Annotated in this window: 46 protein-coding genes (2 of these 46 cut by a window edge); 16 read left to right on the top strand and 30 right to left on the bottom strand. The window is 72.5% G+C overall.

What is annotated here, in order from left to right; genetic code table 11:
* The 3 genes from eccE to ACZ4YL_RS08725 all read left to right on the top strand — a co-directional run.
* Positions 1–1,238, top strand: partial view of a type VII secretion protein EccE gene (eccE, locus tag ACZ4YL_RS08735; protein WP_468114793.1) — the 3' portion only. 37 nt of this gene lie to the left of the window's left edge; 1,238 of the gene's 1,275 nt are visible here — the last part of the coding sequence; its start codon lies off the left edge, out of view; the stop codon is at positions 1,236–1,238.
* Positions 1,235–1,933 (top strand): hypothetical protein, encoded by a 699-nt coding sequence (locus ACZ4YL_RS08730; protein WP_382546625.1) that lies wholly within the window; start codon positions 1,235–1,237, stop codon positions 1,931–1,933. Before eccE ends, ACZ4YL_RS08730 begins: the two co-directional genes overlap by 4 nt.
* 106 nt (positions 1,934–2,039) lie before the next feature.
* Positions 2,040–4,412, top strand: coding sequence for an SCO5717 family growth-regulating ATPase (locus ACZ4YL_RS08725; RefSeq protein ID WP_468114791.1), 2,373 nt, complete (start codon positions 2,040–2,042; stop codon positions 4,410–4,412).
* A 63-nt stretch (positions 4,413–4,475) separates the two neighbouring features.
* On the opposite strand, the gene ACZ4YL_RS08720 is transcribed toward ACZ4YL_RS08725, so the two are convergent.
* From ACZ4YL_RS08720 to rimP, 9 genes are all read right to left on the bottom strand, one after another.
* On the bottom strand, positions 4,476–5,432 hold the full coding sequence (locus ACZ4YL_RS08720) for a bifunctional riboflavin kinase/FAD synthetase (protein WP_468114790.1): 957 nt from the start codon (positions 5,430–5,432) through the stop codon (positions 4,476–4,478).
* 126 nt (positions 5,433–5,558) lie between these two features.
* Positions 5,559–9,356 (bottom strand): serine protease, encoded by a 3,798-nt coding sequence (locus ACZ4YL_RS08715; RefSeq protein ID WP_468114788.1) that lies wholly within the window; start codon positions 9,354–9,356, stop codon positions 5,559–5,561.
* A gap of 282 nt (positions 9,357–9,638) precedes the next feature.
* Positions 9,639–10,547, bottom strand: coding sequence for a tRNA pseudouridine(55) synthase TruB (gene truB / locus ACZ4YL_RS08710; RefSeq protein WP_382546615.1), 909 nt, complete (start codon positions 10,545–10,547; stop codon positions 9,639–9,641).
* Positions 10,544–11,005 (bottom strand): 30S ribosome-binding factor RbfA, encoded by a 462-nt coding sequence (gene rbfA / locus ACZ4YL_RS08705; RefSeq protein ID WP_030708679.1) that lies wholly within the window; start codon positions 11,003–11,005, stop codon positions 10,544–10,546. The genes truB and rbfA overlap by 4 nt, the downstream gene beginning before the upstream one ends.
* 28 nt (positions 11,006–11,033) lie before the next feature.
* Entirely contained in the window at positions 11,034–11,327 is a 294-nt protein-coding gene (locus tag ACZ4YL_RS08700; protein ID WP_030651158.1) for a DUF503 domain-containing protein, read from the bottom strand.
* Between the two features lie 159 nt (positions 11,328–11,486).
* A complete protein-coding gene (gene infB / locus ACZ4YL_RS08695; RefSeq protein ID WP_468114787.1) occupies positions 11,487–14,621 on the bottom strand; it encodes a translation initiation factor IF-2 in 3,135 nt (1,044 codons plus the stop codon).
* Between the two features lie 141 nt (positions 14,622–14,762).
* On the bottom strand, positions 14,763–15,056 hold the full coding sequence (locus tag ACZ4YL_RS08690; RefSeq protein WP_468114786.1) for a YlxR family protein: 294 nt from the start codon (positions 15,054–15,056) through the stop codon (positions 14,763–14,765).
* A gap of 145 nt (positions 15,057–15,201) precedes the next feature.
* Complete coding sequence (nusA, locus tag ACZ4YL_RS08685; protein ID WP_468114785.1) at positions 15,202–16,212, bottom strand: transcription termination factor NusA; 1,011 nt, start codon at positions 16,210–16,212, stop codon at positions 15,202–15,204.
* Positions 16,213–16,214: 2 nt separating this feature from the next.
* Positions 16,215–16,712 carry a ribosome maturation factor RimP gene (rimP, locus tag ACZ4YL_RS08680; protein WP_030718678.1) on the bottom strand — a complete coding sequence of 166 codons (498 nt, stop codon included), beginning with the start codon at positions 16,710–16,712 and terminating at the stop codon, positions 16,215–16,217.
* A gap of 167 nt (positions 16,713–16,879) precedes the next feature.
* Here rimP and ACZ4YL_RS08675 point away from each other — a divergent pair, with 167 nt between their 5' ends.
* From ACZ4YL_RS08675 to ACZ4YL_RS08660, 4 genes are read left to right on the top strand one after another with little or no spacing between them, the layout of a single operon-like run.
* Positions 16,880–17,422, top strand: coding sequence for a hypothetical protein (locus ACZ4YL_RS08675; RefSeq protein WP_468114784.1), 543 nt, complete (start codon positions 16,880–16,882; stop codon positions 17,420–17,422).
* Positions 17,419–17,886 carry a ferritin-like domain-containing protein gene (locus tag ACZ4YL_RS08670; protein WP_468114783.1) on the top strand — a complete coding sequence of 156 codons (468 nt, stop codon included), beginning with the start codon at positions 17,419–17,421 and terminating at the stop codon, positions 17,884–17,886. The genes ACZ4YL_RS08675 and ACZ4YL_RS08670 overlap by 4 nt, the downstream gene beginning before the upstream one ends.
* 16 nt (positions 17,887–17,902) lie before the next feature.
* The gene (locus ACZ4YL_RS08665; protein WP_468114782.1) at positions 17,903–18,805 is read left to right on the top strand and encodes an aminoglycoside phosphotransferase family protein; all 903 of its coding nucleotides are present in this window, start codon (positions 17,903–17,905) and stop codon (positions 18,803–18,805) included.
* 42 nt (positions 18,806–18,847) lie between these two features.
* Positions 18,848–19,849: a slipin family protein gene (locus ACZ4YL_RS08660; RefSeq protein ID WP_468114781.1), complete on the top strand. Its 1,002-nt coding sequence runs from the start codon at positions 18,848–18,850 to the stop codon at positions 19,847–19,849.
* A 161-nt stretch (positions 19,850–20,010) separates the two neighbouring features.
* Here the strand turns inward: ACZ4YL_RS08660 and ACZ4YL_RS08655 are convergent, their stop codons facing one another.
* The 11 genes from ACZ4YL_RS08655 to ACZ4YL_RS08605 form a co-directional block, all read right to left on the bottom strand.
* Positions 20,011–21,708 (bottom strand): proline--tRNA ligase, encoded by a 1,698-nt coding sequence (locus ACZ4YL_RS08655; RefSeq protein ID WP_468114779.1) that lies wholly within the window; start codon positions 21,706–21,708, stop codon positions 20,011–20,013.
* A 42-nt stretch (positions 21,709–21,750) separates the two neighbouring features.
* Positions 21,751–22,293, bottom strand: coding sequence for a GNAT family N-acetyltransferase (locus ACZ4YL_RS08650; RefSeq protein ID WP_468114777.1), 543 nt, complete (start codon positions 22,291–22,293; stop codon positions 21,751–21,753).
* A gap of 100 nt (positions 22,294–22,393) precedes the next feature.
* Positions 22,394–23,236: a GNAT family N-acetyltransferase gene (locus tag ACZ4YL_RS08645; RefSeq protein WP_468114775.1), complete on the bottom strand. Its 843-nt coding sequence runs from the start codon at positions 23,234–23,236 to the stop codon at positions 22,394–22,396.
* 159 nt (positions 23,237–23,395) lie between these two features.
* On the bottom strand, positions 23,396–24,553 hold the full coding sequence (gene ispG, locus ACZ4YL_RS08640; RefSeq protein ID WP_202199471.1) for a flavodoxin-dependent (E)-4-hydroxy-3-methylbut-2-enyl-diphosphate synthase: 1,158 nt from the start codon (positions 24,551–24,553) through the stop codon (positions 23,396–23,398).
* A 173-nt stretch (positions 24,554–24,726) separates the two neighbouring features.
* On the bottom strand, positions 24,727–26,028 hold the full coding sequence (locus ACZ4YL_RS08635; protein WP_468114773.1) for a M50 family metallopeptidase: 1,302 nt from the start codon (positions 26,026–26,028) through the stop codon (positions 24,727–24,729).
* Complete coding sequence (gene dxr / locus ACZ4YL_RS08630; protein ID WP_468114771.1) at positions 26,025–27,278, bottom strand: 1-deoxy-D-xylulose-5-phosphate reductoisomerase; 1,254 nt, start codon at positions 27,276–27,278, stop codon at positions 26,025–26,027. The genes ACZ4YL_RS08635 and dxr overlap by 4 nt, the downstream gene beginning before the upstream one ends.
* Positions 27,279–27,298: 20 nt before the next feature.
* A complete protein-coding gene (locus ACZ4YL_RS08625) occupies positions 27,299–28,627 on the bottom strand; it encodes a serine/threonine-protein kinase (protein ID WP_468114769.1) in 1,329 nt (442 codons plus the stop codon).
* Between the two features lie 91 nt (positions 28,628–28,718).
* Entirely contained in the window at positions 28,719–30,671 is a 1,953-nt protein-coding gene (locus tag ACZ4YL_RS08620; protein ID WP_468114767.1) for an acyl-CoA dehydrogenase family protein, read from the bottom strand.
* 288 nt (positions 30,672–30,959) lie between these two features.
* Positions 30,960–32,405 carry an aldehyde dehydrogenase family protein gene (locus ACZ4YL_RS08615; RefSeq protein ID WP_468114765.1) on the bottom strand — a complete coding sequence of 482 codons (1,446 nt, stop codon included), beginning with the start codon at positions 32,403–32,405 and terminating at the stop codon, positions 30,960–30,962.
* Between the two features lie 163 nt (positions 32,406–32,568).
* Positions 32,569–34,149 (bottom strand): PucR family transcriptional regulator, encoded by a 1,581-nt coding sequence (locus ACZ4YL_RS08610; protein WP_468114763.1) that lies wholly within the window; start codon positions 34,147–34,149, stop codon positions 32,569–32,571.
* 127 nt (positions 34,150–34,276) lie between these two features.
* Complete coding sequence (locus ACZ4YL_RS08605; RefSeq protein WP_468114761.1) at positions 34,277–36,625, bottom strand: ATP/GTP-binding protein; 2,349 nt, start codon at positions 36,623–36,625, stop codon at positions 34,277–34,279.
* Between the two features lie 257 nt (positions 36,626–36,882).
* On the opposite strand from ACZ4YL_RS08605, the gene gabT reads away from it, so the two are divergent.
* Both gabT and ACZ4YL_RS08595 read left to right on the top strand, forming a co-directional pair.
* Positions 36,883–38,229 carry a 4-aminobutyrate--2-oxoglutarate transaminase gene (gene gabT, locus ACZ4YL_RS08600; protein ID WP_030012869.1) on the top strand — a complete coding sequence of 449 codons (1,347 nt, stop codon included), beginning with the start codon at positions 36,883–36,885 and terminating at the stop codon, positions 38,227–38,229.
* Positions 38,230–38,371: 142 nt separating this feature from the next.
* Positions 38,372–39,169: a phosphatase PAP2 family protein gene (locus ACZ4YL_RS08595; protein ID WP_468114760.1), complete on the top strand. Its 798-nt coding sequence runs from the start codon at positions 38,372–38,374 to the stop codon at positions 39,167–39,169.
* Here ACZ4YL_RS08595 and ACZ4YL_RS08590 read toward each other — a convergent pair.
* The 8 genes from ACZ4YL_RS08590 to ACZ4YL_RS08555 form a co-directional block, all read right to left on the bottom strand.
* Positions 39,135–40,898: a chitinase gene (locus ACZ4YL_RS08590; protein WP_468114851.1), complete on the bottom strand. Its 1,764-nt coding sequence runs from the start codon at positions 40,896–40,898 to the stop codon at positions 39,135–39,137. The genes ACZ4YL_RS08595 and ACZ4YL_RS08590 overlap by 35 nt on opposite strands.
* Positions 40,899–41,010: 112 nt before the next feature.
* Complete coding sequence (locus tag ACZ4YL_RS08585) at positions 41,011–41,475, bottom strand: hypothetical protein (RefSeq protein ID WP_468114758.1); 465 nt, start codon at positions 41,473–41,475, stop codon at positions 41,011–41,013.
* Positions 41,476–41,668: 193 nt separating this feature from the next.
* Complete coding sequence (locus tag ACZ4YL_RS08580; RefSeq protein WP_468114756.1) at positions 41,669–43,087, bottom strand: NAD(P)/FAD-dependent oxidoreductase; 1,419 nt, start codon at positions 43,085–43,087, stop codon at positions 41,669–41,671.
* A 42-nt stretch (positions 43,088–43,129) separates the two neighbouring features.
* Complete coding sequence (locus tag ACZ4YL_RS08575) at positions 43,130–43,936, bottom strand: ABC transporter permease (RefSeq protein WP_468114755.1); 807 nt, start codon at positions 43,934–43,936, stop codon at positions 43,130–43,132.
* Positions 43,936–44,865 carry an ABC transporter permease gene (locus tag ACZ4YL_RS08570; protein WP_468114753.1) on the bottom strand — a complete coding sequence of 310 codons (930 nt, stop codon included), beginning with the start codon at positions 44,863–44,865 and terminating at the stop codon, positions 43,936–43,938. Before ACZ4YL_RS08570 ends, ACZ4YL_RS08575 begins: the two co-directional genes overlap by 1 nt.
* Positions 44,862–46,010, bottom strand: a complete 1,149-nt coding sequence (locus tag ACZ4YL_RS08565) for an ABC transporter ATP-binding protein (protein ID WP_468114751.1) — start codon at positions 46,008–46,010, stop codon at positions 44,862–44,864. The genes ACZ4YL_RS08570 and ACZ4YL_RS08565 overlap by 4 nt, the downstream gene beginning before the upstream one ends.
* Positions 46,011–46,159: 149 nt before the next feature.
* Positions 46,160–47,410, bottom strand: a complete 1,251-nt coding sequence (locus ACZ4YL_RS08560) for a polyamine ABC transporter substrate-binding protein (protein ID WP_468114749.1) — start codon at positions 47,408–47,410, stop codon at positions 46,160–46,162.
* 70 nt (positions 47,411–47,480) lie between these two features.
* Positions 47,481–48,998 carry a gamma-aminobutyraldehyde dehydrogenase gene (locus tag ACZ4YL_RS08555; protein WP_468114748.1) on the bottom strand — a complete coding sequence of 506 codons (1,518 nt, stop codon included), beginning with the start codon at positions 48,996–48,998 and terminating at the stop codon, positions 47,481–47,483.
* Between the two features lie 194 nt (positions 48,999–49,192).
* Here ACZ4YL_RS08555 and ACZ4YL_RS08550 point away from each other — a divergent pair, with 194 nt between their 5' ends.
* Positions 49,193–49,747, top strand: coding sequence for an NADAR family protein (locus ACZ4YL_RS08550; protein WP_468114746.1), 555 nt, complete (start codon positions 49,193–49,195; stop codon positions 49,745–49,747).
* Between the two features lie 513 nt (positions 49,748–50,260).
* The gene (locus tag ACZ4YL_RS08545) at positions 50,261–51,850 is read left to right on the top strand and encodes a TROVE domain-containing protein (RefSeq protein ID WP_468114744.1); all 1,590 of its coding nucleotides are present in this window, start codon (positions 50,261–50,263) and stop codon (positions 51,848–51,850) included.
* A 10-nt stretch (positions 51,851–51,860) separates the two neighbouring features.
* Here the strand turns inward: ACZ4YL_RS08545 and ACZ4YL_RS08540 are convergent, their stop codons facing one another.
* On the bottom strand, positions 51,861–52,574 hold the full coding sequence (locus ACZ4YL_RS08540) for a DUF4190 domain-containing protein (RefSeq protein WP_468114742.1): 714 nt from the start codon (positions 52,572–52,574) through the stop codon (positions 51,861–51,863).
* Between the two features lie 110 nt (positions 52,575–52,684).
* Between ACZ4YL_RS08540 and ACZ4YL_RS08535 the strand changes: the two genes are divergently transcribed.
* The 5 genes from ACZ4YL_RS08535 to ACZ4YL_RS08515 all read left to right on the top strand — a co-directional run bounded on the left by ACZ4YL_RS08535 (position 52,685) and on the right by ACZ4YL_RS08515 (position 57,614).
* On the top strand, positions 52,685–53,710 hold the full coding sequence (locus ACZ4YL_RS08535; RefSeq protein ID WP_468114741.1) for an adenosine deaminase: 1,026 nt from the start codon (positions 52,685–52,687) through the stop codon (positions 53,708–53,710).
* A gap of 36 nt (positions 53,711–53,746) precedes the next feature.
* Entirely contained in the window at positions 53,747–54,436 is a 690-nt protein-coding gene (locus ACZ4YL_RS08530; protein ID WP_468114739.1) for a glycerophosphodiester phosphodiesterase, read from the top strand.
* Positions 54,433–55,599 carry a sensor histidine kinase gene (locus ACZ4YL_RS08525; RefSeq protein ID WP_468114737.1) on the top strand — a complete coding sequence of 389 codons (1,167 nt, stop codon included), beginning with the start codon at positions 54,433–54,435 and terminating at the stop codon, positions 55,597–55,599. Before ACZ4YL_RS08530 ends, ACZ4YL_RS08525 begins: the two co-directional genes overlap by 4 nt.
* The gene (locus ACZ4YL_RS08520; protein WP_468114735.1) at positions 55,596–56,264 is read left to right on the top strand and encodes a response regulator; all 669 of its coding nucleotides are present in this window, start codon (positions 55,596–55,598) and stop codon (positions 56,262–56,264) included. The genes ACZ4YL_RS08525 and ACZ4YL_RS08520 overlap by 4 nt, the downstream gene beginning before the upstream one ends.
* Positions 56,265–56,414: 150 nt before the next feature.
* Positions 56,415–57,614, top strand: coding sequence for a serine hydrolase domain-containing protein (locus ACZ4YL_RS08515; RefSeq protein ID WP_468114733.1), 1,200 nt, complete (start codon positions 56,415–56,417; stop codon positions 57,612–57,614).
* 3 nt (positions 57,615–57,617) lie between these two features.
* On the opposite strand, the gene ACZ4YL_RS08510 is transcribed toward ACZ4YL_RS08515, so the two are convergent.
* Positions 57,618–57,671: the 3' portion of a hypothetical protein gene (locus tag ACZ4YL_RS08510; RefSeq protein WP_301366198.1), read on the bottom strand. It continues 411 nt past the right edge of the window; 54 of the gene's 465 nt are visible here — the last part of the coding sequence; its start codon lies off the right edge, out of view; it ends in the stop codon at positions 57,618–57,620.

Here is a 57,671-nt window from a genome sequence, read left to right as displayed (position 1 = left end):
CACCGGCACGTGTCGGGGTGACGCCGCATCCGAAGTCGAGCCCCGGCCGCTTCGGTCCGTTCCGACTGCAACAGCTCGTGCTCTTCCAAGTCGCGGCAGCCGCCCTGCTGGTGGCCTGGGTGGTCGAACCGCTGCTGCTGGTTCCCACCGGCGTCCTGGCGCTCGTCCTGGTGGTGCTCGCGGTCGTACGCCGCCACCAGCGCTCCCTGCCGGAGTGGATCGGCGGCGCGCTCGCGCTGCGTTCACGCCGGCGCCGGGCCGCCTCCTTCACCGTGCCCGCGGGCACGGAGCCGGGGCTCGCCCCGCTCGTCGAGGCCGATCCGGCGCTGCGCACCCTCACCTTCAGCGACCGTGACCGGCGTCCGGTCGGGATGATCGGCGACGGGACCTTCCTGACCGCGGTCGTCCAGGTGGACACGGACGCCACCGCGCTGCGGCCCGACCGGGCGACGCGGCCGCTGCCGCTGGCCGTCGTACGGGACATCCTCGAAGTGGACGGCATCCGGCTGGAGTCCGCGCAGCTCGTGCAGCACACCCAGCCGGCGCCGGCCCCGCACCTGCCCGCACAGTCGATGGCGACCCGCAACTACGCGCCGCTGCAGGCCCGGACGGGCACCCCGGCGGTCCGGCTGACGTGGATCGCCCTCAAGCTCGACCCGGAGCTGTGCCCGGAGGCCGTCACCGCGCGCGGCGGCGGGCTGGCCGGTGCGCAGCGCTGCCTGGTGCGTGCGGCCGACCAGCTGGCGAGCCGGCTGGCCGGGGCCGGGTTCGCGGCCACCGTGCTGACCGAGCAGGAGCTGACGGCGGCGCTGGCCACCTCCTCGTGCGCGAACCCGATGGCGATCACCCAGGCCGGGCGGTCGAACAGCACCGGGCGGCGGACCGAGGAGACCTCGCGCACCTGGCGCTGCGACGACCGGCGGCACACGACGTACTGGATAGGCCGCTGGCCGCAGTTGGGCGGGTCCGGTGCGGCGGCGCTGCCGCAGTTCGTGGCGCTCCTCACCTCGCTGCCCGCGCTCGCGACGAACTTCAGCCTGACGATGGCCCCGGCGGAGCGACAGGGCGTCACCTTGAGCGGACACGTACGGGTGACGGGGCGCAGTGACGAGGAACTGGTCGCGGCACGGCGGGAGTTGGAGAGGACGGCGCGGGGCGTGAAGACCGGGCTGGTGCGGCTCGACCGTGAACAGGTGCCGGGGCTGCTGGCTTCGCTGCCGCTGGGAGGGGCGCGATGAGGGGCGGATTCGGGCTGGTCGGCCCGCGTCGGGAGCGGCACGTGGTGCCCGCGGCGGACCTGGACCTGCTGGCGCTGCCCGTCGGGGACGACGGGGTCGTCATCGGCGTGGACGCCGAGGGCCGGTCGGCGGTGCTCGGCATCAACCGGCCGACGCCGTACGAGGTGACGCTGATCGGCGGCCTGTGGACAGCGCAGGTGCTGGCGCTGCGCGCGGCGGCCACGGGTGCGCGCGTGGCCGTGGAGACGGGGCGCGGGCAGGTGTGGTCCGGGCTGGCCCAGGCCGCGGGCGGCGGGCAGCAGTGCGTGACCCTGCACGAGGTGGGCCGGATACCGCCGCAGGGCGCCTCGGCGGGCAGCCCGGTGCTGGTGATCCGCGACTGCGGGATGCGGCCGCCGCGCGGGCGCGTGGTGGCCGGGCCGTGGCAGTCGGTGCTGACCCTGCTGCCGTACCTGAGCCCGACGGCGCCGCGCCTGCTCCAGCAGTCGTCCCTGGTGGGGGTGCAGCGGGTGTCCCCGGACGAGGCGGAGCAGATCGGCCGCCTGATGCGGCTCCCGAGGCAGGCGGTGGACTCCCTGCCGACGCTGGGCGACGGGGTGACCCTGTGGTGCACGCCGCGGGACCGGCAGTTCGTGATGACCCAGGGGACGGACGCGGAGACGGGCCTGCTGGGCGGGGCCCGGCGCATCGACTGACCCGGCTCCCCGAGGGGGGCGGACAGTGGTGTCGGGGCGCGATTAGGGTGGGTCCGGGCGCGGCGAGGTGGGCGCCGGACCGGTGTTCGACAGACCAGGAGGACCAGTGAGCGGCGATCGGAACGAGAGGCGCGGCGGGACGTGGGACGTCCCGACGGACGATCAGTCCGACGCGGAGCCCGAGGTGACGGGCGAGTTCACCATCGACTACACCCCGCCTGCCTGGTACATGCAGGGCGGGGCCCCGGCCGCGCAGGTACCGGGACTTCCCGAGGGCAGCGGCTTCGAGCCCCACCGCCCGCCGGAGGTGGAATCACCCTCGACGATGCGGATCGCTCCGCCGGCTCCGCGGACGCCGTCCGACGGCGCGGGTCGGCCGGTTCCGTTCCCGCCCGCTCCCTCGGCACCGGCCGACCCGGCCCCGGCGTACCAGGCTCCGGCACTGCCGTACTCGACCCCGGCCCCGATTCCCGCCCCGGCCCCCGCCCCGGCACCGGCCCCGATTCCCGCCCCGGCACCGGTCGAGCCTGCGGCTCCGGCTCCCGTCGAGGCGGTCCTGCCGTTCGCGACCCCGGCTCCGGTTCCTGCCCCGGTCGAGCTTCCGGCCCCTGCTCCGGCTCCAGCTCCGGTCGAGGCTCCGGCTCCGGTTCCGGTTCCCGTCGAGGAGGCCCCGCCGGCGCTCGAAGCCCCGGCCCCGGTCACGCCGTTCCCTGCAGCGGCACCGGCCCCGGTCGCCGACGTGCCCGCGCCCGCGTCCGTGGCCGAGGAGGTCGCTCCGGAGCCGGCTCCCGTCGACACCCCGCCCGTCGTGACGCCTTTCCCGGCCCTGCCGCCCGTCGACGTGGTCACGCCGTACCCGGCCCTGCCGTCGGCCCCCGTCGCGGAGCCGGCCGCCGACCCGGTGGCGGAGGTTCCGCCCGCGCCCTGGGCCGGGCCGCAGGACACTCCCGCCGAGGGGACGCCCGTACTGCCGTCCGCCGAGCAGCCCGCGGCGGCACCGGCGCCTGCGCCGGTCGGCCCCGCGGACGCGCCGCCGGCCGTCGTGGAGACCCCGTTCGGGGGCCCCGTCGACGAACTGCCGTCTCCGCCGCCCGCGTTCGGCACCCCGGACGCCTACCCGTTTCCGCCGCCGGCTCCCGCGCCGCCGCAGCCCCAGCAGTCCCAGCAGCCCCAGCACTACGACCCGCGCACCGCCGGGCAGTGGTCGGCCGGGCCCGGGCAGCAGCAACCCCCGCAGCACCAGCACCAGCCGCAGCCGCACGATCCGCGTTACTCGGCCGGCCAGACCGGCGGCGGGGCGCCCCTCGGCTACACCGCCGCCGTCGAGCTGTCGTCCGACCGCCTGCTGCGCAACAAGCAGAAGCCCAAGAACAACAACAACGGCGTCGGCGGCCGGTTCCGCTTCGGCGGCAAGGCGGCCGAGGTGGAGCGCCAGCGCAAGCTGGAGCTGATCCGCACCCCGGTCATGTCCTGCTACCGCATCGCCGTCATCAGCCTCAAGGGCGGCGTCGGCAAGACCACGACCACCACCGCCCTCGGCGCCACTCTCGCCACCGAACGCCAGGACAAGATCCTGGCCATCGACGCGAACCCCGACGCCGGTACCCTCGGCCGCCGGGTCCGCCGCGAGACCGGTGCCACCATCCGGGACCTGGTCCAGGCGATCCCGTACCTGCACTCGTACATGGACATCCGCCGGTTCACCTCGCAGGCGCCCTCGGGTCTGGAGATCATCGCCAACGACGTGGACCCGGCCGTCTCCACGACCTTCAACGACGAGGACTACCGCCGCGTCATCGAGACGCTGGGCCGCCAGTACCCGATCATCCTCACCGACTCGGGCACCGGCCTCCTCTACTCCGCCATGCGCGGCGTCCTGGACCTGGCCGATCAGCTGATCATCATCTCGACCCCGTCCGTGGACGGGGCCAGCAGCGCCAGCACCACCCTCGACTGGCTCTCCGCGCACGGGTACGCCGACCTCGTCTCGCGCTCCCTCACCGTCATCTCGGGGGTCCGCGAGACCAGCAAGATGATCAAGATCGAGGACATCGTGCAGCACTTCGAGACCCGCTGCCGCGGTGTCGTCGTGGTGCCGTTCGACGAACACCTCGCGGCCGGCGCCGAGGTCGATCTCGACATGATGCGGCCCAAGACGCGCGAGGCGTACTTCAACCTCTCCGCGCTCGTGGCCGAGGACTTCCTGCGGGCCCAGCAGCAGGCCCCGCAGGGACACTGGGGTGCGCCGCAGCAGCACCAGGCTCCTCAGCAGCCCTACGGGCAGCAGCCCCCTCAGCAGCCGCAGCCGTACGGTCAGCCCCAGGGCCAGCCCCCGTACCAGCAGCCGCCGCAGCCCCAGCAGCCGCAGCCCTACGGCCAGCCGTACCCGCAGCCCGGCCAGCCCTGGCAGCAGCCCCAGGCCCCGCAGCAGCAGCCGCCCCAGCCCCAGCAGCCTCCGCGCGACCCGCGCCTCGGCTGACCGGCCGCACAGCGAAGGGCCCGTACCACCCCGGGGGTGGTACGGGCCCTTCCGCTTCGTTCGTCAGCGCTTCATGTCGTACGTGTCCGTCAGCACCCGCGCCCGCTTCACGTCGTCCGCGATCGCTTCCAGCAGCCCGTCCAGCGACTCGAACTTCGCCATCCCCCGCACGTACGCGAGGAAGTCGACGGCGACGTGCATCCCGTACAGGTCCAGCCCCACGCGGTCGATCGCGTACGCCTCCACGGTCCGCTCGGTCGCGTCGAACTGCACGTTCGTCCCCACCGAGATCGCTGCGGGCATCCGCTCGCCGTCCGCCGTCAGCCAGCCGGCGTAGACCCCGTCCGCCGGGATCGCGGTGTGCGGCTGCGTCTCGACGTTCGCCGTCGGGTAGCCGAGCTCTCGCCCGCGCTGCGCACCGCGCACCACCACGCCCTCGACGCGGTGCGGACGCCCCAGGATCTCGGCCGCGCCGTCCATGTCGCCCTCCGAGACCAGCCTGCGTGCCAGCGTCGAGGAGAACGGCACCCCGCCGCCCGCCTCGCCCCGCTCGACCAGGTCCACGACGTCCACCTGGTAGTCGTACGTGGAGCCCAGCTCGCGCAGGAAGTCGACGTTCCCCGCGGCCCGGTGGCCGAAGCGGAAGTTCGGGCCCTCGATGACGGCGCGCGCGTGCAGCTTGTCGACGAGGACCTTCACGATGAAGTCGGCCGGGGACAGTTGGGAGAACTCCGCCGTGAACGGCAGGATCAGCAGCGCGTCCACGCCCAGCCCGGCCATCAGCTCGGCGCGCCGGTCGTACGGGGCCAGAATCGGGGGGTGGCTGCCGGGGCGGACCACCTCGCTCGGGTGCGGGTCGAAGGTGACCACCACGGAGGGGACGCCGAGCTCACGCGCCGTGGCCACGGCCCGCCCGATGATCAGCTGATGTCCCCGGTGCACGCCGTCGTAGGAGCCGATGGTGACGACGCTGCGTCCCCAGTCCTGGGGGATGTCCTCCAAGCCACGCCAGCGCTGCACTGTGACCGCTCCTCGCCCGAACCCGTTTAGTCCTTGAAGTGATTGCCGATTGCAGGTCTAAGACTGCCATGCCGGTGGCCGGTGCCCCGCATCGGCATCTGACTGGGTACGCCGCCGCGTCTGTCGTCACGTCACATCCGCGGCCGCCCTGCTCAGGGTCTCCACCGTCCGCCGTGCGCTCGGCCCGAGCAGGGCCGCCGCCTCCGCCTCCGCCGTCGCCAGCCAGCGGGCCACCAGCGCCCCGAAGAGCGGTTCGGCCCGGGCCAGCTCCACCGTCCGCCGTTCGAAGACCGCCGCCCCGCCCGGGGCCCGCAGCAGCTGCCGCCCGGTACGCCGCAGCAGCTCCCGCGTACGGTCCTCCGCGCGCCCGGCGGCCTTCGCCGCGAGGGCCCGGAGGAACGCGTCGAGCACGCCCGGATCGGCCTCCTCGCGCAGCAGGGTGTCGGCCAGCTCCCCCCGCAGCGGGTACGAGGCCGCCCCACCCGGTGCGGCCAGTACGGCGGCCAGCTCCGCCCGCACCACGGCCGGGGCGCCGCGGAGCAGGCCCAGGACCAGCGGCCGTACCACCGAGGCGGCGGCCGGGCCCTGGTCGAGCCGCCGGTCCACGAAGAAGGCGGCGTGCGGCGCGTCACCGGGGCTGCGCGCGAGGTGCTCCCGTACGAGCTCGGCCGCGCGCCGGGCCAGCCCCGGCGTGGTCAGCGCGGCCAGGGCCCGCACCACCTCCCCGTCGGCCCGGGCGCGGAGGGCGGCGAACACCTCGTCCGGGTCGGGCAGTACGGGCAGGGCCGCGACCAGCGCCGCCGCGGGCAGCCTGGAGCCGAACCCGGGATCGCGGAAGCAGGCGAGGGCGTCGGGCAGGTAGCGGCCGCGCACCTGCGGGTCGCGGAGCAGGATCGCGAGGGCGCTGCCGTGCAGGGTGGCGTCGGCGGGGCGGGCGAGCAGCGCCTGGGCGGCGTGGCGAAGCAGCTCGCGGTCGGCCGGGGTGCGCACGTGCGGGGCGGTGGCGAGCCCGTAGGCGGCAGCCGCGACCCGCCGCCCGGGCCGTTCGTCGTGCGCCCAGCGGCCGACGGCCCGGCACAGGGCGGAGGGCTCCTCCTCGGCGAGTACGGCGAGCAGCTCGTCGGCGCGCGGGTGCGCGGCGGTCACAAGTGCCTCGGTAAGGTCGTCCACGGCGAGGCTGCGGTGGGTGTGCAGCAGGGCCTGCGCGGCGGTGGCGACGGTGGCCCCGGGGCGGCCGCGCAGCCGGCGCCCGTCGGTGAACCAGGCGCAGAGCAGCGGCTGCGCGCGCTGCGGGTCACGGGCGAGGCGGCGGGCCGCGGCGTCGAGGTAGCGGTCGCCGGGGACCGCCTCGGCGGGGTCGGCGGGCAGCAGCCGGCGCAGCAGGTCGAGGCGGTCGGGCTCGGGCAGCCGGAGACGGCTCCAGAACCAGCCGCCGAACTCCCCCGGGCCGGCGCGGGCCACGTGCTCGGCGAGGGCGTGCAGGACGGGGAGGTGGGGCCGGGCGTCGGGGGCCCGGAGCAGGGTTTCGCGCAGCAGCCGGGCGGCCCACCAGGCGCTGTCCGGGGTGGCCCGCTCCGGCTCCTCGGTGAAGCGGTTGAGCCGGTGGACCAGCCCGGTGAGCTCGCCGCGCAGCCGGTCGGGGGCCAGCCTGCGCAGGGCCTCCAGGACGGGCCCGATCCGGTGCCGGGGCACGGGCAGCCCGGGCTCGGCGGGGCCGTGGACGAGCAGGCCGAGGGCCGTCGGGACGTCCAGGTGGCCGGCCTGGATCCAGTCGGACAGCTCCTCGTGGGCGAAGCGGTAGCCGGGCCCGGCGGGCACCAGCAGTCCCTCGGTGAGCACGGCGGAGGCCCAGCCGGTGCGCCAGGGGAACAGCTCCTCGAAGGAGGCCCGGTCCAGCTGCCCCTGCCCGGGGCCCAGAACGCGGCGCGCGGCCTCGTGGACCCGGCCGGCCACGCGCGCCGCGAGCCGCCTGACCCCGGGCCCGTGCACGCGGGCGCCCCCGGCGTCGGCGCAGGCCGCGGCGATCCGGACGGCGGCGCGCAGGCAGAGCAGGTCCAGGTGCGCGGCGAAGACCTCGTCGCGCCCTGGGCGGCCGGCGGTGACCTCGGCGGCGCGGATCCCGGCGAGCAGGTGCAGGGTGAGCGGATGGCGGGCGTCGGCCTCCCGGACGGCGTCGGCGGGGATGCCGAGGCGGGCCCGGGCGGTCTCGGCCTCGGCGGTGTCGAGGTCCGCGAGCGGGAGGGCGGGCGGCAGCCGCCGGGCAGGGCGGGCCGGGGTGTGCAGCGCCTCGGGCGGGTAGAGGGCGCCGGCCCCTTCCCAGTACTCGGGCCGGGCGGCGACGACCAGCCGGGTCCCGGTCGTGTGCAGCCACTCGGCGGTGGCGGCGGTCCAGGGCCCGAGCCGGTGGGCGAGCTCCGGCGGCATCTCCTCCGGGGCGTCGAGCACGACGAGCAGGCGCCGGCCGGCGCGGGCGACCACGTGGGCGAGGTGCGCTGCGGCTCCCGCCGGGGCCGGTTGGCTGCGCCGCTCGGCCGGAGTGGTTCCGCCGGGGCCCGTTCCGCCCGGACCGGTTCCACCCGGACCGGTTCCGACCGGGCCCGTTCCGACCGGGCCCGTTCCGACCGGGCCCGTTCCGACCGGGCCCGTTCCGACCGGACCGGTTCCGCCCGGGCCCGTTCCGCCCGGGCCCGTTCCGCCGGGGCCCGTTCCGCCGGGGCCCGTTCCGACCGGACCGGTTCCACCCGGGCCCGGCGCGTGGCTGCGCTGCGCGTCGGGCGGGGTTCCGCCGGAGCCGGGCGCGCGCCGGGGCGTCTCCTCGGGCGCCGAACGTGGCGAGGGGTCGGAAGGCGCGGCGGCAGTGCGTTCGGCGCCCTGCGGGGATCGCCCCGGCACACTCCCGGCCCCGGCGGAACCAGGGCGCGGGCCGACGTCGCCCTGCGAGCAGGCCCCGGCGGAAGCCGTGCGCCGGGCGGCATCGACGATCCGGGCCGCCTCTGTCAGGGCCCGGGTCGCGGCGTCGGCCAGGGAGGTGTCGGTGGCACGCAGGTCCGCGCCGCGCAGCCACAGGGTCGGCGCCGGCCGTACGCCCCGCGCGCGGCGTACGGCCAGGGCGGCGAGGGCCGTGGTGCGGCCCGAGCCCGGGTCTCCCACGAGGCCGAGGACCGGGCGGTCCCCGGTGGTGAAGGCGGCCAGTTCGGCGGCGATGCCCGGGCGATCCACGGGTTCCGGTTCGTCCGGGGAGAAGGCGGCTCCGAGCGTGGTCGCGGTCAGTTCCAGCGCCCCGGCGAGGTTCAGGTCGGCGCCGTGGCCGGGCACGGTCGCGGCATTGCGCTCCAGCAGTGCGGCCAGCGGGCCGTCCGGGTCGGCGTCGGCCGCAGCCCGCAGGGCCACCGCGAAGCCTCCGGAGCGGTACTCCGCCCGCAGGGCGGTGCCCACCACCGCGAGCACCGCTCCGGTCCTGGCATCGAGGATCGGGCCCCCGCAGGCCTCCCCGCCCAGCAGCAGCGCGTCCCGGCCGTCGGTGCCGATCGCCAGCTCCACGGCCACGCCCGCGGGCACGGCGTGGGACCGGTCCGCCGCCGGGTAGCTGACCTCCGCGCCCCCCAGCACCCGCGCCTGCCGCCATCCCCGCGCGGGGAGCCGTACGTAGGTCCCGGGGTCGATCACCTCGCGCAGCGCCACCGGAAGCGGCCGCATCCCGAGTCCGTCGGTCCGCACCAGCGCCAGCGCGAGCCCCGGCAGGGCGGTCACGTCCGCCGCCCCGGCCAGCCAGGTCCGCCCGGCGGGTCCCGGCGCGTGCAGCACCACCTGCGTCAGCCCGTCGACGGCCTCGTGACTGGTGACCACCGTCCCTCGGTCGTCGGCGACGAATCCGCTGCCGCGCGTCCGCCCGGCGGGATCGCAGATCTTGACGAGCTCCGCCATGGCCGCACCACTCCCCGCACCGCTCCCCCGCAACACCCCGTGCTCACGACGGTAGGCAGGTGAAGATCAGCACGAAAAGCACGCGAGGCGAAAGCGCCCCCTTACGCTCCCTCCATTCACTCCGAGCGCCTGCTCGGACGGGTGAATACAGGGGTCCGGGTGGATAGAGACCTACCCGAGGGGGGTCGTGGGGGGGGGGGGGGGGGGGGGGGGGGGGGGGGGGGGGGGCCACCCCCCCCCCCCCCCCCCCCCCCCCCCCCCCCCCACGTCGACACCCGATGGTCAGACGAAGACCGCGAGGGACTTCGCCTTTCCGTTCTTGCTCTCGACGAGCCCGAGCAGCTGCCCCTGCGGCCCGAAGACCGCGACCGTGCGGCCGGCCTCGTACTCCTGCGGCATGTCGATCCGCACGCCGTTGGCGAGCAGCGAGGCCCGCCGGGCGTCCAGGTCCCAGCGCGGGAAGGCCGCGGCGGCCGCCTCGCCGATGGGCATGACGGTCAGTTCCTCCTGGAGCTGGTCCAGGGTCCGTGCCTTGTCGAGCTTGTACGGGCCCACCCGCGTGCGGCGCAGCGCGGTCAGGTGCCCGCCGACGCCGAGGTCGGCGCCCAGGTCACGGGCGAGCGCGCGGATGTACGTACCGCTGGAGCAGACGACGGAGACGACGAGGTCGACGACCTTCGTGCCGTCCTCGGCCTCCGCCTCGCGCATGTCGTACACCTGGAACGACGAGATGGTCACCGGCCGGGCCGGGATCTCGAAGTCCTCGCCGTCGCGGGCGCGCTTGTAGGAGCGCACGCCCTTGATCTTGATGGCGCTGACCTTGGACGGGACCTGCATGATCTCGCCGGACAGCTTGGCGATACCCGCGTCCACGGCGTCCCGGGTGACCCCGGTGGCGTCCGTGGAGGAGGTGATCTCGCCTTCGGCGTCGTCCGTCAGGGTGTTCTGGCCGAGACGGATCGTGCCGAGGTACTCCTTCTCCGTGAGCGCGAGGTGGCCGAGGAGCTTGGTGGCCTTCTCCACGCCCAGGACCAGCACGCCGGTCGCCATCGGGTCGAGCGTGCCGGCGTGGCCGACGCGGCGGGTCTTGGCGATCCCGCGCATCTTGGCGACCACGTCGTGCGAAGTGAAGCCGGACGGCTTGTCGACGATGACAAGGCCGTCCGGAGTCTTCCCTGCGTTGGTGCTCATTCCGCGGCTGCGTCCTCGTCGGAGTCGTCGGCGTCCTCACCGGGCTTCTTGTACGGGTCGGCGTCGCCGGCGTACTGCGCGCCGGAGGACACCTCGCGCACCTGGGCGTCGGAGGTCCGCGCCTTTTCGAGGAGGTCCTCGATGGTCTTGGCGTTCTCGGGGAGGGCGTCCGCGACGAAGGTCAGGGTGGGCGTGAACTTGGTGCCCGCCGCCCGGCCGACCGCGGAGCGCAGGACGCCCTTGGCGCTCTCCAGGCCCGCTGCCGCGCTGGCGCGGTCCTCGTCGTCCCCGTAGACCGTGTAGAAGACCGTGGCCTCCCGCAGGTCGCCGGTGACCCGGGTGTCCGTGATGGTCACGTGCGTACCGAGGCGGGGGTCCTTGACTCCGCGCTGCAGCTTCTCGGCCACCACCTCCCGGATGAGGTCCGCCAGCTTCTTCGCCCGCGCATTGTCGGCCACTGGTCCGTCTCCTTCTTATGTCTTGCTATCAGTCTTCATCACCGTGGAGGCGCCGTCGTACGGACAGCAGCTCCACTTCCGGACGCGCCGCGACCAGCCGCTCGCAGCGGTCGAGTACGTCCGAGAGGAACCCCGCGTCCCCACTCACCAGAGCGACCCCTATACGGGCCCTGCGGTGCAGGTCCTGGTCGCCCACTTCAGCCGCGCTCACGGAGAACTTGCGTTGGAGCTCGGCCACGATGGGCCGGACCACGGAGCGTTTCTCCTTCAGCGAGTGAACGTCGCCGAGGAGCAGATCGAAGGACAGAGTCCCCACGTACATGCAGTTCCGGATATCCCGCCGGTGCGGGTTCGGTGGCCTGCCGGCCGTCGCTCGGCAGGGTCACCAGAACCGTACACGCAACGGCCGGGGCCGATCGACGGATATTCCGCCGACCGGCCCCGGTGTTACGAGTTACGACAGGTGCGATGTGCCTCGCGCTTACGCGCGGGGCTTCTCGCGCATCTCGTACGTCGCGATGACGTCGTCGATCTTGATGTCGTTGTAGCTGCCGAGGTTGATACCGCCCTCGAAGCCTTCGCGAATCTCGGTGACGTCGTCCTTGAAGCGGCGCAGACCGGAGATGTTGAGGTTCTCCGCGATGACCTTGCCATCGCGCAGCAGGCGCGCCTTGGTGTTGCGCTTGACCTCGCCAGACCGGATGAGGACACCGGCGATGTTGCCCAGCTTGGACGAGCGGAAGATCTCGCGGACCTCCGCCGTACCGAGCTCGACCTCTTCGTACTCCGGCTTGAGGAGACCCTTCAGGGCCGCCTCGATCTCCTCGATGGCCTGGTAGATCACCGAGTAGTAGCGGACGTCGACGCCCTCGCGGTCCGCCATCTGCGCGGCACGGCCGGCCGCACGGACGTTGTAACCGATGACGATGGCGTCGGAGCCCATCGCCAGCGAGATGTCGGACTCGGTGACCGCACCCACACCGCGGTGCAGGACCCGGATGTCGACCTCTTCACCGACGTCGAGCTGGAGCAGCGAGGACTCGAGAGCCTCGACCGCACCGGACGCGTCGCCCTTGATGATGAGGTTGAGTTCCTGGACCAGACCGGCCTTGAGCACGGAGTCGAGGTCCTCGAGGGACACACGACGGACGCGCTTGGCGAAGTTGGCGTTGCGCTCACGCGCAGCACGCTTCTCGGCGATCTGACGGGCCGTACGGTCCTCGTCCACGACGAGGAAGTTGTCGCCGGCGCCGGGGACGTTGGTGAGACCCAGGACCAGGACGGGGGTCGACGGACCCGCTTCCTCGACGTTGTTGCCCTTGTCGTCGAGCATGGCGCGCACGCGGCCGTAGGCGTCGCCCACGACCATCGTGTCGCCGACGCGGAGGGTACCGCGCTGGACGAGGACGGTGGCAACGGCACCGCGGCCGCGGTCGAGGTGGGACTCGATCGCAATACCCTGAGCGTCCTGCTCCGGGTTGGCGCGGAGGTCGAGCGAGGCGTCGGCGGTGAGGACGACGGCCTCGAGCAGGGAGTCGATGTGCAGACCCTGCTTGGCGGAGATGTCGACGAACATCGTGTCGCCGCCGTACTCCTCGGCGACCAGACCGAACTCGGTGAGCTGACCGCGCACCTTGACCGGGTCGGCACCCTCGACGTCGATCTTGTTGACCGCGACGACGATCGGGACGCCGGCGGCCTTGGCGTGGTTGAGCGCCTCGATCGTCTGCGGCATGACGCCGTCGTTGGCCGCGACCACGAGGATCGCGATGTCGGTCGACTTCGCACCACGGGCACGCATGGCGGTGAACGCCTCGTGACCCGGGGTGTCGATGAAGGTGATGCGACGCTCTTCGTCGTTGACCTCGGTGGAGACCTGGTACGCACCGATGTGCTGCGTGATGCCACCGGCCTCGCCCGCAACGACGTTCGTCTTGCGGATGGCGTCGAGCAGTCGGGTCTTACCGTGGTCGACGTGACCCATGACGGTCACGACCGGCGGACGCGGCATGAGGTATTCCTCGCCGCCCTCGTCCTCGCCGAACTCGATGTCGAAGCCCTCGAGGAGCTCGCGGTCCTCTTCCTCCGGGCTGACGATCTGGACGACGTAGTTCATCTCGCCGGCCAGCATTTCGAGCGTCTCGTCGGAGACGGACTGCGTGGCAGTGACCATCTCGCCGAGGTTCATCATCACGGCGACGAGCGACGCCGGGTTGGCGTTGATCTTCTCCGCGAAGTCGGTGAGGGAGGCACCGCGCGACAGGCGCACGGTCTCGCCGCCACCGCGCGGCAGCATCACGCCGCCGACGGACGGGGCCTGCATGGCCTCGTACTCCTGGCGCCTCTGACGCTTGGACTTGCGGCCACGACGGGCCGGACCACCGGGACGGCCGAAGGCACCCTGCGTGCCACCACGGGCACCGGGACCACCGGGACGACCACCGAAGCCGGGACGACCGCCGCCACCGGCACCGGCCGGACCGCCGCCGAAGCCGCCGCCACCGGGACGCGGGCCGCCGAAGCCGCCACCGCCGCCGGGACGCGAGCCCGGACCGGCCGGACGACCGGCGAAGCCGCCGCCCGCGGGACGACCGGCACCGCCACCGGGACGAGCACCGCCCGCACCGGGACCACGGCCACCGGGGCCGCCACCGGGACGGGGACCGGGACCACCGGCAGCGGGACGCTGCGGCATCATGCCCGGGTTCGGACGGTTACCACCGGGAGCACCACCGGGACGCGGGGCGCCGCCCTGCGGACGCGGCATGCCGCCCGGGGTCGGACGACCTGCACCGGCACCCTGCGGACGCGGAGCGCCGCCGGGGCCACCCTGCGGGCGCGGAGCACCCTGGCCGCCACCGGCGCCGGGGGCACCGGGACGGGGCGCGCCGGCCGGACGGGGCGCCTGGGGGCGCGCCATGCCGGTGGAGCCGCCGGAGGTGAAGGGGTTGTTGCCCGGACGGGGACCCGCCGGACGGGCACCCTGCGGACGCGGCGCCTGGGAGCCGGGGGCTCCGGCGGGACGCTGCGTCTGGGCACCGGGAGTGGCGCCGGCCGGGCGCGGGGCGCCGGGACGGGCACCGGCCTGGCCACCCTGACCCTGGGCCGGACGCTGCTGCGCCGGACGGGGGCCGGGAGCCGCGGCGGGACGCTCGGTGCGCGCCGGGGCGGCGGGGGCCGCCGGAGGCGCGGAGAACTCGGTCGCCACGGGCGCCGCCGGAGCGGGCTTCGGGGCGGCCGGAGCCTTCGGGCCGGGACGCGGGCCGGAGGCGGCCGGAGTCACCGGGGCGGGCGCAGCGGCGGCGGGAGCCTCCGCGACGACCGGCTTGGGGGCCGGCGCGCCGGGCTTCGGCGCAGCGGGACGTGCAACGGCACCCGGGGTCGGGGCCCCGGGCTTGGCGGGGGCAGCCTTGCGGGGCGCACCCGGCTTCGCAGCGGACTTGCCGGCGTTTCCGCCGGGCCCCTGCAGTGCGTCAGTCAACTTGCGTACAACCGGCGCCTCGATCGTCGAGGACGCCGAACGGACGAACTCACCGAGTTCCTGGAGCTTGGCCATGACGACCTTGCTCTCAACTCCGAACTCCTTGGCGAGTTCGTATACCCGGACCTTAGCCACTTCGCTCCTTTTAGGTCCGGGTTACGCCGGACCGTCGCTACTTCATGGGCGTACTCATCGCGTACTCATCGAGTGCTCATCGCAATCTCGACCTACTTCCAACTCGCGAGGTACCTGACCGCACGGGGTATCCGTGCCGTACTACTTCTTTACGGTGTGCCCGGCCTCACCGGCCACGGTTTTGCGCAGGTTCTCCGTGTCGAGCGCTCCGGCGGACCGAAGGGCCCGGGGGAACGCACGGCGGCGGATCGCCTGGTCGAGGCAGACCACGGCGGGGTGCACATAAGCACCCCGTCCCGGCCGCGTACCGCGTGGATCGGGAACGCATGCGTCCCCGTCCGCCACGACGCGCAGCAGATCGTTCTTGGCCGCTCGCTCCCGGCACCCCACACAGGTGCGTTCGGGGCATGCGCGGGCTTGCGTCCGGCCAGACACGCCTAAGTCTACCTCCCCGCACCGACCTCTCTCCCGACAAGTGGCGGGGGAAAGATCGAACGGCTGTCGTGTTGTCTTGTATCCGCTGCCGGAGCAGCGGCCGTGCACCCTGTCTACCGTCCGGGGAAGCCCGGACGGTACCGGTTTATTCCCCGTCCCGGTCCCGGTCGGCGTCCGGGGACGCCTCGGTGTCGGGACGGATGTCGATGCGCCAGCCGGTGAGCCGCGCGGCGAGGCGGGCGTTCTGGCCCTCCTTGCCGATGGCCAGCGACAGCTGGTAGTCCGGCACGGTCACCCGGGCGGACCGGGAGTCCCAGTCGACGACGTCGACCTTGCTCACCCGCGCGGGTGACAGCGCGTTCGCGACCATCTCCGCCGGGTCGTCCGACCAGTCGACGATGTCGATCTTCTCGCCGTGCAGCTCGGCCATCACGTTGCGCACGCGGCTGCCCATCGGGCCGATGCAGGCACCCTTCGGGTTGAGGCCCGAACGGGTGGACCGGACGGCGATCTTGGTACGGTGACCGGCCTCACGGGCGATCGCCGAGATCTCGACGCTGCCGTCGGCGATCTCCGGGACCTCCAGCGAGAAGAGCTTCTTCACGAGGTTGGGGTGAGTGCGAGAGAGGGTCACGGACGGACCGCGGACACCCTTCGCCACCCGCACGACGTACGCCTTCAGGCGCAGACCGTGCGTGTACTCCTCGCCGGGTACCTGCTCCTGCACCGGCAGGATGGCCTCCAGCTTGCCGATGTCGACGAGGACGTTCTTGGGGTCCTTGCCCTGCTGGACGACGCCGGTGATGACGTCGCCCTCACGGCCCGCGAACTCGCCGAAGGTCAGGTCGTCCTCGGCGTCGCGCAGACGCTGCAGGATCACCTGCTTGGCGGTCGTCGCTGCGATCCGGCCGAAGTCCGACGGGGTGTCGTCGAACTCCTTGGGCTCCTGGCCCTCTTCGAGATCCCTCGGGTCTTCCGTCGCCCACACGACCACGTGACCGTTGGTGCGGTCCAGCACGACGCGAGCGCGGCGGAAGCTCCCCTCGGTCCGGTGGTACGCGATGAGGAGGGCCGACTCGATCGCTTCGACGAGCAGGTCGAAGGAGATCTCCTTCTCCCGGACCAGACCCCGCAGGGCACTCATGTCGATGTCCACGGCTACGCCTCCTCTTCCTTCTTGTCCTTGCGGTTGAACTCGATCTCGACACGCGCCTTGGCGATGTCGGTGAATGCAATGCGCCGGGCGGTCGCCTTGCGGCCCTTCACGCCCGGTACTTCGAGGTCCAGGCCCTCGTCGTCGGCTTCGAGGATGCGGGCGATCAGTTCCCCGCCCTCTGCCAGCTGGAACTTCACGAGGCGGCCGATGGCCCGTACGTAGTGACGGTGCTCGGTCAGCGGGCGGTCGGCGCCCGGCGAGCTGACTTCGAGGACGTACTCGTCCTCACCCATCACATCGGTTTCGTCGAGCTTGTCGGAGACCTCGCGACTCAGCTCGGCACACGCGTCCAGCTCCACGCCCTCGTCGGAGTCCACGATGATCCGCAGCATCCGGCGCTTGCCCGCCCGCGACATCTCGATCTCTTCGAGGTCCAGGCCCTTGGCGGCGACGAGCGGCTCCAGCAGTCCGCGCAGCCTGTCGCTCTGGGTGGTGCTCATCCGGGTGACTCCTCGGCCGCGTGTGCTGTTGTGATTTCCGTCGTGTGTCAGGTCAAAGGGTATCCGGTGTCGGAGGGTGTTGCCGTCCGCCCTGTGGACAGGGCCCCGGGTACCGTGATCACACCCTGCCCCGCCATCAGCCCCGTCATCACCCGGAGGACGTCGCCGTGCCCTGGACTCTGCCTTCGAGACCCTCGCGCAGGAGCCTGCTCGCCGGTACGGCCGGTGCCGCCGGCGCCGCACTGCTGACCGGGTGCTCCGGCGGCCGCGCGACCGACGCCGCCCTCACGATTCCACTCGAACGGCGGATGCGGGAGAGCGCCGTCCGTGACAGTACGCGACTGCTGGAACGTTACGACGCCACGGCTGCCGCCCATCCGGCCCTGTCCGCGCGGCTCGCTCCGCTGCGCGCCGCCGTCGCCGCCCACACCGCGGCCCTGTCCCCCACCCCTTCGGCCCCGCCGTCCCCCTCCCCGTCCCGGTCCGGCGGTGCGGGTGCCGCCGCGCCCGCGGCGAGCGGCGAGCCCGTGCCGCCGGCACCCGCCGAGGCCCTGACCGCACTCGCGGACGCCGAGCGGAGCCTGTCCGAATCCCGGACCATCGACCTGGCCGGGGCCCCCGGGGAGCTGGCCCGGCTGCTGGCCTCGGTGGCCGCCTGCGGCGCCGTACACGCGTACCTGCTGACCTCGAACCCCGGAGCCACCTCGTGAAGCCCGAACCCTCGCCCGCCGGCCGGGCCCTGGAGGCCGCCCAGGCCGCGCTCGCGGCCGAACACGCGGCCGCGTACGGCTACGGGGTGATCGGCGCCCGGTCCGCCGGCGACCGCGCCAAGCAGGCCCGGGAGGCGTACGGCGGCCACCTCGCGCGGCGCGACGCGCTCGCCCGCACCGTACGGGAGCTGGGCGGCGCGCCGCGGCCCGCGGAGGCCGCGTACGCCCTGCCGTTCGAGGTGCGCACCCCGGCCGACGCCGAGCGGCTGGCCGCCGAGATCGAGGACCGGGTGGCCGGCGCGTACTCCGATCTGGTGCGCGCGGCGGAGGGTCCGCTGCGCCGTGAGGCGGCCGACGCGCTGAGCGCGGCGGCAGTGCGCGCGGCACGCTGGCGTGGTGTCGGCGTAGCCTTCCCTGGGCTCACGGAACGCGCTGACGAGGCGCAACGGGCCCAGCACAGCTGAAAGGGACCACGCACGCATGGCTTTCGAACCGCCGCAGCGGCTTGTACGGGCGCTCGGCGAGATGCCGGAGACGGCGCAGGACACGGACTGGCTGGGGCAGTTGCCCCGACTCACCGAGGCCGCGCTGTCCCGGCGCGGGGTGGAGGCCCGGCGGGTGCAGGCCCCGGGCGGCCGCAGCAGCCTGGTGGTCCTCGTCACGTACGCCGACGGGACCCCGGCCGCACTGAAACTGGCGCCCCCGCACGCCCGGCCCGACCGCGAGCTGGCCGCGCTGGCCCACTGGGGCGGTTTCGGGGCCGTACGGGTCCTCGACACGCGGCATCACGACGACGACGGGGCGCTGCTGCTGGAGCGGCTGCACCCGGAGGTGTCGCTGCGGTCCCTGCCGGAGGCCAAGGCCCTGCTGGAGGCGAGCGGCACGCTGCGCAGGCTGTGGGTGGCGCCGCCGGCCGGGCACGGGTGGGAGACGGTCGCGGAGCGCACCGCGTGGCAGTCGGAGGCGCTGCGGGCGGCCCCGGCGGAGACCCGGGCCCTAGCGGACACCGCGCTGGCCATGCGGGCGGAGCTGGTGGCGGCCCCACCGGAGGAACTGCTGCTGCACGGGAATTTCCGGCAGGGCAAGGTGCTGGCGGGCGAACGGGCTCCGTGGCTGACGGTGGGCCCCGATCCGCTGGTCGGCGAGCGGGCGTACGACCTGGCGCGGCTGGTCCGGGACCGGCTGGAGGACCAGGTGGCCTCCTCGGCGGGGGCGGCGGGGGCCCGGCGCCGGGTGAACAAGCTGGCCGACGCGCTGGAGGTGGACCGGGAGCGGCTGCGGGGCTGGACGCTGTTCCGGGCGGTGGAGTCGGGCAACCGCGCACTGGCCGCCGGGCGCCGCCGGGACGCGGAACTGCTGCTGGAGTTCGCTGCCTGGCTGTAGGGCATACCGTAGATATCAAGGTATGTCCGGCAGGGGGCCGTCATGGTCGAAGAACTGCTGACAGCGGCCATCGCCACGGGTGTGGGCGTCGCGGTCTACGTGGGCGCCGCGGCCCGGGTGGTGAAGCAGTACGAGCGGGGTCTGGTCTTCCGCCTCGGCAGGCTGCGCGAGGAGGTCCGCGGGCCCGGCTTCACGACGATCGTTCCCTTCGTGGAGCGGCTCCGTAAGGTGAACATGCAGATCGTGACGCTGCCGGTGCCCGCCCAGGAGGGCATCACCCGCGACAACGTCACGGTGCGGGTGGACGCGGTCGTGTACTTCAAGGTCGTCGACCCGGCGAGCGCGATCGTGGCGGTGGAGGACTACCGATTCGCCGTCTCGCAGATGGCGCAGACCTCGCTCAGGTCGATCATCGGAAAGTCCGACCTGGACGATCTGCTGTCGAACCGGGAGATGCTCAACCAGGGCCTGGAGCTGATGATCGACAGCCCGGCGGTGGGCTGGGGCGTGCAGATCGACCGGGTCGAGATCAAGGACGTCTCGCTGCCGGAGACGATGAAGCGGTCGATGGCCCGGCAGGCGGAGGCGGACCGGGAGCGCCGGGCGCGCGTGATCAACGCGGACGCGGAGCTGCAGGCCTCGCACAAGCTCGCCGAGGCGGCGGAGGTCATGTCGGAGCAACCGGCGGCGTTGCAGTTGCGTCTGCTCCACACGATCGTGGCGGTCGCCGCCGAGAAGAACTCCACGCTGGTGCTGCCGTTCCCGGTGGAGCTGCTGCGCTTCCTTGAGCGCTCGGCCCCTCCGCCCGCGGCGGCTCCCGCGCGGGAGAAACCGGCCCCGGCCGGCCCGGCTTCCGAAGGCCCCGGGCCGGCCGAGGTCGACACAGCCTCGAGTCCGGACGCGCTCGACGGAGCCCCGGCTCCGGACGCGCTCGACGCGGCTCCCGCTCCGGCCGAGGTCGCCGATGCGCGGGGCGGTGCGGCGGACGGGCTGATGCTGGACGCGCCGCCGCCGGAGCACGAGCCGGACGGGCTGCGCGAGTAGCCGCTGCGCGGGGCCTTCTCCCCGCCCCGCCCTTTCTCCGCTTCCCGGGCGCTGCCCGGACCCGCGCCTCAAACGCCGGCGAGGCTGAAATTGCGCTCCGCGCCGGCGTTTTGAGGCGCGGGGGTCCGGGGCGGAGCCCCGGGGCCGGGTCGCAGCCGGGGCTACGACGTCAGGCGGGACAGGGCTTCTGCCAGGGGGAGTTCCTCACGGGTGCCCGACGCGCGGTGCTGGAGTTCGACCACCCCGTCGGCGGACCGGCGGCCCGCCACCAGGATCCACGGGACGCCGATCAGTTCCGCGTCCGTGAGCTTCACGCCGGGCGACAGGCCGGGGCGGTCGTCCAGCAGCACCCGCAGGCCCGCCGCGGCCAGGGCCGTCGCCGCCTCATCCGCCAGCGCGAGCGGCACCGCCTTGCCCGCCGCCACCACGTGGACGTCGGCCGGGGCCACCGCCGCGGGCCAGCACAGGCCGCGCTCGTCCGCCGTCTGCTCGGCCAGCGCCGCCACCGCACGCGAGACGCCGATGCCGTACGAACCCATCGTGACCCGGACCGGCTTGCCCTCGCGGCCGAGCACGTCCAGCCCGAAGGCGTCGGCGTACTTGCGGCCCAGCTGGAAGATGTGCCCGATCTCGATGGCCCGGTCGAGCTTCAGCCCCGCCCCGCAGGACGGGCAGGGGTCACCCGGCTCCACGACCACCACGTCCAGGTAGCGGTCGACCTCGAAGTCCCGCCCGCAGACCACGTTCCGGGCGTGCGTGTCCGCCCGGTTGGCCCCCGTGACCCACGAAGTGCCGGGCGCGACCCGGGGGTCGGCCAGGTAGCGGACCTTCTCCAGACCCTGCGGGCCCACGTAGCCGCGTACCAGGTCCGGGCGGCCCTCGAAGTCCTCGGCCGTCACCAACTCCACCACCGCCGGGGCCAGGTGCTCGCCCAGCTTGCCGAGGTCCACCTCCCGGTCCCCCGGCACGCCGACGGCCGTGATCTCGCCGTCGACCTTGACCAGGAGGTTCTTGAGCGTCGCCGAAGCGGGTACGCCCAGGTGCGCGGCCAGGGTCTCGATCGTCGGGGTGTCCGGGGTGTCCACCTCCTCCACCGCCGGGTGCTCCGCGGTCACGGGAGCCAGGGCGAAGGTCACGGCCTCCGTGTTCGCCGCGTAGTCGCAGGACGGGCAGTCCACGAAGGTGTCCTCGCCCGCCTCGGCCGGAGCCAGGAACTCCTCGGACGCCGAGCCGCCCATCGCGCCCGACACGGCCGACACGATCCGGTGGTCCAGGCCGAGCCGCTCGAAGATGCGGACGTACGCCTCGCGGTGGAGCCGGTAGGACTCCTCCAGGCCCTCGTCGGACACGTCGAAGGAGTACGAGTCCTTCATCTGGAACTCGCGCCCGCGCAGTACCCCGGACCGGGGCCGCGCCTCGTCGCGGTACTTGGTCTGGATCTGGTACAGCATGACCGGCAGGTCCTTGTAGGAGGTGCACTGGTCCTTCACCACGAGGGTGAAGATCTCCTCGTGCGTCGGCCCGAGCAGGTAGTCCGCGCCCTTGCGGTCCTTGAGCCGGAACAGCAGGTCCCCGTACTCCGACCAGCGCCCGCTGACCTCGTACGGCTCCTTCGGCAGCAGGGCCGGGAGCAGCACCTCCTGGGCCCCGATCGCGTCCATCTCCTCGCGGACGACGCGCGAGACGTTGTCCAGGACCCGCTTGCCGAGCGGCAGCCACGTCCACACCCCGGCCGAGCTGCGCCGGACGTAGCCGGCGCGGACCAGGAGCCGGTGGCTGAGGGTTTCGGCGTCGGCCGGGTCCTCGCGGAGGGTCTTGGCCATGAGGCGGGACATGCGCTGCACGTGTTGCGTAGACATGCCGGGAGATTACCGGGGGCCCGGCGGCCCGTGGTACCGGTTTCAGTGCCTGCTCAGCGGCAGGGTGGCGCCCATGACGGCGTACGGCAGGCTCGCGCTCGGGAAGTGGACCTGGCGGGCGAGGTCGGTGTAGCCGAGAGCCCGGTAGAGGCCGCGGGCGGGGCTCTCGGTGTCGATGGCGGAGAGGATCGAGCGGGGCTCGGCGGCGTCGTCGGTGATGCCCGTGATGAGGGCGCGGCCGACGCCGTGGCCCTGGAAGCCGGGGTGGACGTGCAGCTCGGTGATCACGAAGGAGCCGTCGAGCCAGTCCTCGTGCCCGCCGGCCCGCAGGTAGGGCTCGACGATGGTGGACCACCAGTGGGTGCGGTCGTTCGGCATCCCGTACACGAATCCGGTGAGCGCTCCGTCCTCGGCGAACGCCCCGAGGGCGCGGGCGCCGCGGCAGGTCATGTGGCGCTGGACGATGTAGCGCCGGATGCCGACCTCCTCCTCGCTGAGGCCGAAGGCGACGGCCTGCACGCGCAGGGCCTCGTCCACGCGGGCGGCGAGGTCGAGGGGACCGATTCGGACTCCGGAAGGCAGCATGCGGCGACCTTACTTCGCGGTACGGGGCTGCCGGAATGCCGCAGCCGGGGTCCGTGACCCGCCTTTCGGATCAGGTGCGGCCGGGTGTCGGAACCGGGTGTCAGAAGAGCACGCTCATGAACGCGCCGACCTCGCGGAAGCCCACGCGGCGGTAGGCCGCCCGGGCGGCGGTGTTGAAGTCGTTCACGTAGAGGCTGACCACGGGAGCGACGTCGCGCAGCGCGTACCGGACGACGGCGGCCATCCCGGTCTCCGAGTGGCCCTGGCCCCGGAAGCCGGGGTCCACCCACACGCCCTGGATCTGACAGGCGCGGGCGGTGGCGGCGCCGATCTCGGCCTTGAAGACGACCTTGCCGTCGTCGACGCGGGCGAAGGAACGGCCACTGGCGACGAGCTCGGCGACGCGGGCCTGGTAGAGCAGGCCGCCGTCACCGGCCATCGGCGAGATGCCGACCTCCTCGGTGAACATGGCCACGCAGGCGGGCATGATCAGGTCCATCTCGTCCTTGCGGATCCGGCGGACCTGCGGGTCGGCCTCGACCGTGGCGGACGGGCGCTCGATGACCATGAGCGGCTGGTGGGAGCGGACCTCGCGGGCCGGGCCCCAGCTGGGCTCCAGGAGCTGCCACAGCAGCCGGGTGGCCTCGGCGGGGCCGACGATGGAGGAGCAGCGGCGGCCGGTGCGGCGGGCCCGGTCGGCGAAGGCGCGTACGGCGTCGGGTCCGGCGCAGACGGGGACCAGGTTGGCGCCCGCGTAGCAGAGCGAGCGGAGCTCGCCGTCGGCGTACCAGCCCCACATCTCGCCGCCCAGGCGCCAGGGGTCGAGTCCGGCGACCTGGACCCGCGAGGTGACGAAGGCGTTCTCGACCGGCTCGCGTCCGAGGATGTCCATCGCGGCGTCGAGATCACTGGGCTCAAGGACCCGGGTGGTGGTCTGCGTCAACACTGGGGCCTCACCATGCAAGTCTGCTGATCTCCGCACTGTACCCGGCGGGGCCCGGGGATGCCGCGTCCGAGGTCACGAAAGAGCCCCGGACCGCCCCCGAACTGCGGGAACGGTGCCGGGGCCACTGACGACGGGGCCCGAGCCGGGCCCGGAGAATCAGACGCCGATGGCGACGGTGGGCTCGCCGCTCATCACGCCGTCCGCCTCCATCTGCGCCGCGATCTTCATGGCCTCTTCGATGAGGGTTTCCACGATCTTCGACTCGGGGACGGTCTTGATGACCTCGCCCTTCACGAAGATCTGGCCCTTGCCGTTGCCGGAGGCGACGCCGAGGTCGGCCTCACGGGCCTCGCCCGGGCCGTTGACGACGCAGCCCATGACCGCGACGCGCAGCGGGACCTCCATGCCCTCCAGGCCCGCCGTGACCTCCTCGGCCAGCTTGTAGACGTCGACCTGGGCGCGGCCGCAGGACGGGCAGGAGACGATCTCCAGGCGGCGCGGCTTGAGGTTCAGCGACTCCAGGATCTGGATGCCGACCTTGACCTCCTCCGCCGGCGGGGCGGAGAGGGAGACGCGGATGGTGTCGCCGATGCCCTCGGAGAGCAGGGCACCGAAGGCGACGGCGGACTTGATGGTGCCCTGGAAGGCGGGGCCGGCCTCGGTGACGCCCAGGTGCAGCGGGTAGTCGCAGGCGGCGGCGAGCTGGCGGTAGGCGTTGACCATGACGACCGGGTCGTTGTGCTTGACCGAGATCTTGATGTCGCCGAAGCCGTGCTCCTCGAAGAGGGAGGCCTCCCACAGCGCGGACTCGACCAGCGCCTCGGGGGTGGCCTTGCCGTACTTCTTCAGCAGTCGGGCGTCGAGGGAGCCGGCGTTCACACCGATGCGGATCGGCGTGCGCGTCTCGTTCGCGGCCTTCGCGATCTCCTTGACCTTGTCGTCGAACTGCTTGATGTTGCCCGGGTTCACGCGGACCGCGGCGCAGCCGGCGTCGATCGCGGCGAACACGTACTTCGGCTGGAAGTGAATGTCGGCGATGACCGGGATCTGCGACTTCTTGGCGATCACGGCGAGCGCGTCGGCGTCGTCCTGCGTCGGGCACGCCACGCGGACGATGTCGCAGCCGGAGGCGGTGAGCTCGGCGATCTGCTGGAGCGTCGCCCCGATGTCGGAGGTCCTGGTGGTGGTCATCGACTGCACGGAGATCTGTGCGTCGCCGCCGACGGCCACCTTGCCGACCTGGATCTTGCGGCTGACCCTGCGGTCGGCAAGCTTCGTCGGCACGGCCGGCATTCCGAGAGAGATGGCAGTCATCTGCTGTGCAACCCCAAGGTGTGGATCAAGGTCCCGAGATCGGCGGGCTCCAGGCTTCGAGATTACGCCAACCAAGGCGCGGCCCGTGCATCCGAGGGGTGCGCCACCCGAACGTAGGGAGCCGGGCACGATCCGTGCCCGGCTCCCGGTGCGTTGGGGCAGAGCCCCGTAAACTAGGTGATCTTGATCGGGTTGACCACGTCCGCCACCATCACCAGCAGGGTGAAGCAGATGAACAGACCCGCGACCACGTACGCGACGGGCATCAGCTTCGCCACGTCGAACGGGCCGGGGTCGGGGCGCCGGAAGATCCGCGCCAGGGTGCGCCGGAACGACTCCCACAGGGCGCCGGCGATGTGCCCGCCGTCGAGCGGGAGCAGCGGCAGCATGTTGAACAGGAACAGCGAGAGGTTGAAGCCGGCCAGCAGGTTGAGGAAGAAGACCAGCTGGTGCTGGGCGGGGATGTCGAGGGTGAAGATCTCACCGCTGACCCGCGCCGCGCCGACGACGCCCATCGGGCTGTCCTGCTTGCGCTCGGCTCCGTTGAACGCCGCGTTCCACAGGTCGGGGACCTTGGTCGGGAGTTGGACCAGCGACTGGACGCCGGCCTCCATCATCTCGCCCATGCGGTCGACGGACTGGCCGAAGGACTGCGGGACGTAGCCGGAGGCGGGGGCGAAGCCGAGGAAGCCCGCGGTGACGTACTCGTCCTTGACGTACCTGCCGTTGCCGTCCGTCTTGGCGACCTTGTTCTCGATCAGGTTCGCCTTGAGGTCCGTCCGCTCCCCGGCCCGCTCCACGGTGATCGTGGCGGGGCCGACGGTGGCGCGGATGTTCTTCTGCAGGGCGGACCAGTCGCCGACCGGCCGGCCGTTGAAGGCGACGATCTTGTCGCCCGCCTTCAGGCCCGCCGCCTTGGCGGGGGCGGGCCGGTCGGTGGGCAGGCACTTGTCGCGCTTCACGCTCTGCTGGACGACGCAGTCCGAGACGGTGGCGACCGAGGTGGTCTGGGTGTTGAGCCCGAAGGTCATCAGGGTCGTGAGGAAGATCGCCACGGCCAGGATGAGGTTCATGAACGGCCCGGCGAACATCACGATCACGCGCTTCCACGGCTTGCGCGTGTAGAAGAGCCGGGTGTCGTCCCCGGGCTGGAGCTCCTCGTACGCGGCCGAGCGCGCGTCCTCGATCATCGACCGGAACGGCGAGGTGGAGCGGGCGGTGATCTTGCCGTCCTCGCCGGGCGGGAACATCCCGATCATGCGGATGTAGCCGCCCATCGGGATGGCCTTGATCCCGTACTCGGTCTCGCCCTTCCTCCGCGACCAGATGGTCGGCCCGAAGCCCACCATGTACTGCGGCACGCGAATGCCGAAAATCTTGGCCGTGGAGAGGTGCCCCAGCTCGTGCCAGGCGATGGAGACCAGAAGGCCGACCGCGAAGACCACGACCCCGAGCACCGTCATCAGTAGTGTCATGCGCACGCCTCCGCGGCGGCCCGTGCCGCCATCTCCCGCGCCCGGGCCCTGGCCCAGGTCTCCGCTTCAAGGACGTCCTGGACCGTCAGGGAGGTTCCCGACTCAGGCGTCCCGTGCTCATCGACCACGGCAGAGACCGTATCCATGATTGCTGTGAACGGCAGCCGACCTGCCAGGAATGCTTCCACGCACTCCTCGTTGGCCGCATTGAACACGGCCGGGGCCGTGCCGCCGAGGGTGCCCACGTGCCGGGCGAGGCCCACCGACGGGAAAGCCTCGGTGTCCAGCGGGAAGAACTCCCAGGTGGAGGCCTTGGTCCAGTCGAAGGCCGGGGCCGCGTCCGGGATCCGCTCGGGCCAGCCGAGGCCGATCGCGATCGGGCCGCGCATGTCCGGCGGGGTGGCCTGCGCGAGCGTGGAGCCGTCGGTGAACTCCACCATCGAGTGCACGTAGGACTGCGGATGGACCACGACCTCGATGCGGTCGAAGGGGATGTCGTAGAGCAGGTGCGCCTCGATGACCTCCAGACCCTTGTTGACCAGGGTCGCGGAGTTCACGGTGATCACCGGGCCCATGGCCCAGGTGGGGTGCGCGAGCGCGTCCTGGACGGTCACGCTCGCCAGCTCGGCGCGGGTGCGGCCGCGGAAGGGCCCGCCGGAGGCGGTCACCACGAGCTTGCGGACGTCGGCCCGGGTGCCGGCGGCGAGCGCCTGGAAGAGCGCCGCGTGCTCGGAGTCCACCGGGATGATCTGGCCGGGCTTCGCGAGGGCCTTGACCAGCGGGCCGCCGACGATCAGCGACTCCTTGTTGGCCAGGGCCAGGGTCCGGCCCGCCCGCAGTGCGGCGAGGGTCGGCGCGAGGCCGATGGAACCGGTGATGCCGTTGAGGACGGTGTGGCACTCGGAGGCGGCGAGTTCGGCCGCGGCGTCCGGACCGGCAAGGATCTCGGGCAGCGGCTCGGACGGCCCGTACCGGGCGCTCAGCGCCTCTTTCAGGGCCGGTACGACGTCCTCGCGGGCGACGGCCACGGCCTTGACCCGCAGCAGACGGGCCTGCTCGGCCAGCAGCTCCACCCGCCCGCCGGCGGCGGACAGCGCGGTGACCTTGAACCGGTCCGGGTTGCGCAGGGCGAGGTCGATGGCCTGGGTCCCGATGGACCCGGTGGACCCGAGGATGACGATGTCCCGGAGGCCGGCCGCAGGGTCGAAGAGGAGGTGCGGATCGGCGAGGGGGGCTGGGCGGTCGCTCATGCCCCCATTGTTGCCGCAAGTCATGAGCGGCCGGACACGGAGCCCCCTTCCGTTACCCGCAGAAGCAGGTGCGGGAGCGTTCCGGCGAACTCCGGGAGCGTCCGGGCGACGCTCCACCAGGCTTCCGGGTCCTCGTCGAGGGCCAGGGCCAGCAGCTGGTCGGCCTCGGTGTGGGAGGCGAGGACGGCCGCGGGGCGGTCGTGCCGGTCGGGATGGTCCACGTCGCCGAGCCAGTGGTCCTGGTCGAGGGCCCAGCAGGCGGGCAGCTTGTGCCGGATCACGTCGTGGCCGGTGAGCAGGCCGCGGTCGATGCAGTCGCGCACCCAGCGGATGTCCTCCGCGACGCTGTCCATCGGTACGGCGAGGCTCGTCAGGGCCAGCTCGCGCTCCACGCCCCCGTAGGGCTCGCCGGCCGTCGGCGTCAGGTGGCGTACGGCGCGGACGAGGTCGGGGCCGGGCTCACCCGCGTCGGCCGGCTCGGGCACGGTGCCGTCGGCCAGTGCGGCGACCAGCGCGGGCAGCGGGCCCCCGTAGCCCGGGGCGTGCCTCAGCAGCTCCGCCCACAGCCGGGGATCGTCCCCCAGCGGGCGCAGGGCCCGCAGGACGGCCGTCTGCATGCCGGCCTGTTCGGGCAGGGTCCAGCGCAGGCCGTGGGTGCCGGGGAGGCGGGCGAGCAGCAGGGTCCGGTGCGCGGGGGCGACGTGGGTGACGAGTTCCTCGTGCGTGACCCGTCCCATCCGCACGGCGCGGACGGCGGGCCGGTGCCAGGAGCGACCGTCCGGCGGCGCCGCCGGACGCGCCAGGAATGCGTGGACGGTCTCCGGGGGCAGGTCCGCGACGAGCAGCAGGGCCTCGACCGCGCCGGCCGGCAGCGGCTCGCGGAGGTGCTCGGCGAGCAGCAGCTCGGGGTCCGGCCGGTACCCCAGCGCCAGGATGTCCAGCGGGACCCGCGGCCCGCGCCTGCCGTGCCGGCGCAGCAGGCCGGCCAGCTCGGCCGCACCGAGCGGTTCCTCGCCGGGGTCCCTTCCGAGTTCGGCGCGGAGCACCGGCAGGAGTTCGGGCGGGGTGCGGCGGCGGGCGTAGCGGGCGGGTCCGGGCAGGCCGGGCAGCGGCCGGCCCACGACCCGGGGGTTGCGCGCGATGAAGGTCCGGTCGGCCGCGCCGCCGTGGCGCAGCAGCAGGGTGACGGTCGAGGCCGACAGCCACTCGTCCCGGCACAGGTATTTGCGGGTGGGCTCGTCCAGCCTGCCGATCATGTCGGTGACGATGTGGTCCGGTGCGTGGCGCAGCAGGTGCGCCACGCACCAGGCCAGCCGTCGGCTGGTGCGGTCTTCCTCGGCCGTCGGCATCGTTCTCGTCCGCCTCGCGCTGTGCTCGTACGCGTACCAGTACTCGTACTCATCCTCGTACGTCTGTCCGACGTCCGGCGATGATCGCAGGTCAGCGGATGGGGCGGTGCACGTTTTTCTGTGTCGAAGGTCCGGGCGCCGCGTCCGCGATCCAGGGGCCCTCGCCGGAGGGGTCGAGGACGCCCTCCTCCAGCCATGCGTAGGTGCCGGACAGGACGCCCGCGACCACCTTGCGGTCGAGGTCGTCGGTGTTGGACCAGAGCCGGCCGAAGAGCTCCTCCACGCGCAGCCGGGACTGCTCGCAGAACGCGTCGGCCAGCTGGTAGGCCTCACGGCCGTGGGCGCCGGTGGCGCGCAGGTGCTCGGCGCGGACGCAGGCCGCGCTCATGGCGAAGAGCTCGGCGCCGATGTCGACGATCCGGCCGAGGAAGCCCTGTTTGGTCTCCATCCGGCCCTGCCAGCGGGACATGGCGTAGAAGGTCGAGCGGGCGAGTTTGCGGGCGCTGCGCTCCACGTAGCGCAGGTGGGTGGAGAGGTCGGGGTGGCCGTTCGGGTGGAAGGCGCGGTAGGTGCCGGGGATCTGGCCGGGGCCGGTGGCGAGCTTGGGCAGCCAGCGGGCGTAGAACCCGGCGGCGCGGGCTCCGGCCTTCGCCTTGTCGCCGAGTGCCTTCTCGGGGTCGATGAGGTCGCCCGCCACCGCGAGGTGGGCGTCGACGGCCTCGCGGGCGATCAGCAGGTGCATGATCTCGGTGGAGCCCTCGAAGATCCGGTTGATGCGCAGGTCGCGGAGCATCTGCTCGGCGGGGACGGCGCGTTCGCCGCGGGCGGCCAGGGACTCGGCGGTCTCGAAGCCGCGCCCGCCGCGGATCTGGACCAGCTCGTCGGCCATCAGGCAGGCCATCTCGGAGCCGTAGAGCTTGGCGAGGGCGGCCTCGATGCGAATGTCGTTGCGGTCCTCGTCGGCCATCTGGGAGGCGAGGTCGACCACCGCTTCGAGGGCGAAGGTGGTGGCGGCGATGAAGGAGATCTTGGCGCCGACCGCCTCGTGCCGCGCGACCGGGCGGCCCCACTGCTCGCGTACGCCGGACCACTCTCGGGCGATCTTCAGGCACCACTTCCCGGCGCCGACACACATGGCGGGCAGGGACAGCCGGCCGGTGTTGAGCGTGGTCAGGGCGATCTTGAGCCCGGCGCCCTCGGCGCCGATGCGCTGGGCGGCGGGGACCCGGACCCGGTGGAAGCGGGTCACGCCGTTCTCCAGGCCGCGCAGGCCCATGAAGGCGTTGCGGTGCTCGACGGTGATCCCCGGCGAGTCCGCCTCGACGACGAAGGCGGTGATCCCGCCGCGGTGGTTCTCGGCCCCTTCACCCGATTGACGCCGTGGGACGCGGGCCATCACGACGAGCAGGTCCGCGACGACCCCGTTGGTCGTCCACAGCTTCACGCCGTCGAGCACGTACGCGTCGTCCCCGTCCGGGACGGCCGTGGTGGCCAGGCGCGCCGGGTCGGACCCCACGTCGGGCTCGGTGAGCAGGAAGGCGCTGATGGCGGTGGTGGCGCAGCGGGGCAGGTAGGCGTCCTTCTGCTCCTGCGTGCCGAACATCTTCAGCGGCTGGGGCACGCCGATCGACTGGTGGGCGGAGAGCAGGGCCCCGATGGCCGGGCTCACGGAGCCGACGAGGGCCAGCGCCTTGTTGTAGTAGACCTGGGTGAGACCGAGGCCGCCGTACTTGGGGTCGATCTTCATGCCGAGGGCGCCGAGCTCCTTGAGACCGCGCACGGTCTCGTCGGGGATCTTCGCCTCGCGCTCGATGAGGGCCCCGTCGATGCGGGTCTCGCAGAACTCCCGCAGCCGGGCCAGGAAGGCCTCGCCCCGCCGGACGTCCTCGTCGGCGGGGAGCGGATGGGGGTGGATCAGGTCGAGCCGGAAGCGTCCGAGGAACAGTTCCTTGGCGAAACTGGGTTTGCGCCAGTCCTGTTCCCGGGCCGCCTCCGCGACCTGCCGTGCCTCGCGCTCGGTCACCTTGGGCTGTGTTGCGGACATGAGGGGACTCACCTCGCCGCCGAAGTCGGAAGTCGGGGTCCACCGGCATTACCAGCCGGTGCTACCTGTGAGTCGTACCCTCTCCGGCCCGCCGGGAAAAGCCGGGCCGTCCGAGCGAGGGAAATCCGGCCGGGCCGCGGGGCTACGCCCAGGCGGGTGAGCCGAAGGGGCGCGCCGTCCCGGAGCCGGCGAGAGCGCCCGGAGGCGAGACGAGCCCGGAGGGAAAAGGGGGACGGCCGGAGCCCCCGCACAGTAGGCTCCGGCCGTCGGCTTTGGGGCCGTACGAGATCAGATGTCGAGGCCGGTCAGGACCAGGACTCGCTCGTACGTGTAGTCGTCCATCGCGTAGCGGACGCCCTCGCGGCCCACACCGGACTGCTTGACGCCGCCGTACGGCATCTGGTCGGCGCGGTAGGACGGCGCGTCGCCGATGATCACACCGCCGACCTCCAGCTCGCGGTGGGCCCGGAACGCGGTCTGGACGTTGCGGGTGAAGACGCCGGTCTGCAGACCGAACTTCGAGTCGTTGACGGCGGCGAAGGCCTCGTCGGTGTTCTCGACCTTCTTCAGCGTCAGGACCGGTCCGAAGACCTCCTCGGTGGCGAGCTTGACGCCGTCCGGCACGTGGGCCAGGACGGTGGGCTCGTACGAGGCACCCGCGCGCTTGCCGCCGGCGAGCAGCTTGGCTCCGCCGGCCACGGCCTCGTCGACCCAGGACTCGACACGCTGGGCGGCGGCCTCGGAGACGAGGGGGCCGACGTCGGTGGCCGAGTCGGACGGGTCGCCGGTGACCTGGGCCTGAACCTTCTCGACGACCTTCTCGACGAGGCGGTCGTAGACGGAGGCGTCGGCGATCACGCGCTGCACGGAGATGCAGGACTGGCCGGCCTGGTAGTTCGAGAAGGTCGCGATACGGGTCGCGGCCCAGTCGAGGTCGGCCTCGGAGGACCAGTCGTCCAGGACGACGGCCGCGGCGTTGCCGCCGAGCTCCAGGGTGCAGTGCTTGTGGGGCACCGACTGCTGGATGGCGTAGCCGACGGTGTCGGAACCGGTGAAGGAGATGACGGGCAGGCGCTCGTCCTTGACCAGGGCCGGCATCTTGTCGTTGGCGACCGGCAGGACCGACCAGGAACCGGCCGGGAGGTCGGTCTCGGCGAGCAGCTCGCCCAGGATCAGACCGGACAGCGGCGTGGCCGGGGCGGGCTTGAGGATGATCGGCGCGCCGACGGCGATGGCCGGGGCCACCTTGTGGGCGCACAGGTTCAGCGGGAAGTTGAACGGCGCGATGCCGAGGACCGGGCCCTTGACGAAGCGGCGGGTCAGCGCGAGACGGCCGACACCACCGGCGTCGGTGTCGAGGCGCTGGGCCTCTCCGCCGTTGAAGCGGCGGGCCTCTTCGGCGGCGAAGCGGAACACGGACACCGCACGGCCGACCTCACCGCGGGCCCACTTGACGGGCTTGCCGTTCTCGGCGGAGATCAGCTGCGCGATCTCCTCGGTGCGCTCGGCGAGCCGCTTGGACACGTGGTCCAGGGCCGCGGCCCGTACGTGGGCGGGGGTCGCGGAGAACTCCGCCGTCACGGCGTACGCCGCGGCCACGGCCTCTTCGACCTGCTCGTCGGTGGGCACGCTGACGGCGCCGACCAGGCGGCCGTCCCACGGGGAGTGGACGTCGAAGCTGTCCTCGCCGGTGGCCTGGCGGCCGGCGAGCCAGAAGGCGTGGGTGGAAGTCATGCGAATCCCGGCCCTTCGGAAGTGTGCGGTGGGTCCTGACCCCTCCACCGTAGAACTCCCTCGGCGTTTCGGCGTTTGTCCCTGATGGAGCGGCGGGTCGTCGCGCTTCGCCGCTTTGTCACTGTCCAGCCCGCCGGGTGCGCGCCCTTACGAGTCGATACGGCTAGGACGGGGTCGAGGTCGCCTTGAGGGCGAGCCACAGCTCCATGCGGACGTCCGGGTCCTCCAGGGAGCGGCCGAGGATCTCCTCGACCCGCTTCATCCGGTAGCGCAGGGTGTGCCGGTGCACGCCGAGGTCGGACGCGGCCGCGTCCCACTGCCCGTGGCGGGAGAGCCAGGCCTGGAGCGAGGCCACCAGGTCGCCGCGCCCGGTCGCGTCGTGCTCCCGCAGGGCGCGCAGGGTGCCGTCCGCGAAGGCCCGTACGGCGTCGTCGGCCAGCAGCGGCAGGACCGAGCCCGCCGCCATGTCCTCGTGCTCCACCATCGGCCGGCCGCGGCGCCGGGCCACGGCCAAGGCCTGGTCGGCCTGTTTGAGGGCCGCCGCCACACCGCCCGGTCCGGCCGGCGCGGACAGGCCGACCACCAGCTCGTCCGGCTCCGGCCCGGCCGCGTCCCGGCCGCGCCGCGCCTCCAGTGCCTCCGCGTGGTCCATGCACGCCTGTACGGCCGAGCCCCCGTCGGAGGCCAGGACCACGAGCCGGCCCTCCTCCGGGACGACGAGCAGCGCCTCTCCGGTCCGGGCCGCCGCCGACTCCACCGTGTCGGACAGCAGTGCCAGGCCTTCCGGCTGCGCGGTCCCCGCCAGGGCCGGCTCGGCCACGACGAGCCGGAACGGTGCCTCCAGCAGGGCCCCGTACAGGTCTCCGGCCACGGCCCGCGCGTGGTCCGCCTCGCCCGCGAGCAGCATCCGCAGCACCGCCGCCCCCAGCCGGGACTCGGCGTCGCGCAGCGAACGCGAGCGCTCGGTGGTGAGGGTGAGCAGCGCGACGGCGGAGTGGACGGCGTACCGCTCGGCCGTGCCGAGCGGGGCCGCGGTACCGACGGCGAGCGCGCCGCGGGCGCGCCGGCCCGTGCCCAGGGACTGCAGTTCCACGCGGTCCTCGGAGCCGCCGACCACGGCGCTCGCGGGCGCCGGGCGCTCCCGCAGCCGTTCCACGTCGGGCGTCAGCCGGGCGGCGCGGCGCGCGGCCCAGTCGGGGGCGGCCGCGACGACCGCGCCCGAGGTGTCGTACAGCGCGGCCCAGCCGTGCACGTGTGCGGCCAGTTTCACCAGCAGCTCGGTGGGGCCGTCGACGGAGAGCGCGGCGCGCGTCAGCTCCCGCTGGGCCTCGAAACCGGCGGTGACGGCCCGGTACTGGTCCGCGGCGAGGGCCGCGGAGACCGCCTTGCTGATCGCCAGGAAGGGGGTCCGCCGCGGCACCTCCAGCAGCGGCATGTCCTCGGTCCGCGCGGCCTCGACCAGCGCCTCGGGGATCTCCTCGTAGTTGACGCCGATCGCGAAGCCGATGCCGACGACTCCGGCCGCGGCGAGGCGGCGTACGTAGGCGCGCATCTCCTCCGGGTCCCCCGCGTCCAGCTTCATCGCGGTGATCAGGAGCAGTTCCCCGCCCTCCATGTAGGGGACGGGGTCGGCGAGCTCGCTGACGTGGGCCCACCGCACCGGGGTGTCGAGGCGGTCCTCCCCGGCCCGGACGCCGAGCTTGAGCGCCGAGTGCTGGACGAGTGAGGCGAGGGTGAGCGGCATCGGTTACCAGTGGCCTTAGCGGGAGGGGGCGAGCGGGAGGGTCAGGAGGCAGACCGCCGACGGTTTTCGCCGTGTCGTACGAACGACTCCCCTCGATTCTGCCACCTCGTACGGGTCGGGGTGCGGGTCAGGACGTTCCGGCCAGGCGGACCAGCAGCGGAGCCGCCCGTTCCCCGCGCACCGAGGTCAGCGACAGGACCGCGTGCCCCGGCGGCACGGCGTGCGCCAGGTCCGAGGCGGACCACCGCTCGCGCTCCACCTGGCGCACGGTCACCGCGTCCGTGGTGACCGCCTTGCCGGTGACGAGCTTGCGGAAGGAGTGCATCAGGCGGGTGAGCGGCTGGTCGGCGAAGACGGTGCGATGGGTGACGTCCCGTGTCTCCACCCACTCGGTTCCCCAGGCCTCGGCGAAGCGCTTGCCGTCCCAGGTGGTGACCCCGGAGAAGGCCATCCGGCAGCCGACCGCCCCGAGCAGCGGCGTCCGCAGCGCCTCCGGTACGTCGTCCAGCGTGCGCAGCGTGAGCAGGACGCCCGCATGCGCCGAGCGCAGCCGCTGGACCCCCCGCACGGTCTCGGCGGTCAGGGTGTGCGAGGCGTCGTCGAAGGCGAGGAAGGCGAAGAGGGAGCGGTCGGTGCGGGCGGCCGCGGCGGCGTTGAACTGGGCGAGCAGCAGCCGGGCCAGCATCCGGGAGGCGTCGGCGTGCCCGCGTTCGGGCAGGTCCACGCGGACACGGATCGGGTGCTCCAGAGCGCGCAGCGAGAACGGCCGGCCCTGGCCGGTGGTGTCGAAGAAGCCGGCGAAGGCGGGCCGGTCCAACAGGGCCACCCGGTCGGCGAGGGCGGGGCCCGGGTCCGCCGGGGCGCCGTGCTGGCGGGCCCGGGCGTCGAGCTCGCGCAGCATGGCGTGCTGTCCGGCGAGGTCGCGGCGCAGCGCGTCGAAGGCGGTGGGGACCTGATCGAGCAGCTCGCGCAGTTCGGGCACGGTCGGGAAGCGGTCGTACGCCGCCCGGAACGGCCCGAGGAGCTGGGCGAGGGCGGTCGCGGCCCGGCGTACGTCGATCCCGGGGACATCCCCGACGAAGGCCTCGGCGAGCAGGGTGGCGGCCTCGTCGGGGTCGGTGGCGCCGCCGTAGAGGTCGAGGTCGTAGACGGAGGCGGGGTCGCCGACCCGGACCACGACGTCGAAGGCGGCGTCCGGCCCGAGCTGGGCGCCAGCCGCTCCGACGGCGACGACGGCGGCCTGGCCGGCGAGGGCCTGGAGCGAGAGCGACTCGACGACGGGCCGGACCAGCTGCCGGGTCTTGCCGGTGCCGGAGGGGCCGACGGCGAGCAGGGAGGTGCCGAGCACGTCGGGGTCGAGGGCGAGGGCGGTACCGCGGCGGGAGTACGGGTTGCGGGCGCCGTCCTCCACGGTGCCCAGCAGCACCTGCCGGGCCAGCAGATCGTGCCGGGCGGCCCGCACGGGCAGGTCCCGTGCCCCGGACGGGTGCACACAGGCCCCGGCGCCCTTGTCACGCACGGCGTCGGCGAAGGCCCGCATCCGCGAGGGGTCGACGCGCACGGAGTCCCAGGCCCGCCGGATCCGGGCGTAGTCCACGTCGTTCATCCGCCCACCCCCGGCCTCCACCTCCAGCCGCTCGGCAACCTCCCCCAGCCCGGCGGCCCGCAACTGCGGCCACCGCGCGGGGTCCTCCTCCTGCTCCTCGGCAGGTGTCGCCCGAGGGCGGGCCGGACGGGCCGGATTCGCGGCTGGCCGGATCCGGCGCAGCAGGCGGACCGCGCCGCCGAGCCAGGCGAAGGCCAGGACGACGGCCACGTCGATCGCGGTCTTCGCCGTACTGTCGAGCGCGAGGTTGGCCTCTTGGTCCGTGCCGTACGGCAGGAACGCGAAGACCAGCTGCCGGAGCGGCAGCTGGTGGTTGTCGACGAGGAGGAGCGTGACCCACGCCAGCGGTACGACCGCGAGGGCCGGTGCCCAGGGGCCGCGCTCGACGACCAGGCGCATCCATGCGGTCCGCCAGCTGCCGAGCCGGCCGAACCCGTAGAGGAGCGCCGAGACGAAGAGCAGCTCGTAGATCGGCTTGGCCCGCATCCCGCCCGTCCCCATGACCGGCTCCCCGTTCGCGGCGTACCAGCTGTCCGGCGTGAAGAGGTTGAGCGGTGCGTCCCAGAAGGGGATGTACGTGTTGCGCATCAGGGACCAGACGAGGACACACGCAAGGAAGGAGACGAGTGCTCCGGTGGCAAGAGCCCGGTCGGGGGTCGTCGGCGGTTCCACCGCCGCCCGCGGGAGGTGGCCGTAGCGCCATACGCCCGGCTCGGCGACCGGCCGGGGGGTGCGCAGCCAGTCGGCGACGGTCGGCCCCCGGCCCGGCGCGTGGCGCGGCTTCGGCGGATGCGCCTGTGGGGCGCCGGCAGGTCTCGGTACGCGATCCGAGCGGGTTGCCTGTCCGTCGTGCGTGCCGTCGGTGTCCATGAAACCCCTGCCCCCTGCCCGTGCCTGCGCTGCGTCGCTCAATGTAGTTGCCCGGCGTCGGCCGTGGGCCCGTACCCGCGCTCCGATGCGCCGCGCCGCGCCGTCCGCAAGACGCGCGCACGGGTCCTTCCTATGGCCGTCACGGACAAGGACACGCGGTGATCACTACCGAACGGAGCATGCAGGACCACCGCTCGCGGGCCTAGCCTGCGGACAAAGAGACAAGTGCGTCCGAAAACACCCCCCAGGAGCCCCCTATGACCGCTGTTCCGCAGGAGCGCAAGATCGTCACGGCGATCCCCGGCCCCAAGTCGCAGGAGCTGCAGGCCCGCCGCCTGCAGACCGTGGCCGGTGGCGTGGGCTCCGTGCTGCCCGTCTTCACGGCCCGCGCGGGCGGCGGCATCATCGAGGACGTCGACGGCAACCGCCTGATCGACTTCGGCTCCGGCATCGCCGTGACCTCGGTCGGCGCCTCCGCCGAGGCCGTCGTGCGCCGCGCCTCCGCGCAGCTCGCCGACTTCACCCACACCTGTTTCATGGTCACCCCGTACGAGGGCTACGTCGAGGTCTGCGAGGCCCTCGCCGAGCTGACCCCGGGCACCCACGCCAAGAAGTCGGCCCTGTTCAACTCCGGCGCCGAGGCCGTCGAGAACGCCGTCAAGATCGCCCGTTCGTACACCAAGCGCCAGGCCGTCGTCGTCTTCGACCACGGCTACCACGGCCGTACGAACCTCACCATGGCGCTGACCGCGAAGAACATGCCGTACAAGCAGGGCTTCGGTCCGTTCGCCCCCGAGGTCTACCGCGTCCCGGTCGCCTACGGCTACCGCTGGCCCACCGGTGCCGAGAACTGCGGCCCCGAGGCCGCCGCCCAGGCGATCGACCAGATCACCAAGCAGATCGGCGCCGAGAACGTCGCCGCGATCATCATCGAGCCGGTCCTCGGCGAGGGCGGCTTCATCGAGCCGGCCAAGGGCTTCCTGCCCGCGATCGTGAAGTTCGCCAACGACAACGGCATCGTCTTCGTCGCCGACGAGATCCAGTCCGGCTTCTGCCGCACCGGCCAGTGGTTCGCGTGCGAGGACGAGGGCATCGTCCCGGACCTGATCACCACCGCCAAGGGCATCGCGGGCGGTCTGCCGCTCGCCGCCGTGACCGGCCGCGCCGAGATCATGGACGCCGCGCACGCGGGTGGCCTGGGTGGCACCTACGGCGGCAACCCGGTGGCGTGCGCCGGTGCGCTCGGCTCCATCGAGACCATGAAGGAGCTCGACCTCAACGCCGCGGCGAAGAAGATCGAGTCCGTCATGAAGGCCCGTCTGACGGCCATGCAGGAGAAGTACGACATCATCGGCGACATCCGCGGCCGCGGCGCCATGATCGCGATCGAGCTGGTCAAGGACCCGGTCTCCAAGACCCCGTTCCCGGAGGCGGCCGGCGCGCTCGCCAAGGCCTGCCACGCCGAGGGCCTGCTCGTCCTCACCTGTGGCACCTACGGCAACGTGCTCCGCTTCCTCCCGCCGATCGTCATCGGCGAGGACCTGCTGAACGAGGGCCTGGACCTCATCGAGGCCGCGTTCGCGGCCATCGGCACGGCCATCTGATCGAACGGCTAGAACGTGCGCACGCCGCGACCGGCACCTACCGGCGGTAACGGGCGGACGCTGTGAAGAAGCTGTGGGGGGCCGATGGCGGGAGCGCGATCCTGCTGTCGGTCCCCCTTTCGCTGCCGTACGGTTTCTGCAGATGAGTGAGACACCCCGCTCCAGGGAAACCGGGGGCGACACCAGTACTGGGCTTCCCCAGCACCGTACTGGGCATGCGTTCGCGCACACTCCTCACCGATCGGACAGCCGTTCGCCCCAAACCCCCCGGGGCGCCCGGCAACCCGATCCGGGCGGCCGTCCCGGAACCATCCCCCCTGTTCCGGGACGGCCGGCCACTCCTCTCCTGATCGCCGCGGTCTGCGGCCTCCTCTTCTCCCTGGTCACCTGGCAGGTGCTGGTCTCCGGCCCGCTGCTGACCCCGGACCACGCGCTGAGCCGCGCCCTGGTGCGCTCGGTCCCGGACTCCGTCACCGAGCGCCTCTCGGACCTCGGCAACATCCCGGTCGCCGTGCCCGTCCTCGTCCTGGCCATGGCCTACGCCGCCCGGCGCGGTCGGGCGTTCGCCGCCGGGGCCGCGGGCCTGGCGATGGCCCTGGTGCCGGCCCTGGTCATCCCGTTCAAGGAGTGGACCGCCCGGCCCGGACCCCTGGAGCCCTGGGCCGCCGGCTACTTCCCCTCGGGCCACACGGCCACCGCCGCCGTCGCCTACCTCGGCGCGGCCCTGCTCGTGCGCCCGTACACCCGCCGGGCATGGCCGACGGCCGCCGCCCTGGTCCTCACGGGGGCGACGGCCGTCGGGCTGATCCTGCGGGGGTGGCACTGGCCGCTGGACGTACTGGCCAGCCTGCTGCTCTGCACTCCCCTGCTGCTCGGCGTGGCGTGGGCCGGCCGGGCGGGATGGCTCAGCCTCCGAAGTACGCGTCGAAGTTCCGGCTGAACTCCCAGCCTCCGAAGCGGTCCCAGTTGATCGACCAGGTCATCAGGCCGCGCAGCCCCGGCCAGGTGCCGTGGGGTTGGTAGGTCCCGCAGTCGGTCTTCTTCGTCAGGCAGTTCAGCGCCTTGTTCACCTCTGCGGGCGAGGTGTGGCCGTTGCCCGCGTTGGCCGTGGCCGGCAGGCCGATGGCGACCTGGTCCGGGCGCAGGGCTGGGAAGACCCGGGCGGTGTTCCCGGCGACCGGGAAGCCGGTGAGCAGCATGTCGGTCATGGCGATGTGGAAGTCCGCGCCGCCCATGGAGTGGTACTGGTTGTCGAGGCCCATGATCGAGCCCGAGTTGTAGTCCTGGACGTGGAGCAGGGTGAGGTCGTCGCGCAGGGCGTGGATGACCGGGAGGTACGCGCCGGCGCGCGGGTCCTGGCCGCCCCAGGGGCCGGAGCCGTAGTACTGGTAACCCAGCTGGACGAAGAAGGTCTCCGGGGCCATGGTCAGGACGAAGTCCGGTCCGTAGCGGGCCTTCAGGGTCTTCACGGCCGAGATCAGGTTGACGACCACCGCGGTGGTGGGTGCCCGGAAGTCGGTGTCCCCGGTGGCCAGGGACAGGGAGTGGCCCTCGAAGTCGATGTCCAGGCCGTCGAGGCCGTACTCGTCGATGATCTTGCTGACGGAGGAGACGAAGGTGTCCCGGGCGGCCGTGCTCGCGAGCTGGACCTGGCCGTTCTGGCCGCCGATCGAGATCAGCACCTTCTTGCCGGCCGCCTGCTTGGCCTTGATGGCTGCCTTGAACTCCGCCTCGGATTCGACGTTCGGGCATTCCTCGAGAGGGCAGAGCCGGAAGCGGATGTCGCCCGAGGTCACCGAAGTGGGTTCGCCGAAGGCGAGGTTGATGACGTCCCAGGAGGCCGGCACGTCGGCCATCCGGACGTATCCGGAGCCGTTGGCGAAGCTCGCGTGCAGGTAGCCGACGAGCGCGTGCGCGGGGAGGCCGCCCCCGCCGCCTCCCCCGCCACCGGGCGTGGTCGCGGAGGCGGGCGCGCTCTGCGGGGAGGCGCCCGCCGCGTTCACCGCACTGACCCGGAAGGTGTACGTGGTGGCCGCGGCGAGGCCGGTCACGGCCGCCGAGGCCGAGGTGACGGACAGCGGCGCCGCGCCGTCCCGGTGGACGGTGTACGAGGTGGCGCCCGGGACCGCCGACCAGGACAGCGCGACGGACGTCGACGAGGTGGCGGAGGCGGTCAGGCCGGTGGGGGCGGCCGGGGGCCGGGGCTGCCCGGGACCGCCGGGGTCCGGGCCGACCAGGGTGAGGTCGTCGGTGAGATGGGCGGGCTGGCCGTACCAGCCGTGGGTGTAGACGGTCACCGAGGTCGTGGACGGGCCGGTGCGGAAGGTGGTCGTCAGCTGCTTCCACGCACCCGGCGTCTGCGTCCAGGTCGACACGTCGGTGGTGCCGGTGCCGGTCGCGCCGAGGTAGACGTACGCGCCCTGCACCCACGCGCCGAGCGTGTACGCCGAGTCGGGCTCGACGGTTACGGTCTGGGAGCAGCGGGCGTTGTCCTGGCCGGCCGGGGTGGCCCTCAGGGCGGAAGTTCCGCCGTGGACGGGTGTGGTGACGACGGCTCCGCTGCCGCCGGAGCAGCTCCAGCCGTCGAGGCCTGCCTCGAAGCCGCCGTTGCGTACGAGGTCGGCGTCGGCCGCCGCGGCGGGCGGGCCCGCGGCGAGGAAGCCGGCCACCGCGAGGGCGGCGGCCGCGAGGAGGGGTAGGGCTCTGCGCACAACTGCCTCCGGTGCATGGTGGGATGGAGGGGGTCAGCGGCGCCCAAGATGGTCCAGACCAATGCCCTTGTCAAGACTTCCGGCCCTCCTTCGCCGGCACGCTCGCGGCCGCCTCGTGCATCGCGAGCTCCAGCACGGCCGGGTCGGTGAGCGTCCCCTCGCCGTCCGGGAGCACCAGCCAGCGCACCCCGCCGGCCGCCCGGCCGGGATACGGGACCACGATCCAGCTGCCGCGCCCGGCACCCCGTACGCCCGTGCCGAGCCACCGCGACGCCGTGCCCGCGGGCACGAAGAAGCCCACCCGGGAGTCGCCGAAGTCGGCGAGCACCGGGCCGGGCCGGTCGAGCAGCAGGCGGAGCACGTCGAGGGTAGGCCGCCCCAGCTCCCCGGGCAGGACCAGCACGTCCCAGCGCCGGCCGGCGGGCAGCAGGACGACCCCGAGGGGGTTGCGCTCCCACTCCCACCGGCAGGCGTCCGGATCCGGCGCCACCGATGCCAGCCAATCCACTGCCGTCTTGGCCCCCGGAATCGTCATCGCCCGGCCTCCGCTCCCTGTAGGTGAGGGGTTCTCACCTGGAGAGAGCGGGGCCGGGCGCAGGTATGACGCGGGTTTCGTTACTCCATGGCAGTGAACCGGGTCACACGGTGACGGCGGTCCGCGCCGGACGCGCGGCTCGGGACGGCGCGCGCGGTGGGCGCGCGGCTCGGGGCTCGGGGCTCGGGGCGGGCTAGCTGTCGAAGCCGAGGCCGAAGCGGTCGAGCGTCTTGAGCCACAGGTTGCGGTGTCCGCCGCGGGCGTCCGCGCGGGCCAGCGACCACTTGGTGAGCGCGATCCCGGTCCAGGCGAAGGGCTCGGGCGGGAACGGCATCGGCTTGGACTTCACCATCTCCAGCCGCGTGCGCTCGGTGGAGAGCCCGTCCAGCAGGTCCAGCATCACCTCCGCCCCGAACCGGGTGGCCCCCACGCCGAGGCCGGTGTAGCCGGCCGCGTAGGCCACCTTCCCCGAGTGCGCGGTGCCGAAGAAGGCGGAGAAGCGCGAGCAGGTGTCGATGGCGCCGCCCCAGGCGTGGCTGAACTTCAGCCCCTCCAGCTGCGGGAAGGCCGTGAAGAAGTGCTCCGCGAGCTTGAGGTAGGTCTCGGGGCGGTGGTCGTACTCGGAGTCGAGCTTCCCTCGGTAGGGGTAGATCGCGTCGTAGCCGCCCCACAGGATCCGGTTGTCACGGGTGATCCGGAAGTAGTGGAACTGGTTGGCGCTGTCGCCGAGCCCCTGCCGCCTCTTCCAGCCGATCGCGGCCAGCTGGGCCTCGTCGAGCGGCTCGCTCATCAGCGCGTAGTCGTAGACCGGGACGGTGAACGGGCGGACCCGGCGGACCAGTGAGGGGAAGATGTTGGTGCCGAGGGCGACCCGGCGCGCGAGGATCGTGCCGTAGGGGGTCGTCACCGTCATCCCGGAGCCGGCCGCGGCCAGCTTGAGGCCGCGGGTGTTCTCGTAGATCCGCACCCCGAGCTCCAGGCAGGCCCGCTTGAGGCCCCAGGCCAGCTTCGCCGGATTGAGCATGGCGACGCCGTCGCGGTCCCAGAGGCCCGCGAGGAAGGTCGGCGAGTCGACCTCGGCGCGCACCGCCTCGCCGTCCAGCCATTCGGAGCCGTCGGCGAGGCCTAGGCGCAGCGCCTCCTCGTGCAGTTCGCGCAACTCCTCGACCTGGTGCGGTTCGGTGGCGACGTCGATCTCGCCGGTGCGCTCGAAGTCGCAGTCGATGCCGTAGCGGGCGACGGCCTCCTCGATGGCGTCGAGGTTGCGGGCGCCCATCTCCTCCAGCTTGGCCAGCTCGCCGGGCCAGCGGGCCATTCCGTTGCTGAGGCCGTGGGTGAGGGAGGCGGCGCAGAATCCGCCGTTGCGGCCGGAGGCGGCCCAGCCCGCCTCCTTGCTCTCGATCAGTACGACGTCCCGCCCGGGGTCGCGCTCCTTGGCGATCAGGGCGGTCCACAGTCCGCTGTAGCCGCCGCCGATGACCAGCAGGTCGCAGCGCTCGTCGGAGGTCAGCGCCGGCTCGGGGGCCGGCTTGCCGGGGTCGTCCAGCCAGTACGAGACCGGCTTCGCTTCGGAAAGGGATTTCGCAACACTACGCATGGCGACTGGGGCCATGGCTTCCAACTCCCTACGGAACTGATGACGTGCTTTCCCGAATTACTTCGGTTGTGCCTTCTTGCGGCGGTTGCCGACCATCTGGCCGGCGAGGACCACCAGCACCGCGATGACGAACATCGCCGTACCGATGACGTTGATCTGCACGGGCGTACCGCGCTGGGCCGATCCCCACACGAACATGGGGAAGGTGACGGTGTTGCCCGAGTTGAAGTTGGTGATGATGAAGTCGTCGAAGGAGAGCGCGAAGGAGAGCAGCGCGCCCGCCGCGATACCGGGTGCCGCGATCGGCAGGGTGACCCGTACGAAGGTCTGCACCGGGCCGGCGTAGAGGTCGCGGGCGGCCTCCTCCAGCCGCGGGTCCATGGACAGGACACGCGCCTTGACGGCGGCGACGACGAAGCTGAGGCAGAACATGATGTGCGCTATCAGGATCGTCCAGAAGCCCAGCTGGATGCCCATGTTGAGGAAGAGCGCGAGCAGCGAGGCCGCCATCACGATCTCGGGCATGGCCATGGGCAGGAAGATCAGCGAGTTGACCGCCCCGCGCGCCCGGAAGCGGTAGCGCACGAGCGCGAAGGCGATCGCGGTGCCCAGCGCGGTCGCGACGATGGTGGACCAGAGGGCGATCTGGAGCGAGAGGGACAGGGAGCCGCACATGTCGGCGACCCCGCAGGGGTCCTTCCACGCGTCGAGGGAGAACTCCTGCCAGGCGTAGTTGAACCGCCCGGTGGGGTTGTTGAAGGAGAAGACGGTGACGACGACGTTCGGCAGGATCATGTACGCGAGCGTGCCGAGGCCCGCGATGACGACCAGGTTGCGCCGGAGCCAGGTGAGGGGATTGCGCATCAGACCAGGTCCTCCGTCCCCGCTCGGCGGATGTAGATGGTGACCATGATCAGCACGATGGCCATGAGAATGAAGGACAGCGCGGCCGCCGTCGGGTAGTCGAGGATCCGCAGGTACTGCGACTGGATGACGTTGCCGATCATCCGGGTGTCCGTGGAGCCGAGCAGTTCGGCGTTCACGTAGTCGCCGCTCGCCGGGATGAAGGTGAGCAGGGTCCCGGAGACCACGCCCGGCATCGAGAGCGGGAAGGTCACCTTCCGGAAGACCGTGGCGGGGCGTGCGTACAGGTCCCCGGCCGCCTCGTGGAGGCGGGTGTCGATGCGCTCCAGCGAGGAGTACAGCGGCAGGATCATGAAGGGGAGGAAGTTGTACGTCAGACCGCAGACCACCGCGAGCGGCGTGGCAAGCACCCGGTCCCCCTCGGTCATGCCGAGCCAGCTGGTGACGTCCAGGAAGCCGATGTTGTTGAGGACGCCGACCACCGGGCCGCCGTCGGCCAGGATCGTCTTCCAGGCCAGCGTGCGGATCAGGAAGCTGGTGAAGAACGGGGCGATGACCAGGACGAGGAGCAGGTTGCGCCAGCGGCCGGCCTTGAAGGCGATCAGGTAGGCCAGCGGGTAGCCGAGCAGGAGGCACAGCGCGGTCGCGGTGCCCGCGTAGAGCAGCGAGCGCAGGAACTGCGGGTAGTACTCGGTGAAGGCGTCCCAGTAGGTCCCGAAGTGCCAGGTGACCTGGAAGCCCTCTTCGAGGGAGCCGGTCTGCACCGAGGTGGAGGCCTGGTAGACCATCGGCAGCACGAAGAACACCAGCAGCCACAGGATGCCGGGGAGCAGCAGCCAGTACGGGATCAGCCGCTTGCGCAGGGACGCCTTGTGCACCGGGGGTTCGGTGGAGGCGGGCGCCTGGGGCGGCGCCGCGGTCGTCGTCATGCGCTCTCCTCCACCGTTTCGATGCCCGCGTCGATGTCCTGGGCCGCGTCGAGGCCGAAGGTGTGCTCCGGGTTCCAGTGGAGGATCACCTCGGCGCCCGGCACCAGGCGGCCGTCCCGCTCGATGTTCTGGGCGTACACCTCCAGCTCCGGACAGACCTGGCTGTCGATGACGTACTGGGTGGAGACGCCGATGAAGGAGGAGTCGGCTATCCGGCCGGTGACCTTGTTTCGGCCGGCCGCGATGGTGTGCTCCTCGTCGGCGTGGACCAGGGAGATCTTCTCGGGGCGCACCCCGACCAGGAGCTTTCCGCCCGCGCGGGGGGTGGTCGAACACCGGGCGGCGGGCAGCCGCAGGGTGGTACCGGAGGCGGAGACGACGACCTCGGGGCCGGCGGAGTCCACCGAGGCCTCGATGAGGTTCGAGGTGCCGAGGAAGTTGGCCACGAAGGTGGTGCCCGGGTTCTCGTACAGCTCAGCGGGGGCGCCCAGCTGCTCGACGCGGCCGCCGTTCATCACGGCGACCGTGTCGGCCATGGTCATGGCCTCCTCCTGGTCGTGCGTGACGTGCACGAAGGTGATGCCGACCTCGGTCTGGATCCGCTTGAGCTCCAGCTGCATCTGGCGGCGCAGCTTGAGGTCGAGGGCGCCGAGCGGCTCGTCGAGGAGAAGGACCTGCGGGTGGTTGATCAGCGCGCGGGCGACGGCGACGCGCTGCTGCTGGCCGCCGGAGAGCTGGTGCGGCTTGCGCTGGGCGAACTGGCCGAGCTGGACCAGCTCCAGCATGTCGTCGACCTGCTTCTTGACCGACTTGACGCCGCGGCGGCGCAGCCCGAAGGCGACGTTCTCGAAGATGCTCAGGTGCGGGAAGAGCGCGTAGCTCTGGAAGACCGTGTTGACCGGGCGCTTGTACGGCTGCAGGTCGGTGACCTCCCGGTCGCCGAGGTGCACCGTGCCGGTGGAGGGCTCCTCCAGGCCGGCGATCATGCGCAGGGTGGTGGTCTTCCCGCAGCCCGAGGCGCCGAGCAGGGCGAAGAAGGAGCCCTGGGGGATGGTGAGATCCAGCGGGTGCACGGCGGTGAAGGTGCCGTAGTGCTTGCTGATCCCGGAGAGGCGGACGTCGCCGCCCGCGGTCTTGTCAGTCATGGATGGTCCCGGGGTTGGGTGGGTCAAGGGGTCGAAGGCTCGGCGAAACGGAGCGGAGCGGGCCGGAGCGGGCCGGGCCGCGCCGCCGCCGGAGAGGTCCGGCGGCCGGCGCCGCGGTCCGGCGGGATCGGCCCGCCGCAAGGCGTGCGTCAGGCGCCGATGAGCTTGGCGAACTTCTCCTCGTACGCCGTCTCTTCCTCGCTGGTGAGGGAGCGGAAGGCGTGGGCCTTGGCGGCCATCGCCTTGTCCGGGACGATCAGGGGGTTGTCCGCGAGCGCGGGGTCGATCTTGGCCAGCTCGTCCTTGACGCCCTCGACCGGGCAGACGTAGCTGATGTACGCGGCCAGCTGGGCGGCGATCTCGGGCTCGTAGTAGAAGTCGATGAGCTTCTCCGCGTTGGCCTTGTGCCGGGCCTTGGCGGGGACCAGCAGGTTGTCGCTGGAGGTGATGTACCCGGGGGCGGGGATGGCGTACTTGATGTCCGGGTTGCCGGCCTGGAGCTGGATGATGTCCCCGGCCCAGGCGAGGCAGGCGGCGATGTCGCCCTTGTCGAGGTCGGAGGTGTAGTCGTTGCCGGTGAAGCGGCGGATCTGGTTCTTGTCCACGCCCTTCTGGAGCCGGCCGATGGCCTCGTCGAAGTCGGCGGTGGTGAATTTCGCCGGGTCCTTGCCCTGGTCGAGCAGGGTCATGCCGACGCTGTCGCGCATCTCGGTGAGGAAGCCGACGCGGCCCTTGAGGGTGGGGTCGTCGAGCAGCTGGGTGACGGAGTCGACCTTCTTGCCGCCGGTCGCCTTCTCGTTGTAGGCGATGACGGTGTCGATGCCGGTCCAGGGGTAGCTGTAGGACCGTCCCGGGTCCCAGTCGGGGGTGCGGAACTGCGGGATCAGGTTGGCGTAGGCGTGCGGGAGGTGCGCGGGGTCCAGCTTCTGCGCCCAGCCGAGGCGGATGATGCGGGCGGCGAGCCAGTCGGTGACGACGATCAGGTCGCGGCCGGTGTCCTGGCCGGCCGCGAGCTGGGGGCGGATCTTGCCGAAGAACTCGACGTTGTCGTTGATGTCCTCGGTGTACTTGACCTTGATGCCGGTCCGCTTGGTGAACTCCTCCAGCGTGGGACGGCTCTTCTCGTCCTCGCTGGTGTCCATGTACTCGGTCCAGTTGGAGAAGTTGATCTCCTTCTCCTGGGCCGAGTGGTCGTCGGAGGCCACTGCTGCGTCGCCCTCGCGTTTGGCGGGCGGGATCCCGCACCCGGTGAGGGCGGACAGCCCTCCGAGGGTGAGCGCTCCGACTCCGGAGGCGCGCAGCAGCGAGCGGCGGGTGAGGGCGCCGCGCCCGCTGGTGAGGCTGCGCCGCATCGCGGCGAGTTGCGCCGCCGAGAGGCGGTCGGGCTCGAACTGCTCCATGCGCTGTGCCCTTTCGGGAGGTGTACCGCTGGTCAGGCGGTGGGCCCACGCGGCGATGAGCCGCAGATGGTTACGGACGGTCCCCGAAGATCGTGCGGTGCCAGTCCTTCTCGGCTACCGCGGTGTTGTCGTACATCACGTGCTTGACCTGCGTGTACTCCTCGAAGGAGTAGGTCGACATGTCCTTTCCGAAGCCGCTGGCCTTGTAGCCCCCGTGGGGCATCTCGCTGATGATCGGAATGTGGTCGTTGACCCAGACGCAGCCCGCCTTGATCTCGCGGGTGGCCCGGTTCGCCCGGTAGAGGTCACGGCTCCAGGCGGAGGCCGCGAGTCCGTACGGGGTGTCGTTGGCCAGCGCGATGCCCTCGTCGTCGGTGTCGAAGGGCAGGACGACGAGGACCGGGCCGAAGATCTCGGACTGGACGACCTCGCTGTCCTGGGCGGCGCCGGCGATGAGGGTGGGCCGGTAGTACGCGCCCTCGGCCAGGTCCCCGGACGGGATCTCGCCGCCGGTCACGACGGTGGCGTAGGCCCGGGCGCGCTCGACGAACCCGGCGACCCGGTCGCGCTGGGCGTGCGAGACCAGCGGGCCCAGGTCGGTGGTGGGCGCGAAGGGGTCGCCGAGGCGGACGCTCTCCATCAGCTCGGCCACCCGGGAGACGAAGGCGTCGTGCAGGGGGCGCTGGACGTAGGCACGGGTGGCGGCCGTGCAGTCCTGGCCGGTGTTGATGAGGGAGGCGGCGACGGCGCCGTGCGCGGCGGCCTCCAGGTCGGCGTCGTCGAAGACGAGGAAGGGGGCCTTGCCGCCGAGCTCCAGGTGGAGCCGCTTGACGGTGGCGGTGGCGATTTCGGCGACCCGCTTGCCGACGGCGGTGGAGCCGGTGAAGGAGGTCATCACCACGTCGGGGTGGCCCACCAGGTGCTCTCCGGCTTCACGGCCGGCGCCGGTGACGATGTTGATCACGCCGTCGGGCAGGCCCGCGTCCTTGGCCGCCTGCGCGAACATCAGGGAGGTCAGCGGGGTGAGCTCGGCGGGCTTGAGGACGATGGTGTTGCCCGCGGCGATCGCCGGGAGGATCTTCCAGGCGGCCATCTGGAGCGGATAGTTCCAGGGCGCGATCGAGCCGACGACCCCGATGGCCTCACGGCGTACGTACGAGGTGTGGTCGCCCGAGTACTCGGCGGCCGCCTGCCCCTGCAGGTGCCGGGCGGCGCCCGCGAAGAAGGCGGTGTTGTCGATGGTCCCCGGTACGTCGAACTCCGTGGACAGCTTGATCGGCTTGCCGCACTGGAGGGACTCGGCGTAAGCGAAGTCCTCCGCCTGCTCGGCCAGGACGGCCGCCAGCCGGTGCAGGGCGTCCGAGCGCTCGCCGGGGGTGGCGCCGGACCAGCCCGGGAAGGCCCTCTTGGCGGCGGCGACGGCCTCGTCGACGTCCGTGGTGCTCGCGAGCTCGTAGGTGAGGACCTCGTCGCCGGTCGCAGGATCGACCACGGTGTGTGACTGTCCGGACGTGCCGGACCTCAGCTGCCCGTCGATGTACTGCGCGCCGTCTGCGAAGCGGTCTTTGACCTGGAAGCGGTTGCCCATAACGCTCTCACGCTCTCCGTAGCTACAGTTCGAGCTACAGCTCGAATTGAGTGCCGATCCTGACAGAGGTGGTGCCCTCGGCCAAGGGATTCCGTTGTTTCCTTTTGATTACGCGACGGAATCGGTCGACCATGTGTCGAGGCACACCGAAAATCCCGTACGAAGTGTCAGTGGCGACTGCCAGACTCGCGTGCATGGAGATGATGGACGAACTGATCAAGCAGGTCAGCCGTGGTGAGCGGCTGAAGTACCTGCCGTTCTGGGGGCACCGCCCGCAGCCGGACGGCAGGCTCGGTCCGAGCTGCCTGAGCCAGTGGTGGCCCGCTTCCTTCACTGTCGGTGACGTCCGTTATGCAACTGCGGAACACTGGATGATGGCCGGCAAGGCCCGGCTCTTCGGCGATGCCGAGGCGGAGCGCGCAGCTGTGGCGGCGAAGAGCCCGGCGGAGGCGAAGAAGGTCGGGCGGCTCGTGCGCGGCTTCGACAACGCCATATGGGAGCGGGAGCGCTTCGCCCTGGTGGTGGAGGGCAGCGTGCACAAGTTCGACTCCGACCCGGCGCTGCGCGGGTACCTCCTGGGCACCGGGAAGCGGGTGCTGGTGGAGGCGAGCCCGATGGACCGGATCTGGGGCATCGGGCTGGCGGCCGACGACGAGCGCGCCCTGGACCCGGCGCGCTGGCGCGGACTGAACCTGCTGGGCTTCGCCCTCATGGAGGCCCGCGAGCAGCTGCGCGGGACGAGCGGGTGACACAGCGGCGCCGGGCCGTCGCCGTCCCGCTGACGTAAATGCGTGGCGGCGACCCTGACGGGCCGCCTAACGTGATCAGTGTCCAGGTGCGAAGGCGAGACCTACTTCGACTCATAATCGGGCGGCCGCGGGTTCGAGTCCCGTCACCGGCTTCGGGCCGGTGTAGCTCAGCTGGCAGAGCACCTTGTGGTTTCGCCGACTTCGATCTCTGGACACCTACGTCACGCACCTCCCGGTGCGCAGGCTGCGGCTCCTTCTTTGCAAAGAAACCCAGGCCGCCGCCACCTTGATCTCGGGAGGCCGGCGTGGGGGATGCCCGGTGCGCAGGCGACGGTTACTTCTGGGGACCCGGAGGTCGTGGGTTCGAATCCCACCCGGCTCGTCACCCGCAAGGGAACGGGCCGGTGGAGCAGCCAGGCAGCTCGCCGGGCATAAAGTCCGCCGCCGACTCCCGATCTCGGGCATCCCTCACCCGACGCCTCCCCCGCTTCCATCGAATTCGGGGGGATTCTCATGGCTCGCTTCAATCAGCGCGCGCTCAAGTCGGCGCCCGCCTCGCCCACTTCGCCCGTCCGGTCCACCGGACCCGCCCGCACCGCTCAGGGCGGCCCGGGCCACCTGCGCGACCCGCGCTCCGAGCTGTTCCTGCTCGCCGTCGCCAACTTCGTGACGCAGCGGACCGCCTACGAGGGCGGCGGGGCGCGCGACGACCGGTTCGCGGCACTCGTACGCACCCTCGCCGTCGAGGATCCCGCCTGGACGGCCGGCCTGCTCGGCTGGCTCCGCGGGGACGCGAACATGCGGACCGCCTCGCTCGTCGGCGCCGCCGAGTACGTGAAGGCCCGGCTCGACGCGGGCGCCACCGACGGGCCTTCGAACCGCCAGGTGGTCGACTCCGTACTGCGGCGCGCGGACGAGCCCGGTGAGCTGCTGGCCTACTGGACGGCGGCGTACGGGCGCAACGTGCCCAAGCCCGTCAAGCGCGGTATCGCCGACGCCGTACGCCGGCTCTACTCCGGCACCTCGCTGCTGAAGTACGACACGGACTCCAAGGCCTTCCGCTTCGGCGACGTCCTCAACCTCGTGCACGCCTCCCCCGACCCGGCCAAGCCCTGGCAGGGCGAGCTGTTCCGCTACGCCCTCGACCGCAGGCACAACCCGGAGGGCGCGCAGGTCCCCGCGGGCAACCGGACCCTCAAGGCCCACCGGGCGCTGATGGAGCTGCCGGTGCAGGAGCGCCGGGCACAGATCACCGCCCCGGACGGGGCGGAGCGGCTCGCGGCGGCGGGTATGACCTGGGAGTCGCTGGCCGGTTGGCTGCAGGGGCCGATGGACGCGGCCGCCTGGGAGGCGGTCATCCCGTCCATGGGTGCGATGGCGCTGCTGCGCAACCTGCGCAACTTCGACCGGGCCGGGGTCTCGGACGCGGTGGCCGCGCAGGTCGCGGCGAGGATCTCCGACCCGGAGGTCGTCGCCCGGTCCCGGCAGTTCCCCTTCCGCTACCTGGCCGCCTATCAGCACGCGCCCTCGCTGCGCTGGTCGTACCCGCTGGAGCAGGCGCTCGGCCACTCGCTGGCCAACGTACCGGCGCTGCCGGGCCGGACACTGGTCCTCGTCGACCGGTCCGGGTCTATGTGGTCCCCGCTGTCGGACCGCTCCGAGCTCAACCGGGCGGACGCGGCGGCCATTTTCGGAACGGCGCTGGCACTGCGGGCCGAGCAGGCCGACCTGGTGCAGTTCGGTACGAACAGCGAGGCGGTCCCGTGCCGCCACGGCGATTCCGTACTGAAGGTGCTGGAGCGGTTCGGGCAGCTCGGCGGGACCTGCACGGCCGTGGCGGTGAAGAAGTACTACGACGGCCACGACCGGGTGTTGATCGTCACCGACGAGCAGGCCGCCTCGTACGGCTACGGCGGCGATCCGACCGCCGAGGTGCCGGCCTCGGTTCCCGTCTACACCTGGAACCTGGCCGGCTACCGGGTGGGGCACGCGCCCTCCGGTACCGCGAACCGGCACACCTTCGGCGGGCTCACCGACGGGGCCTTCCGGATGGTGTCCCTGATCGAGGCCGGCCGCGACGCCGACTGGCCGTGGGCCTCCTGAGGCGGCCCGGTCAGACCTTCTCGCGCACCTGGGAGTTGTCGTAGGGGCTGTTGTAGGGCGAGTCGTCGGTGGACCCGCGCTCCATGAAGCCGGCGAACATAACCGCGATCATCACGGCGCCCAGCACGATGCCGATCGCGCCCAGGATGATGCCGGCGAGCGCCATCCCGCCGTTGTCCGCCTCGCCGCGGCTCGCCTTGCCGCGGCCCAGCGCGCCGAAGACGACCGCGGCCGCCCCGAGCGCTATCGCGAAGAAGCTGGTGATGCAGCCGACGACCGCGAGGATCCCGAGGACGAGCGCGGCGATGCCGAAGCCGTTGCTGCGCTGCGCCCCGTAGGGCGGCGGGTACGCGCCCTGGCCCGGGTATCCCGGGTGACCCGGATACCCGGGATACCCCGGGTGACCGGTCTGCGCGGGGTATCCGGCGTCGCCGGGGTACCCGTAGCCGGGCTGGGCCGGGTACCCGTACGCCGCGGACAAGGGCGGACCGGTCATCGGGGGCGGGGTCGGCGTCTGTACCGGAGCCGGGGTCTGTGCGGACGGGGTCGGCGCGGGCGGGGGGAACTGGTCGCCCGGCATCCCGGCGAGTGTCGGCTGGTCGTGCACGGACGGCGGGCCCGACACGCCCGGCGCCCCCTGTGCCCCCTGCGGCTTGCCCAGCTCGACCGCCGGCCGCTCCAGCGGCGCCCACGGGTCTCGCGGCTCGGGACTGCTGTCGGTCATACGGCGCCCCCCTCTCGTACAGCCATGCTAAGCGCTGCCACCGACAGGCATGGGCGTGCCTACGATGAATCCCGACCTGCCCGCACCCGCGTCCTCCCGGAGGCACCCCCATGACCGACCTGCACCCCTTCATCGCGGGGCTGCCCAAGGCCGAACTCCACGTCCACCACGTCGGCTCGGCATCCCCGCGCATCGTGGCCGAGCTCGCCTCCCGGCACCCCGACTCGAAGGTCCCCACCGACCCCGAGGCCCTCGCCGACTACTTCACCTTCACCGACTTCGCGCACTTCATCGAGGTCTACCTGTCGGTGGTCGACCTGGTCCGCACCCCGGACGACGTGCGCACCCTCACCTTCGAAGTCGCCCGCGACATGGCCCGGCAGAACATCCGCTACGCCGAGCTGACCATCACCCCGTACTCCTCCACCCGCCGCGGCATCGACGAGAAGGCCTTCATGGAGGCCATCGAGGACGCCCGCCGCGCCGCCGAGAGCGAACTCGGCGTCATCCTGCGCTGGTGCTTCGACATCCCCGGCGAGGCCGGCCTGGAGGCCGCCGCCGAGACCGCCCGGCTCGCCGTCGACCACCGCCCCGAGGGGCTGGTCTCCTTCGGCCTCGGCGGCCCCGAGATCGGCGTCCCGCGCCCGCAGTTCAAGCCGTACTTCGACGCCGCCCGCGCCGTCGGCCTGCGCAGCGTCCCGCACGCCGGCGAGACCACCGGCCCGGAGACGATCTGGGACGCCATCCGCGAGCTCGGCGCCGAGCGCATCGGCCACGGCACCAGTGCCACCCAGGACCCGGAGCTGCTCGCGTACCTCGCCGAGCACCGGATCGCGCTGGAGGTCTGCCCGACCTCCAACATCGCGACCCGCGCGGTGACCGACCTCGACCTGCACCCCGTCAAGGAGTTGGTCGCGGCGGGCGTGCTCGTCACCATCAACAGCGACGACCCGCCGATGTTCGGCTCCGACCTGAACAACGAGTACGCGGTGGCCGCCCGCCTCCTCGACCTCGACGAGCGCGGGCTCGCGCAGCTCGCCAAGAACGCCGTCGAGGCCTCCTTCCTGGACCCGGCCGGCAAGGCGAAGCTGAACGCGGAGATCGACACGTACACCGACGAATGGCTCGCGCGCTGACGCGTTCCGGGCAACTGCACCCCTGAGAATGGGGACATGAGCACTCTGACTGCCGTCGGCCACCGCGGCGATCCCTACCGTGTCCGTGAGAACACCCTGGCCTCGATCCGCTCCGCCTTCGCGCGCGGGGCGGACGCCGTCGAGATCGACGTACGGCTGACCAGGGACGGGGTGCCGGTGCTCCTCCACGACGAGACGCTCCTGCGGCTGTGGGGCCACGACGTACGCCTCGACGACGTCACGGCCCCGCAGCTGAAGGGTCTGACGCTGGGCGGAGTTCCCACGCTGCGCGACGCCCTGGCGGCCGCCGGGCCTGGCCGGCTGATGCTCGACCTCCCCGGCGCCACGCCCGAGGCGGTACGCATCGTCGTGGGCGAGGTCCGCGAGTGCGGGGCGCGCGAGCGGACGTACTACTGCGCGGGCCCGAACACGATGCTGGCGGTCCGCGCCGCCGATCCGGGCGCGGAGATCGCGCTGACCTGGACCTCGCTGTCGCCGCCGCGGCGGGCGCTGATCGACGCCGTGGCGCCGCGCTGGCTCAACTACCGGTTCGGACTGGTGAGCCGGGAGCTGGTGGACGCGCTCCACCGGGACGGCCTCCTCGTGTCGGCCTGGACCGCGGACACCAAGCGGACGATGAAGGGCCTCGTCGCGGCGGGGGTCGACTCGATCACCACGAACCGGCTGGACGCGCTGACGGCCGTACGGAGCGGGCTCGGGCGGTGATACGGGCCTTCCGGGAGGGCATCCGCGGCGCCGATCCGCGATGGCAGGACCTCGGCCTGACCCTGCTGGTGCAGCTGGCCGTCACGATGCCATTCGTCGTGCCCCGATCGCCCGGGCTCCCGCCCACGACCTGGACCTCGTACGCGATGACCACGGCCGCCGTGCTGCCCCTGATCTGGCGGCGCCGGGCACCGGTGTGTGTACTGGCGGCGATTCTGGTCCTCGGAGGGATCTACAACGTCGCGGTCGACGGGCCGGGCCAGCCACTGCCGTACGCGGGCCTCATCGCCTTCTACACGGTCGCCCTGCAGTGCGCCCTGCGGGTCCGCGCGGCCGTGGGGCTGGCCACCGTGGTGGTGGTGACCCTGTCGGTGGGCTGGGAGACGGGGACGGCGCGGGAATTGCTGTTCACGCTCTTCGTCTCGGCGGCGGCCTACGCCCTGGGGCGTCTCCAGCACACGCGGCAGGCCTACACCGAGGCCGCCCTGGCCCGCGCCGCCGAGCTGGAGCGGGCCAACCGGATCGAGGCGGAGCAGGCTGCCGCACGCGAACGGGCCAGGATCGCGCGGGAGATGCACGACATCCTCTCGCACGCGGTCAGCATCATGATCGTGCAGGCGGAGGCCGGGCCGGTGGCCGTACGCAGGGCCCCGGAGCGGGCCGAGGCGGCCTTCGAGGCGATCGCGGAGACGGGGCGGGACGCGATGGCGCAGCTGCGCGCGATGCTGGGTGTGCTGCGCACCGACGGACCCGCGCCCCGGAGCCCGCAGCCGGGGATCGCCGGGCTGACGGAGCTGGTGGACCGGGTACGGGCCAGCGGGCTGCGGCTGACGTACGAACGGACAGGCGCGGTGCGCGAGCTGCCGGCCGCATTGGAGGCGACCGTGCACCGGGTGGTGCAGGAAGCCCTGACCAACGTGGTCAGGCACGCCGGGGCTTCGGCGGCGGACGTGACGCTCGGGTACGGACCGGGGACGCTCACGGTGACGGTCACGGACGACGGCCGGGGACCCGGTGGCGCCTCGGGCGGGCACGGGCTGATCGGCATCCGCGAGCGGGCGGCGGCCCACGGCGGAACTGCCGAGTCCGGCCCGGGCCCGGACGGGGTCGGGTACTCGGTGCGGGTCTGCCTTGTAACCTCGCCGCTGGAGGTGGGGAATTGACGATCCGTGTGGTGGTGGCCGATGACCAGGAGCTGGTGCGCAGCGGCTTCGCGATGATCCTGGACGTCCAGGAGGACATCGAGGTCGTGGCGGAGGTGGGGGACGGCGCGGCGGCGGTGGAGGCGGTGGCCCGGCTCGCGCCGGACGTGGCGCTGCTGGACATCCGGATGCCGGTGCTGGACGGGATCGAGGCGTGCCGGGCGATTTCGGCCGGGAGCACGTGCCGCACGGTGATGCTCACGACCTTCGACTCGGACGAGTACGTGTACGAGGCGCTGCACGCGGGAGCGAGCGGGTTCCTGCTGAAGGACGTGCGGCGGGACGACCTGGTGCACGCCGTACGGGTGGTGGCGGCGGGCGAGTCGCTGCTGGCGCCGTCGGTGGCGCGGCGGCTGATCGAGGAGTACACGACGGCGACGGCGCGGCCCTCCCTTCCGGCGGACCGGCTGGAGGTGCTGACGGCGCGGGAACGGGAGACGCTGCTGCACCTGGGGCGGGGCCTGTCGAACGCGGAGATCGCGGTGTCGCTGGTGGTGAGCGAGCACACGGTGAAGTCGCACGTGGGGAACGTACTGGCGAAGCTGGGGCTGCGGGACCGGATCCAGGCGGTGATCTGCGCGTACGAGACGGGCCTGATCGCGGCGGGTACTCCCTCCGGGGAGTGAGGGGACGGCGTGTCGCCTCCCCCGCGCCGGGTAGTTGTCGTACCGGTGAAGACCCCTCTGGATGGTGATCCGCAACTACCCCTCTGACCTGGAGCATTGAGGTCATCGGGGCAGACGGCGCCGATGACCTCACAGGGGGAGCACACCACCATGAACGCACGTACGCGCACTCTGATCGCAGCCGCTCTGGTCCTGGGCATCGTGTCCGGACCCGTCGTGGCACACGCCGCTCCGGTTCCCGCACCGGTGGGGGGCACGGCGGGCGTCTCGACGCCTCTCGTGCCGGCCCCGCCGAATGCCGCGGTACTGGAGCGGGCGATCGCCGGTCTCGGAGCGGAGCACAAGGATGCGACTGCCGCGCTGGTCCGGGTCGGGGGTACGAGCGGTAGCTGGCGGGGCAGTTCCGGTGTCGCGGACATCGTCACCGGGCGGGCGGCCGTCGAGCAGGGGAGGTTCCGGGCGGGGTCGGTGACCAAGACCTTCACCGCGGCGGTGGTACTCCAGCTGGCGGCCGAGGGCCGGGTGGATCTGGACGGACCGGTCCGCCGATACCTGCCCGGGACCGTCCCCGGTACCTACGGCACGGTCACCGTCCGGCAGTTGCTCAACCACACCAGCGGCATACCGGCGGCGGACGGCCCGGGCGACTCGTTCGAGGCGCAGTGGGAGCACCGCTTCGATGTGACCGACCCGCACGACCAGCTGGTCGATGCCCTCGCGAAGAAACGGGAGTTCACCCCGGGCTCGGCCCAGCACTACCTGAACATCAACTACACGTTGCTGGGCGTGCTCGTCGAGAAGGTGACGGGCACCTCGTACGAGGAGGCGGTCGGCCGGCGGATCCTGAGGCCGCTCGGTCTGCATCAGACCTCCTTCCCTTCCCGGACGCAGACAAGGATCCACGGTCCGCACAACCGTGGGTACCAGGCGCTCCCCAAGGCGGACGGCTCCCGGGAGCTGCGGGACGTGACCGAGTGGAATTCCTCGGACCGCTGGGCGGCCGGGGACATCATCTCGACCACGGCCGATCTGGAGCGGTTCACGAAGGCTCTGTTCAGCGAGCGGATCGTGCCGGCGGCCCAGCTGGAGGAGATGTTCACGGTGCCCGCGGTGAAGAACTCCGCCGACGGGAAGGACGCCACGCTGACCGCGGGACTGTCCAGGATCGTCCTGCCGGACGGCACGGTGGCGTGGGGCAAGTCCGGCGGCCGGCACGGGTACAACTCCGGCATAGGTGCGACGCGCGACCTGTCCCGCACCTTGGTCTACTCGGTCAACTCCACGAACGCCAAGGGCGAGGACACGAACCCGGTGGTCTTGGGCATCGTGATGGCGGCCTTCGCCAAGTAGGCATCAGGCAGGCATCGCTTCGAGACGCTTGATCATGCGGCGGAGGATCAGCAGGGG

The sequence above is a fragment of the Streptomyces sp. NPDC030021 genome, assembly GCF_055574035.1.
The sequence above is the reverse complement of the archived record's forward strand: the minus strand, read 5'-3'. Positions and strand labels throughout refer to the sequence as shown.

Coding starts and splice junctions, on each gene's coding strand:
- ACZ4YL_RS08730 (WP_382546625.1), top strand. CDS start 1,235: ATGAGGGGCGGATTCGGGCTGGTCGGCCCGCGTCGGGAGCGGCACGTG.
- ACZ4YL_RS08715 (WP_468114788.1), bottom strand. CDS start 9,356: ATGGCGGAGCTCGTCAAGATCTGCGATCCCGCCGGGCGGACGCGCGGC.
- truB (WP_382546615.1), bottom strand. CDS start 10,547: ATGAGCACCAACGCAGGGAAGACTCCGGACGGCCTTGTCATCGTCGAC.
- ACZ4YL_RS08700 (WP_030651158.1), bottom strand. CDS start 11,327: ATGTACGTGGGGACTCTGTCCTTCGATCTGCTCCTCGGCGACGTTCAC.
- rimP (WP_030718678.1), bottom strand. CDS start 16,712: ATGAGCACCACCCAGAGCGACAGGCTGCGCGGACTGCTGGAGCCGCTC.
- ACZ4YL_RS08665 (WP_468114782.1), top strand. CDS start 17,903: ATGGCTTTCGAACCGCCGCAGCGGCTTGTACGGGCGCTCGGCGAGATG.
- ACZ4YL_RS08660 (WP_468114781.1), top strand. CDS start 18,848: ATGGTCGAAGAACTGCTGACAGCGGCCATCGCCACGGGTGTGGGCGTC.
- ACZ4YL_RS08655 (WP_468114779.1), bottom strand. CDS start 21,708: ATGTCTACGCAACACGTGCAGCGCATGTCCCGCCTCATGGCCAAGACC.
- ACZ4YL_RS08650 (WP_468114777.1), bottom strand. CDS start 22,293: ATGCTGCCTTCCGGAGTCCGAATCGGTCCCCTCGACCTCGCCGCCCGC.
- ispG (WP_202199471.1), bottom strand. CDS start 24,553: ATGACTGCCATCTCTCTCGGAATGCCGGCCGTGCCGACGAAGCTTGCC.
- ACZ4YL_RS08635 (WP_468114773.1), bottom strand. CDS start 26,028: ATGACACTACTGATGACGGTGCTCGGGGTCGTGGTCTTCGCGGTCGGC.
- dxr (WP_468114771.1), bottom strand. CDS start 27,278: ATGAGCGACCGCCCAGCCCCCCTCGCCGATCCGCACCTCCTCTTCGAC.
- ACZ4YL_RS08625 (WP_468114769.1), bottom strand. CDS start 28,627: ATGCCGACGGCCGAGGAAGACCGCACCAGCCGACGGCTGGCCTGGTGC.
- ACZ4YL_RS08620 (WP_468114767.1), bottom strand. CDS start 30,671: ATGTCCGCAACACAGCCCAAGGTGACCGAGCGCGAGGCACGGCAGGTC.
- ACZ4YL_RS08615 (WP_468114765.1), bottom strand. CDS start 32,405: ATGACTTCCACCCACGCCTTCTGGCTCGCCGGCCGCCAGGCCACCGGC.
- ACZ4YL_RS08610 (WP_468114763.1), bottom strand. CDS start 34,149: ATGCCGCTCACCCTCGCCTCACTCGTCCAGCACTCGGCGCTCAAGCTC.
- ACZ4YL_RS08605 (WP_468114761.1), bottom strand. CDS start 36,625: ATGGACACCGACGGCACGCACGACGGACAGGCAACCCGCTCGGATCGC.
- gabT (WP_030012869.1), top strand. CDS start 36,883: ATGACCGCTGTTCCGCAGGAGCGCAAGATCGTCACGGCGATCCCCGGC.
- ACZ4YL_RS08595 (WP_468114760.1), top strand. CDS start 38,372: ATGAGTGAGACACCCCGCTCCAGGGAAACCGGGGGCGACACCAGTACT.
- ACZ4YL_RS08585 (WP_468114758.1), bottom strand. CDS start 41,475: ATGACGATTCCGGGGGCCAAGACGGCAGTGGATTGGCTGGCATCGGTG.
- ACZ4YL_RS08580 (WP_468114756.1), bottom strand. CDS start 43,087: ATGGCCCCAGTCGCCATGCGTAGTGTTGCGAAATCCCTTTCCGAAGCG.
- ACZ4YL_RS08575 (WP_468114755.1), bottom strand. CDS start 43,936: ATGCGCAATCCCCTCACCTGGCTCCGGCGCAACCTGGTCGTCATCGCG.
- ACZ4YL_RS08570 (WP_468114753.1), bottom strand. CDS start 44,865: ATGACGACGACCGCGGCGCCGCCCCAGGCGCCCGCCTCCACCGAACCC.
- ACZ4YL_RS08565 (WP_468114751.1), bottom strand. CDS start 46,010: ATGACTGACAAGACCGCGGGCGGCGACGTCCGCCTCTCCGGGATCAGC.
- ACZ4YL_RS08560 (WP_468114749.1), bottom strand. CDS start 47,410: ATGGAGCAGTTCGAGCCCGACCGCCTCTCGGCGGCGCAACTCGCCGCG.
- ACZ4YL_RS08555 (WP_468114748.1), bottom strand. CDS start 48,998: ATGGGCAACCGCTTCCAGGTCAAAGACCGCTTCGCAGACGGCGCGCAG.
- ACZ4YL_RS08550 (WP_468114746.1), top strand. CDS start 49,193: ATGGAGATGATGGACGAACTGATCAAGCAGGTCAGCCGTGGTGAGCGG.
- ACZ4YL_RS08545 (WP_468114744.1), top strand. CDS start 50,261: ATGGCTCGCTTCAATCAGCGCGCGCTCAAGTCGGCGCCCGCCTCGCCC.
- ACZ4YL_RS08540 (WP_468114742.1), bottom strand. CDS start 52,574: ATGACCGACAGCAGTCCCGAGCCGCGAGACCCGTGGGCGCCGCTGGAG.
- ACZ4YL_RS08535 (WP_468114741.1), top strand. CDS start 52,685: ATGACCGACCTGCACCCCTTCATCGCGGGGCTGCCCAAGGCCGAACTC.
- ACZ4YL_RS08530 (WP_468114739.1), top strand. CDS start 53,747: ATGAGCACTCTGACTGCCGTCGGCCACCGCGGCGATCCCTACCGTGTC.
- ACZ4YL_RS08515 (WP_468114733.1), top strand. CDS start 56,415: ATGAACGCACGTACGCGCACTCTGATCGCAGCCGCTCTGGTCCTGGGC.